The organism is Methanoregula sp. (genome assembly GCF_050010295.1).
In the GTDB taxonomy this organism is placed as follows: domain Archaea; phylum Halobacteriota; class Methanomicrobia; order Methanomicrobiales; family Methanospirillaceae; genus Methanoregula.
The window spans coordinates 221,552-277,507 of record NZ_JBEKLH010000001.1; the positions used below are offsets into that span (position 1 = coordinate 221,552).

Here is a 55,956-nt window from a genome sequence, read left to right on the forward strand (position 1 = left end):
CACCCGCCGCCGATCGCACAGAGCCGGTGGTTCCGCACCGGGTTTGCCGGGATGACAATCCTCCCGCCCGCAATACCCCGTGTAAGCTCCGCCGGGTCGGTTCCTTCCGCCAGTGCCACGGCTGCGAGTTCTTCCGGTGCCCCGCGGCAGCACCTGCGGATGAGCGTATCCATAAGAAACATCTGTCCCGGCTCCTTATTATTGTGCATGAAGGTCAGGTGGATCCCGGGGGATTCGGTCTTTGCCAATTCGTATATTTTCGGGAATATCCTTGTGGACGCGGGTGTGATGCCCATGGCGGTGGCTCCGTACAAAGAGGCCATCGAGACTATCGTGCTGTCGCACTGCCATTTCGACCATACGGCCCGGGTCAGGGAGATCGCGCATATGTGCAGGGCAAAGGTCGCCATCCATAAGGCCGATGCCCGGGGACTGATAGAGGACGCACACAGCCTCTCCATGCATTTTGGCGCCCGCTCGCCGGGAATTGCGCCCGATATCGTTCTTTCGGAAGGGGATTCCATCGGCGACCTTCTCGTGTTTCATACGCCGGGCCATACCCAAGGCAGCATCTGCCTCTATTCCGAACGGGACAAGGCGCTCATCAGCGGGGACACGGTCTTTGCGGACGGGTATTTCGGCAGGTACGACTTCCCGGGCGGGAGCAGGACCGAGCTCTCCCGGTCGCTTGACCGGCTCTCGCTCCTCGATGTCGAGGGCTTATACGCCGGCCACGGTGAACCGACCGATGAGGGGGGCAGCCGCCGGATAGCCGCTGCACAGGGCCTCATGAAGAGCGGATATGGATAAAGGGATCTATTGTCTCGTTTTTGAAAACCCGGGCTGTACTCTATGCGTCGGCGCCCTTGGGCCGGTCGCATTCGCTCCCGGCTGGCATATCTACGTCGGGTCGGCGCTCGGCAGCGGGGGGCTGAAACGGCTTGCACGCCATATCGCATTCTCGGAGGCGCGCGACCGGATACCGACATGGCATGTCGATTACCTGCTCACCAGTGACTTTTTTTCCCTCCGCTACGCTGTGTATGCCATAACACGGAAAAACCTTGAGTGTCCGCTTGCACGGGCTGTCGGCGATCCCGGGGTTCCTGGATTCGGGTGCAGCGACTGCCACTGCCTTTCGCACCTGTTCCACCGGCATACCGATCCGGCGCTCGAAGTTCTCACGGCGTTCCAGGGTCTTGGTCTTGCCCCGGTCACCAAAACCATCATGAGCCTGCAGTGCAGTAAGGGTAACATATGAAGGTGCTCGGTATATCGGGAAGCATGCGCAGGCACGGGAATACCGCACAGCTGGTAGGCGTCATCCTCAAGCGCTGCGATGATGCCGGGATAAAAACCGAATTGGTCTCCCTTGCGGGAAAGAAGATCCTTCCCTGCATCGGCTGCGAGAAGTGCAAGGAGACGAAATGGTGTTCGATCGGGAAGGACGACTGGAGCTCGATTGCGCAGAAGGTGATTGACTGCGATGTGCTCGTGATCGGTTCGCCGACCTATTATTACGATGTCTGCGGGCAGCTGAAGAATTTCATAGACCGCACGTACTCGCTCTATCACGACCGGAAGCTGGCAGGACGGAAGGGGGTTGCCGTTGCAATCGAGGCCTCGAATGGCGCACACCGCACCATCCAGACCCTGGAAGGCTTCCTGAACGCCCACGAGTTTTCATCCCTCGGATCGGTAAAAGGGAGCGGTTATCTCGAAGGGGATATTCTGAACGATGCCAAAGCCCTGAAACGGGCAGAGAAGATTGGCGATAAGATCGTGCGGCTGCTCGTGCCCAATCACGACTGATCGGTATCATACCCGTACTTTTTTCCGGTCATTCCCAGGATGTCGACTCGGACGACGCAGACCCGCTCCATTTCTTTCTCCGAAAACGAGTATTCGGTTCCGCCATACTGTCTCAGGATGCAGTTGAGCCCCGTTCTTTTCTCTTCGTAGGTGTCCATGATACGGGCGGTACCGGTGCAGATCACACTCTTATACCGCACTTCCCATTTGCAGGGGCTGGCATCCCGAAGAGGGCCCTCGTACCGGTCCACCTCGACACAACACCGCGGGTTTTTCCTGAGCATGGCGATCTTTTTACCTTCGCCGGCCGAGTGGAAATAGAGCACACGGTCGCGGTAGCCAAAACAGAGCGGAACGACATAGGGTTCACCGCCGTCCGCCAGCGCAAGCCTGCAGACGGACGATTCGGCAAGGATCGATTCCATCTCCGCTGGATCCGTGATCTCCCGGTCCTTCCTTCGCATGACTGTCTTACATCCTGAATTTCCGTACTGAAAGAGAGGGGCGTGGGTTCCCGTATCCACCTGTTCAGACCATTTCGTATAACGTAGTTCGGCGCCGGAGCGTCCTGCCAAGGTCTTCTGCAACCCGCTGCATCTCTTTCGGGTCGAGGTAATCCGTGTTGGTCGCACCTGCACCCTTGGATATGCTCTCCTCGAACATCGTCCCGCCAAGGTCGTTTCCTCCGGCCACGAGTCCCAGCTGCGCCATCTTTATTCCCTCTTTCACCCACGAGACCTGGATGTTGCGGAAGTTGTCAAGGAAGAGGCGCGCAACGGCGACCATCAGGAGGTCTTCCCTCCCCGTTGCCCCGGCACGGGCCAGGCCCTGCCAGAATATCGGGGTGTTCATGTGGATGAACGAGAGCGGGACGAACTCGGTAAACCCGTGCGTCTCGTCCTGGATCTTCCGCAAGATCGAGAGATGTTCGACCCGTTCGGCATCGTTCTCGCAATGCCCGTACATGATCGTGGCTGTTGTCGGGATGCCCATCGCGTGCGCCTCGCGGATGATACGGACCCACTCACCCGTGGAGATCTTACCCCTGCAGATAGTCTCACGGACAGAATCCACCAGGATCTCGGCGGCAGTCCCGCACATGGATCCGAGGCCGGCACCTTTCATGGCGGCGAGGACGTCCTTCGTGCTCATCCCGCTCTTTTTTGCGGCGTACGCGACTTCCATCGGATTGCCAGCGTGGAGGTGGACTTCCGGTGCCGCCTCACGGATCCAGCGGTAGACCTCGATGTAGGACGCTGCCGTAAACTCCGGGTGGAGACCGCTTACCGTGCAGATCTCCGTGACCCTGCGCTTCTTTGCGAGCGCCACTTTCTCCTGGATCCCGGTTTTGTCATGGAAATAGACCCCCTCATCACCGGGCTTTTTCGAGAAACCGCAGAACCCGCAGGCATTCACGCAGAGGTTCGTGACATTTATGTTCTGGTTCCTGACATAGGTCACTGCGTTCCCGGCCCGCTGCTCGCGCACCTCGTCTGCTGTTGACGCGATCTCCCAGACCTGCCGGTCGCGTATCCCGAACAACAACCGTGCCTCGTCTTCGCTCAGGCGGTGGCCGTCTCTCACATCGTCAAGAAGTGTCTTCAGCTGCCGGTTCATTGCATACCCCGCTTCTGTTCAGGCAGTTTATTTCCCGCGGAGAAGTAAAGGTATCGCATCAACCGTGCGCATGATTATTATTCCCCCGCGCCAACCATCTCTCAAGGAGCGCTATGGAGTTTATCGAAGTGCATCTGTCACGGAAAACAGCAGACGGATTTGTCATCCCTCTTGGCCCGGCGAACCTCGTCGCGGTCAAGACCGACGTGGGCATGGTGGGGTGCGGGGCGTTTGATGTTGCAGCGCTTGATTCGTTCAGCTATCCCGCGGCAAAAGTCAGGCCGGCCTTCGGGCCGTCCATCGCGGACACCGACGATATCCTCAAGGGAATTATCAAGGAGGCAAACCGCTCGGCAATGGGGCGCGGTATCAAAACCGGCATGACCGGCAAAGAAGCGCTGGAACTGCTCTGATCCCGTTTCCGGAACCCTGCATTTCACTCTGTTTTTGTATTTGGTACGCTATTTAGCGTTCAGACGATCTCGTACAGAGTTGTCCGTTGTTTCAGCGTCCGGCCGATATCCTGCACGATGCGGTTCATATCTTTGGGGTCGAGATAATCGGAGCCGGATGCCCCGGCATCACCGCTCACGTCATCGGTAAACATCGTTCCTGCAAGGTCGTTGGCACCGGAGAGCAGGGCGAGCTGGGTCATCTTGAACCCGACCTTCCCCCATGCCACCTGGATATTGTCGAAGTTATCGAGGAAGAGCCGGGATACCGCGATCATCAGGAGATCCTCCCGCCCGGTGGGCCCGGCCCGGGCGATTCCCTGCTGGTAGAGCGGGGTACTGGTATGGACATACGGTAGGGTCACCAGCTCAGTGAACCCATGGGTCTCATCCTGGATCGTCCTCAGGAGCCCGAGATGCTCGGCCTGGTTCCCGGCAGTTTCGTACGACCCGTACATGATGGTCGCGGTAGACCGCAGGCCCATCGTGTGCGCTTCCCTGATGATCCGGATCCAGTCGGCAGTGGAGACCTTGCGGGGGCATATCACCTGTCGCACCGAGTCCACGAGGATCTCTGCCGCGGTACCCTGGATGGTCCCCAGTCCTTCCGCCATGAGCCGTGCAAGCACCTCCGGCGTTGAACAGCGGGCTTTTTTTGCGGCATGGGCAACTTCGTCCGGGCTGAAGGCGTGGACATGGACACCCGGGGCTGCCTCGTGCACCCAGTGGATCAGGTCGGTGAACGTATCGAGAGTGAACGCAGGGTGGACTCCGGAGAGCAGGCAGACCTCGGTCACCCCGCGTTTGTGTGCCAGTCGTGCCTGTGCCTGGATCCCTGCCTTGTCATGGCAGTACGCCCCTTCATCGGTCGCTTTCCTGCCAAAACCGCAGAAACCGCAGAGGTTCTTGCAGATATTGGTCACGTGCAGGTTCTGGTTCCTGACGTAGGTGACCACGTTCCCAGCCTTCCGTTCCCGCATCTCGTCGGCAGCTTCGGTGATCCTGGCAATCTCCCGGCCCCGGGTTTTCAGGAGCGTGACCGCTTCTTCATCCGTGAGACGGTGGCCGTTCAGGGTATCGGCGAGGAGCGTCGAAACCGTTGTCATCCTTGCCTTCCTCTGTCTACTTCTTTCTCTTCCCGGGTTTCTTCGGCTGTTTTCCCGTCCGGGCACTCTCCTCGCGCGAGCGGAGGTACAGCTCGTGGAGGATCATGATGACGACGACAAGGATAACCACTTCAACGATGTGGAGAGGAAGGTAGCCCACGAGCGGGATGGTGAAGAGGGCTTTGCCTACTATCCACTCATCTTTGACCGGTTCGGGCGTACCGATACCCTCGTAACTGACGAACTGGTCGGGGGCCGGGTTGTTGTCTCCCCACGTGATATACCCGTCGTGAGGTACCGTATAGTTCATGCGGAGCTGGATGCCGCGGATCTCCGTGATCGGGGTGTCGGTCGTCGCATAGACCATCGCCCGGTGAATGATCGGATGTACGGAGGTCATACCATTGGGTTTGTAAATGACGACGTCCCCGTAACCGTTGAACTTCGTTACATTGGCCTTCTTCGCATCTTCCCAAGTCATGAACTCGCCGTACCGGTCCTTCTGGACAACGACAACGAGGTCGCCGATGTTCATGTTGGGGGTCATGCTTCCCGATTCAATGGTGACGACCGCGGGCCACGTGCCGCAGAGAAGGTAAAGGATGAGCGCAATTGCACCGACGACCCCGGCAACCCAGAGGAGGTCGCGGGCCAGCGATACCGCCCAGTGATCGCTTGTACGGAATTGTGCCACCAGCGCGCGAATGTCCCAGGATTTTTCTTTTTCTACCATCGTGTACGCCTGTCAGGGATTTTTGTATGGTTTCGTATAGTGTTGAACCTCTTCCGCATTAACCATGCGGGACGGGGGATTCCCCGGGGTCAACGAAGCAAGAGTACCCCCGAAAAAAAATAGAGGCCAAAGAGGATGAGAAATACACCGCAAACCGCCATGACCCGGTGGTATGTTGTAGCCGACAGGACCGTCCTGCCCCGTGATACACTGGCGGACACGAACGTGTACCACCCAGTATCGGCGCACCAGTGGCCGATCATGAAGACTGCGGCCAGCACCAGCCCCCCGGAGAGGCCGGCGATAACCATGGCGCTCCCGACGGAAAGCCACCAGATCCAGAAATACGGGTTGGCCGCGCTGGTCAGGAGGCCGGCCAGATACGGGTTCGTGACTGCACCATCCGCCGTTGTTTCCAGCGATGCGCTCCTGCTGCCGGCAATCGTCAGGACGCCAAAGACCACGAGTGCGATTCCCCCGACAACGGCGATGAGCGCCGCATAGGGGCGTGCTACTATCGTCAGGCCGAGAACGATCAGCAGGAAGATGACGGCCTCGACAGCCATGTGCCCGAGAGAGATTTTCATGCCGGTGGCCCAGTTCCCGGTAAGGGAAGCATGAATGGTAGCGACAAGCGTCGGGCCGGGTGCAAGTGCTCCGGTAAGGCCGATAACAAATCCGAGCACCAGCATTGATGGGAAATCGTACATGGGTCCTGAGCGTTCCAAAACCGGTAGTAGGTTGATCCGGGAAGGATATCAACACTGCACTCCGGCATCCCACTCCCGGCAATGCCCGTACACATGTCCGATAACAGCCTATATTTTATCGGCGGCCAATACTCTTGTATGCTTGATGCGCAGGAGATCACGCTCAGGTTCCTTGATACCAAACTGCAGGTGCACCCCGACGTGGTGCGTTATATCCAGGAACAGGACGAGCCTGACCTGATCGACCGCATCATCGCGCAGGTTCCGGACAACACCATCGTCGTTTCCTCACACCATATCCCCGGGATGCATGCCACGCGTGACGGGACGAGGTTCCTCGTTGATCCCATGGTTGAGATCGTGAGCGGGAGCGCAGGCACGTCGGGAGCAGTCAACGGTACCGGTGACTACCTGCACTATTTCCGGGACCGCTACAACCGGCTCGGCAGCATGATCCGTGGGCGTGTCGGGGCTATGCCCATCGAGGGCCTCTCCCGGTCGAACCGGTACCGGCAGGAGGAGTGCACTATCATCGGCATGGTCGTCGAGGTCAAGACCACGACCAACGGCCACCGCATCGCCGAGATCGAGGACTCTTCCGCAAGCATATCAGTGCTCTTCCGGAAAGACCGCCCGGTGTTTGGCGATGCCGAACGGATCATCCATGACGAAGTGATCGGAGTAAGGGGAAAACTCTCAAACGACGGGCGGCTCTTTTTTGCTGAGCAGCTCTACCGCCCGGATATCCGTATCGATAATACACCGTTCACGAGCGAACAGCCGGGCAGTGCGGTCTTCATATCCGACGTCCATGTTGGCAGCAATACCTTCCTCGGGGAGTGCTGGAGCCGGTTTGCGGACTGGCTGTCCGATTCCGATTACGGGTATCTCCTCATTGCCGGGGACCTCGTGGACGGGATAGGCATCTATCCCGGGCAGGAGAGCGAACTCACGATCAAGAACATCTACGAGCAGTATGACGCGTTCGGTGCCATGCTCAGCGACCTCCCGTCACGGATCAGGATCATCGTTTCGCCTGGCAACCACGATGTCGTGCGGGGTGCGGAGCCCCAGCCGGTTATCCCGGCAGCCTTCACAAAAAAATTCCCGTCCAACTGCCTGCTGGTCGAGAACCCTGCCGTCGTTAACCTCCAGGGAGTCCGCGTGCTGATGTATCACGGCAGGTCCATCGATGACATGATCGGCCTGATTCCCGGTGCTTCCTACGAGCAGAGCGGGCTGATGATGGAAGAGATGCTCCAGCGCCGCCACCTTGCACCGGCGTACGGAAGGAAGACCCCGATTGCTGCCGGGAAGACCGACCGTCTCATCATCGACCCGCTGCCCGAGATCCTTCATACGGGCCATGTCCATATCAAGGGCATTACAAACTACCGGGGCGTGCTCGGGATCAACGCAGGTACCTGGCAGTCCCAGACTGCGTTCCAGAAGCAGATGAACGTCAACCCTACCCCCGCGCTGGCAGTGGTCGTGGACCTGCAGACGCTGGTGCCTGAGACGGTCAGTTTTGCATGATGTCCGGATACGCGGTCCTGATATCTGCTGTTCCTGGAAACGTTAGAGAATACTATTCCCGTAATCCTGGGGACTCCGGCAACTGCCCTCATCAGCCGGATCTACCTGTCCCGGAGTACTGCTGACAGGATCTCCAGGTTCCGGTGAAAAAGTGCCTCACCACTCCCGGACAGCCCTTTTTCAGGCTCCGAAAGGTCCGGCTGGATGCCCAGCAGGGTAACCCCTGCCCCGGATTCCTGTGCCAGGAATTCCATGACAACCGAAAGAGGCAGGGCGTGAGTCGAGAAGAGACCTGCCTGGATGTTATAAGAGTCAATGACCGCGATCATGCCGGGCTCTGCTCCCATATCGGCTGCATCGAGAAAAAGGGTGTGGTCCGGCCTGAACCTGCGGACGGGCCCCGTGACGCTTTCCGGTACTGTGCCTGTAAGGAAGACACCGATATGCGACAGGTGCAGCTGATCGATCTTTTTCGCCGCAACCAAGCCAAGCCGGTCAGATGGCAGGAGCTCGTCGCCGACACCAACGATCGCGATGCGGCGGGCCTCCTTCAGCCTGCGCCTCAGGGTCGGCCCGAAACCGGGATCCACCTGCTGCATCAGGTAACCACCGCTTCCCGGTCAGTTCCCGAAAGCGAGAGTTCATTTTTCAGGTATATCGCATCGGCCGGGCAATGGCGCTCGCAGAGCGCACACCGTATGCATTTGAAAACCTCTATCTGCGGCCTTTTTTTACGCACCAGCTTCTTGCCCTTGAACTCGACTTCGCGCTGGTCCGGCACCATGGTGACGGCATGTGACGGACATACGAGAGAGCACATGGAACATCCTATGCACTTTTCGTCGATGACGGCGACCCTCCCCCGAAATCCCTGCGGGACAGGGACCTTCTCTTTCGGGTACAGGATCGTGACAGGCCTGGATACGAGATTGTGCAACATCTCGGAAAGGACGCTCATGCACCCACCCGGATGGAGTTCATCACAAGCACGACCGCGACCTGCACGAGCGCGGCGCTGGCGATATATTTCCAGCCGATGGTGTTCAGCTGATCGATGCGTATACGGCCTGTAGCAACTTTTATCGAAGAAAGGATCAGGAGCACGACAAGAGTTTTTGCAAGGAAGAGGAAAAAGCCGCAAATCCAGCCGAGCCATACCGGCGCGATGGTCCATGAGGTCATCGGGCCGCCAAGGAAGAGTGCCGCGATGAGTGCGCACCCGGTAACACAGGAGACATCGGAGGCAAGGTGCATGAGGGCGAGCCTGCGCCCGGTCAGCTCCGTCCACGGGCCTGCGACAAGTTCGGTCTCCGCTTCCGGGATATCGAAGGGGGTTCTTTCCAGCTTTGCCTGGAGCCCTATCAGTGCAACGACAAATCCTATCGGCTGGAGAACCATAAACCACAGGTGATCCTGCTGCCAGCTCACGATCTCCGAGATCGACCAGGTCCCTGCCATCAGGGCGGGGGTCAGGAGCGCAAGGAAGAACGGCACCTCGTAGATGAACATCTGGGTTACCGTACGGATCCCTCCTATTGCGGAGTAAATGTTCCGGCTCAGCCAGCCCATGACAAAGAGGATGATGGTCGGGAGTGCCATGAGATAGAGAACGAGGACCAGATCGCCCTGGAATGCAAGCGGGCTCACGCTCACGACCGGGATGTAGAGAAATGCGGTCATGACCGCGGCCAGAGCGATCACCGGCGCTGCGTCAAATACCGGCCTGTCAACGCCCTGAGGATCGATGACCTCCTTGCCCAGCATCTTGACAAAATCCGCGAATGGCTGGAACAGGGGCGGTCCGACCCGGTGCTGCATCCGGGCCGCGATCCTGCGGTCCAGAAATTCAAAGAGCAGGGCATATGCCAGCAGGAACAAAAACCCAGGAAAGAGGAAAATATACACTATGATGAGAGGGGTGTCGGTCATGCCCCCTCCTGTCGCCGGTCGCGGAGCCGGCTCCGTCTCCTGAGCTCATCCAAGGTCACGATATCGACATTTCCGTCTCCTTTGTCCACAACGGTAATTCTCGACGTGCACGACAGGCAGGGGTCGATCGCCGCAACAATGACGGGTATGTCCGCCAGGTTCTGGTTGACCAGGCACGCCGCGACCGAGGTCCAGTTCGCCAGCGTCGGCGTCCGGATGTCGACCCTTTCGACCCGGTCCGTCCCGTTCGTGCGGATGAAATGCACGAGTTCTCCACGGGGGGCTTCGTACCGGGAAAGAATTTCCCCTTTGGGCGCTGTCTTTGGCGGGTTGACGCGGATCGGGCCTTCGGGGAGATCTTCGAGACAGGCCCGGACGATCTTCAGGCTCTCCGCAAGTTCGCCGATGCGGACGCAGGTGCGCCCATAGACGTCCCCGGACGTATCCGTCACCACGTTCCAGGGCACGTCTGCATACACCAGGTAGGGGTCGTCCCTGCGGATGTCATAATCGACACCGCTTGCACGTGCTGTGGGGCCGACCGCGCCATATTTCAGGACTTCCTCTCTGGTAAGTTTCCCGATACCCCGGAAACGGAGCAGCATCGTCTCCTGGTTCTGTACCATGTCCACGTACTTGGTTATCCGCTCCTCGAGGTTGGGCAGGCGCTGTAGGGCCGCATTCACCTGTGAGGGCGTCAGGTCACGGCGTACGCCCCCCACTTCGTTCATGCCATAATGGACGCGGTTCCCCGACATCTCCTCGAGTGTGTCCTGAACCGCCTCGCGGTCGCGCCAGGTCCACATGAAGAGCGTATTGAACCCGATCTCGTGTGCTGCGACACCCAGCCAGAGGAGGTGGCTGTGTATCCGTTCCAGCTCCCCGATGATCGTGCGGATATACCGGGCCCGGGGAGGGATCGTGAGCTGCATCAGCTCCTCGACTCCCTTGGCAAAAGCCGTTGAGTGCGAGTGGGAGCAGATGCCGCAAACCCGTTCCAGAAGGGGGAGCGCCCGGATGAAGGTGCGCTGTTCGGCTGCCTTCTCGATACCGCGGTGGGTGTAGGATATGTCGAGTTCGAGACGGACGATCTTCTCGCCGTCGGCTATCACCCGGAAATTCACCGGTTCTTTCAGGGCAGGATGCTGGGGGCCGATGGGCACGATCACTTCCGGCATCTATATCCTCTCCTCCCTGATGCCGCCATAGAACGTATCGGGCCCCGGCTTCCAATCCTTCCGCAGGGGATACTCATGCTCCGGCCAGTCTTCTCCAAGGATGATCCTCTTCAGGTCAGGATGCCCAGCAAAGACGATACCGAACAGGTCATGGATCTGCCGCTCGTAGATACCCGCCGGGGGCAGAATATCGGACACCGTAGAAATCTCCGGTGCATCACGGGGGAGTTCTGCGGCGATGGAGATGACCGTGCGGTGAGGGCCGGTCAGGTGGTAGATCAGTTCCAGCGTCTTGCCATTGTCAGCCGCACTCATCGTTATCAGGCGCTCGCACGCAAGGAATTCCCGGGAGGTTGTTATCGCGTCACGGACCCTTTCCGGGGTCGTCGTAATCCTGATCCGGTTTGAGCGGACCTGCTCTGCGGTTCCGGATCCCTTCATCGTTTCCATCACGAAATCCAGCGTCAACGGACTGGTCATAGCGTCGCCTCCACGGAGGGCATCATACCGCCGGGAAACTCGGATCTCTTCTTCTGCCGCCATTCCTTCCCGCCGTGAGCCGCGTCTTCGCTCATGAGGTTCAGGCATGTCACTACGGCATTGATGATCTCGTCCGGCCGTGGTGGGCATCCGGCCACGTAGACGTCGACGGAGATGACGTCCTCCACGCGCTGCATGACATGGTACAGGCCGTGGAACACGCCCCCGTCTGCACCGCACGCACCCATGGCGATCACATATTTCGGTTCCGGCATCTGCTCCAAGACCCGGCGGAGCCGTGGTGCCTGCTTCAGGGTGACCGGACCGGTGACGATGAGGATATCGGCATGGCGGGGCGAGCCTTTTGAAAGAATCCCGAACCGTTCCACATCAAAGCGGGGCATAAGACAGGCGATGATCTCGATATCGCATGCATTGCACCCTCCGCTGTTAAAAATGGTAATCCATGGCGATTTCTGCCGCGCCCAGTTCACGAGGCGCTGGCTCAGCGAGGCTGCCGGGGCTGCCATTGTGTACCATCACCTCCGCCGGCACATATTAACCCGACGATGGGGGCAATACGCCGGTTGGCCGGCGTGATGCCGCTACGGGCTGAAAGTTGCCCACGCGGCAGACACTGGAACATCTGTCTCTTCCTGCTCATTGCTCCCACCTCAGTGCGGTCACGGCAACGGCTATTACAAGGAGATACCCCAGCGTCCCCCAGAGCGGCGCATCGGGCGGAGCGATCGCGATGACCAGCGCTGCCACGTGCACGACCGCAAAGAACAGGGCCACGTAGAAGAACTGGTAGCCGGGCCGGAACGTCTGGGCTTCCGCGATTTCGCCACCGACATAGGGCATCGTCTTGTTGGCAGACGGCCTGAAGGCCGGCGCGATGGTAGCGGACCACGCATAGATCAGGAAACCCACCGCGAGGGCGAAGGCCAGGACAAGGATCGGCGAGGTCAGGAGATCCAGGGGGGTCATCACGGCACCCCCCACGTGAAGATCTGCCCGGATGCATGTGAGATCCAGCCATAGAACGGTTCGGGAAAGATCCCGAGATAGAGCGTGGCTATCGCCAGTACTACCACTGCTGCAAGGACACTCAGGGGAATCCCGGGTCTGGTTGCTGCCGGCTGGTCAGTAGGATCTGGTTCACTCCGGGGGAACAGGAGTATTGACAGGATCGGGACGTAGTACCCGAGTGATATGCCGGTGTTGAGTTCGAGGATCAGGCCAAGCGCGATCCCTCCCCACATGAATGTGGCGATGCCCGACTGGATAACCAGCAGCTTGCCCAGAAAGCCGCAGGTGAATGGCTGCCCGATCAGCCCAAGTATGATCACGGCAAATGCAATGCCCAGAACGGGGTTCCTGGCACCCAGTCCCTTCATCCGTGCCGTTTCGGAAGACCCGGCACGTTCCGTGAATGCATCGGCTGCGATGAAGGCACCGCTCTTCATCACCCCGTACGCGACGGCATAGAAAAGACCAGCGGCAAATCCCAGCGGCAGGCTGTATAAGAGACCGATCCCAAACCCCAGCAGGATGTATCCCATCTGGGCTACGCTTGAATAGGCAAGGACGCGGCGGAGATCCCGCTGGTTGAGCGCGAGGAGGTTTCCTGCGGTCATCGTGATGACCGCAAAGAATGTCACGACAATACCGACGGTTTTGGGGACCGTGGCACTGCCTGGCAGAGCAGATAGCGAGAGGAATAACGCGATCAGTACCCCGATCTTCGTTGCCCCAGTCATGATGGCGGTGACACCCACAGGAGCCCGGCTGTAGGCATCCGGAAGCCACGTGTGCAGCGGAAAGATCGCAAGTTTCACGCCATACCCGATCAGGATGAGGACAGCCGCAAAAATGATGAGCACCTGGTCCCCGCCGGCAAGGGCGACAGGCAGCGCTGACAGGCTTAAGGTATGCCCCTGAGTATACAGGATAGCCACCCCGAGGAGGGCGGTGATGGTCCCTGCCACCCCCTGGATGAGGTACTTGATAGCAGAGGGAAGTGCGGCCGGGTCTTCCTTGTGCCGGTAGGCGCACAGAGCATACACCGGAATTGCCGAAAGCTCGACCGTGACGAAAATGGTAAAGAGATCCCCGGAGAACCCGATCGCCACCGCACCGGCAAGCGCAAGGAGGAAGAGCGGGTAATACAGGTGCACCGGTCCTTCCGGATCGAGACTCCCCTGGGATGCCAGCGCTGCAACGGTGCCGACACCGGTGATGAGGAGCCCCCCCGTAAGGCCGATAAACGGAAGGGTGCCGGGAGAAGACCACCCCATAATGGAGAGGAGAAGGCAGAATACCGCAAGAAGCCACAGTGCCGTGAGCGCCCCGGTCCAGCGGCGAAGGTGAACGGGAAGAACTTTCGCGACAGCGTAGATGACGACACTACCTGTTGCGACCGTCAGGGGGATGGAAACCGCAATTCCGACTGGTGTCACCGCCCCACCTCCACGATGACGAGAGCAAGGGCGGCCACCAGCACGCTCCCGAAGACCGCCAGGTTCCAGTTTATATCGCGGTTTTCCGCTCTCATGGCAGATCTTCCGATGAGGGTAAGGGTATCGGCAGCATCTCCTGCATAACCGTAACTCGCCCTGAATGCGGCCTGAATCCCCCCGGCACACGCGGTAATGCCGCGCCCGGCGGCCATGTACACGGTGTCAAAATCGTTTACATGGATATCGTGTGGCTCAAGCCACCTCTTCCCCACGGTGAAGAAGAAGAGGGCTGCACTCCCCAGGATCAGGAGGGTTCCGCCCAGGAGTACCGGATCATATGCCACGTAGGTGGTCGGGTAGGGAAGGATGCCGTAAAGGACGGCAGGGTATATCCCGATCAAGATACACAACGCGGCAATTCCGAGCATACCGGCCTGCATGAGAAGCGGAGGATCCGAAGCCTCCATCTTCCCGGGCCGGAGGAAAGCGAAATAGCCCAGCTTGAGGAATGATACGAACGTCCCGAACGATGCGATCTCAAGGAGCACCCAGATCCAGATGCTCACATGCTCCGCTGCCATGAGCACCATTCCTTTGGAGACGAACCCGTTGAAGAGCGGGACCCCGGAGATCGAAAGCGCGGCGATCCAGAATGCAAGGGCGGTCACCGGCATCTTTTTCTGGAGCCCGCCGATGCGGCTGAGCAGGTTCTCCCCGGTCTTCCATATTATCACGCCGACTGTCATGAAGAGGAGTGTCTTGTAGAGGATATTGTTGACGAGGTGGGCCATGCCGCCGTCAAGGCCGAGCTGCCCGATCCCGTTTGCTGCACCCAGCCATCCCAGGATCCCGATGCCGGCGACCATGTAGCCCACCTGGGAGATGATATGGTACGAGAGGAGACGGCGCATATCGTTCTGGAAGACCGCAAAGGTTACGCCATACACCGCCATGAGCGCCCCCATGAAGGCGATGTATTCTGTCCCGGGCTGGGCCCGTGCGAGGAGATAGACCGCTGCTTTTGTGGTGTAGACGCAGAGGAAGACACTTGCTATGAAGTTGGCACGCGGGTAGGCATCCGGAAGCCAGGTATGCAGCGGGATGAACGCGATATTCACTCCTATGCCCAGCACGATCAGGACCGATGCCCACAACTGGTAGCTGGCGACCGGGATCCCGGCAAGCGGCCCCACGATGGGAGATCCTCCTCCGACAAAGAGCAGCGCAACCCCGGCTCCGAGAAGGGCCCCCCCGAGCCCGTGGAACAGGAGGTACCGGAACCCCGCCCCGATCGCTTCCCCGCCTTCCTGCCAGATGAGGAACGTCGAAGTGACTGCCATCAGCTCCCAGAAGATGAGAAGGGTGATCCAGTCCCCTGCAAAGACAACGCCAAGCGAGGCACCGGCGTAGAGGAGGGCGAAGAGGTGGAGGCGGGGTGAAGCGACAACCGCGGCATACAGGATGGCAAAAAACGTGATGGTGGCAAAGATGACTCCCATCAGGTACGAGAGGCTGTCGACTCTCAGGAGGGCCAGGGTATACCCCATGAAGGGAAGGTTCCACTGCATCACGCCGGTCGAAAGCGATCCTGTGAAGTACCCTCCGGGAAGGAGGAGAACGTCAACAAGGGCAATGCCTCCCAGCACGACAAGACCGGCCTGCCGGGCGCGTCCGGACAGGGCGAGGACAAGCGGCGCACCGATCAGGAAGATCAGGAATGGCGGCACCGCCAGGCAGGGAGCGAAGGTCCCGGTAACGAGAAGGGCGGTATGGGTCACGCTTGCAGCGACCTGTGCGCAGAGTGCAAAGGGGCTGTACGGGACAACGGTCCAGAGACCGAGAACGACTACTCCCGCTGCGGTTATCACCACCGGCACGCGGAGCGTCCAGCGAACGTGAGGTATCTCACCTTCAGAAGGCCGGAAAAATGCCCGGATAATGACGGGCAGGAAATAGGCGAGGTTCAGGACGCTCGATGCCACAAGAATAAGGAGTATCCACCAGTCCCCGGTACTCCCCGCACCGATCCCCAGTGAAAGGTACCACTTGGCAATAAAGCCCGCCATCAGCGGCAGCCCCACCAGGCTCAGAGTCGCGAGGGTGAACGCAGCAAACTCCCAGGGCATCTTCCTGCCGATACCGTCGAGCTGCGAGATCTCGGTCTTCCCGGTCTCCACCGATACCGCACCGGCAACAAAGAACATGGTCAGCTTACCGAACGCGTGGGCAGCAAAGGCATAAGTTGCACCGATCACGGCAGCAGCCCTGCCTGCATCGGAAACACCGGAAATTCCCGGAGGCAGCAGTACCGCCGCGCCCAGCACCATGTAGCTGAGCTGGCTGATAGTGGAGTACGCGAGCCGCAGCTTGAAGTTATCCTGCAGCAGGGCAAGCAGGGAACCAACGATAATCGTGATGACGGCAGCCGCAATAACGAGATCCTGGAGCCCCAGCCCGGCCATCAGGCCGGGTCCGTACAGGTACAGCATCAGTCTCAGGAGGCCGAAAACCCCGGCATTCACCACGGCAACGGCATGGAGCAGCCCGCTGACCGGGGTCGGGGCGACCATGGCGCTCGGCAGCCATCCGTGCAGCGGCACGAGTGCCGCCTTCACGCCAAAACCCGACAGGAGTAGAATGAAGGCGAGGCGGGCGAATCCCGGGTCGATGGACGCAATACCTGGGGCGCCTCCTGCAACAAAATCGAGCGAGTGCGATGTTACAAAGAGGATCATGGCGCCGCCCACGAACGCGATCCCGCCATTCAGGGTATAAAAGAGATATTTCCGTCCTGCTGCAAACGCCTCCGGTGTCTCGGTATGCACGACCAGAGGATACGTGGCAATCGTGATGAGCTCGTAAAACACCAGAAGGGAGAAGAGATTGGAACTGAGCGCGACACCCATGACCGCGCCGATGACGAGAGCAAAGCTCGCATAATAGCGGGTCTGGGCATGTTCGTGCAACCCCCGCATATATCCGATGTTATAGACCGTGGTTATGATCCAGAGCAGTGAGGCGATGCTCGCAAACAGGAGACCCAGTGCATCCGCCGTGAACTGGAGACCTAGCCCGGGAAGTACCTGGAGCGCAGGTGTGGACACGGGCTGTGTCGCAAACGCCGAAGGGAGGGAGAGGATACAGAAGACGAACGTCAGGATTGCCGAAACGAGAGATGCGGCTTCACGTGCATCCGGATGGTTCCGTAACAGGATTACCGCGCCGGAACCGGCAAGAGGGACCGTCACGATGAGCGCGAGCATCCACGGCTGGACGTCCATCAGAGGTCCCCCCCCCGCACGAGCCTTGCAATTGAGGCGCTATCGAACGTTTTCCAGGTCCGTTTGAGCAGGATAACCAGCGCGAGAGCTAGGCCGGCAACCACTGCCTCGATGACGATCAGGGTGAAAACGACCGCTTGGGAGACCCCCGTATCACCGGCGAGGTATCCCCCGAGAATAAAGACGAGACTGACCCCTTTTCCAAGGAATTCGACCCCCATCACCAGCTTAATCAGGTGCGTGCGCGAGATCAGGGCCGCAAGCCCGGCCGCGAAAAGCGCGCCTGCGCAGACGACAAGGATCAGGGGGCCGCCCGGGATCACGGCGGCATCCCCCGGGATCGATCAGGGCCGAGGAGCAGGAGGATCGAGAAGACACCTGCCAGGATAAGAAAGCCCTGTACAACAACCTCGAACGTACGACCGCTCCACATCGCTCCTCCGGGTCCTGCTGCTGGAGGGGGGGCGACAGGCCAGGCAGCGGTAGCCGGCAGTACTGCGCTCAGAAAAAGGAGGAGAAAGGCCGCACCGAGGATGATCGCACCGGCCGTCTTTGCCTTCATGCAGGCACCTCTTCCTCTTCCCCGCCGGTAAGTATGAGCACCACCAGGAAGAGGACCGCGACAAGCCCTGCACCGACCGTCAGTTCCAAGGCTCCGGCGTACGGCGAGGACAGGACGAAGAAGAGCGCCGCAAGACTGGCACTGCTCACCGCATATGCGACAATGGCACGGATGAGGTTTGTCTGCAGTATGGCAACAGCTGCCATGACGACTGCTACGATCCCGAGGGCTGATATAACGAGGAGATCGATGTCAGGCATCGGTAATCACACGCCTTTGACGTGATCCCCGGATTGAAAAGATGGCAGAACTGCTGACATTCCGGCGGTTCATTCCCGGATACCGTGAAAAGCAAAGAACGGAATCTACAACTGACACTGCATGGATAGAACAGCAAGGATCTGTCATCTCGGCCTTCCTGATAAGACAGCGAACCCAGACATTCCGGATGCCGAATGCATGGTTACCGTATCGATCTTCTGGTCAGTTCCCGTTACATGGCTGCGTATTTCCTGATATTGTGCTAAATACGTTCATCTTCCACAAAGGAGAACATAAACCTTTTTAAATTATGCTGGCAGGCTGTTCCCGGAAACCCCCACCCCCGGGGAGATAACAGCCTCGACGTACCAGGCTCGCGATGGACAAAGAAGAGCAATTCAGATTTGGAGAGGTCCGGGATAACCTCAAAAGAGATTTGGTTTTGACCCGGTATTGACCCGAATCCCGGCAGCAATTCTGCCGTATTATACCGCTGCCTCGTCCTTCTTCTCAGGCTTTGGGGGTTTTACGTACGTGATAGTGACTATCTCCACACTCCGGGAGGTTACCGGAGCAGAGTACTGGGTGTCCATGAACAGGCATTTCACCGGGCAGGTGTCGACGCACGAGTTGCACACCACGCACCGGAGCCGGTCGATCTGCCAGGTCTTTTCTTCCTTGTCAACCACCAGCGCCTGCGCCGGGCATTTCCGCTGACAGGTCCCGCAGGAAATACATTTACTCTCGTCGATGGTGACGTGCCCCCTGCTGATGGGGGTCTTCTTGGCAGGCTCTGCCGGGTAGAGGATCGTTGCCGGGCGGTTGAGGACGGTCCTCAATGCCGTTTTTACCATTTCGAAAAATGCCATGGCACTCACCGCTCCGTACAACTTATGCAGGGATCGATGGACAACACGATGACCGGGACATCGGCAAGCTCGCAGCCCTGGAGCATCCTGATCAGGGAGGGGATATTGGTCAGCGTCGGGGTCCTGATCCGGGACCTCACGAGGAATTTCGTACCGTTTCCCTTGATGTAGTGAACAAGCTCTCCCCGCGGCTGTTCGGCTCGGGTGAAATATTCTCCGTTCGGCATCCCTGTCACTTTCACATCGATCGGCCCTTCGGGGATCTTTCCAATCACCTGCCTGATGATATCCATAGACGTGAACAGTTCCCTTGACCTGACTACACACCGTGCATAGCAGTCCCCCCCACTCTCGGTGACGGTCTCAAGCTTGAGCTTCCCGTAGGCAGCATACCCTGTCTTCCGGAGGTCGATATCGACACCGCTCGCACGAGCCGTGGGCCCCACGGCTCCGAGATGGTATGCATCCTCTTTTGAGAGCACCCCCACGTCTTTTGTTCGGTGCCTGACCGAATCATCCCGGAGGAACACGGTCGTCAGCCCTTCGATCTCCTTCTGGATGCTATCAAGATCCTTTTTCATCTCGTCGAGTTTCTCACCGCTGATATCGCGTCTCACGCCGCCGATCTTGCAGGACCCCTGGATGACCCGCCCGCCGGTCGTCTGTTCCATGACATCGAGGATGCGCTCGCGGATCCTCCATGCGTTCATGAAGAGGTTTTCGAACCCGAAAGAATCGGCAAAACACCCCAACCAGAGAAGGTGAGAGTGCAGCCTCGAATATTCCGACCAGATTGTGCGGAGGAAAACCGCTCGTTCGGGCACCTCGATATTCATGATCTTTTCGACGCCCTGGCAATACGTCATCCCGTGGATGAAACTGCAGATCCCGCACGTCCTCTCGGCAATATAGACATACTCGGTATACTCCCGCTTCTCCACGAGTTTTTCAAAACCCCGGTGGATATACCCGATAGAGGGGATCACATCCACCACTTTTTCGTCCTCCAGGACGAGGTCAAGGTGGATCGGTTCGGGAAGGACCGGGTGCTGCGGCCCGAAGGGGATGACGATCTGCTTGGTCATGGTTTCTCTCCTTTCGTTATCGTGACACTAGGTATGCCGAACGGGTTTTTTATCTTGGTCCGGATGAATGTCCCCTTGAAATCGATATTCATGCCCCTGACCTGGATACCAAAGAGATCGTGCATCTCGTTCTCGTACACGAATGCCCCCCAGTACATCCCCGAGATGCTGGGAACTTCCGTTTCAGCGGTGACGGTGATCCGCAGGTTTTTGAAGACGAAGTCCTTGTCGAAGGAGTAGTTGATCTCAAATACATCGCCGACTTTCGTGCAGCCGATCTGGACAAGGCGGTATCCCTCATTCCTGAACTGCTCGACACCGCCAAAAAGATTTCCGACTTCGATGGGTATGATTGTCTGTTCCTGTGTTGTCAAACCGCATCACCCGCTTTCGCCCGGCTGCCCGCTCTCTTTTCTGCCATTGCCAGTCGTTTGGATTCAAGAATTCCCAAGCCTTGTACCACGCCATCGATGATCGATTCCGGGCGGGCTGCGCAGCCGGTGACGTAGACATCGACCGGGATGACCTTGTCAATGCCGCCCATCACATTGTAGCATTCCCGGAAGATCCCGCCGGAGGTAGCACAGATGCCGATTGCGACTACGACTTTCGGGTCCGGGATCAGTTCATACGTGTTGATGAGTACCTGCCGGTTCTGTTCATTGACGCTCCCGGTGACAAGGAAGATATCGGCATGCTTCGGGTTACCGGTATTGACGATCCCGAACCGTTCCACATCGTAGAGGGGGGTCAGGGCTGCCAGGACTTCGATGTCGCAACCGTTGCAGGACGAGGCATCATAGTGGATGATCCAGGGAGATTTCTTCAGGTAGGTCATGGTGCGACCACCATCCTCAGGTAATAGAGGACTCCGAGGTTTACAATACCGAGCGTCCCTGCAACAAGCCACGCACTCCGCAACGTCAGCTGCCATTTGACACGCGACGTCGTATTGTCGATGAGAATCTCAAGGAAATAGGCGACGATGATCGCAGCAATAGCGATAACGGGGTTGAACCCGAAGAAGAGGTAGACCACCCCGAGCAGGAATACGTACTCGTACCAGTGGGCGATCTCGATCTTCCCGAGGTTGGGGCCTGCGAAATCGGTGGTGACACCCTTGACGATCTCCTGGTGCGCATGGTGGGAGGTGGAGAGGTCGAAGGGTGACTTCCTCAGCTTGATCGTGAGGACGATCAGGTAGCCGATGAAGACGCCGGGCAGGAACATGATGATGGGTATACCGGACGATACGATGGCGCTCACGTTGAAACTGTGGGTGACCATGTACATCCCTACCGCCGTGAAAATGATCATCGGTTCGTAGGCGATGATCTGGATGAGCTCGCGTTCCGCCCCGATATGGCTGTAGGGAGAGTACGACGCGTAGGCCCCGAGCACGAGGAATATGTGCGAGAGCGTAAACGCGAATATGACGAGCAGCATGTCCCCTCCCGAGAAGAACAATGCTCCCGCGACCACCATGAAGACAAGGTAACTCAGTACATAGAAGTTCTGGGTCGTCGTCACCACCGGGTTCTCTTTCTCGAAGAGCTTGCCCACATCGTAGAATGGCTGGATTACCGGCGGTCCGACCCGCCCCTGCATCCGGGCGGTCACCTTCCGGTCGATCCCGGCAACGAGCCCGCCTATCACCGGGGCAAGGAGGATGTACACTGCCGCACTGAGGAGGGAGGACCAGGGTTCGTCAATCACAGGATCACCCCCGCAAGCATGACACCGGCAATGAGCACGAGGCCCCAGCAGAGCAGGACTCCGATCATGAAGAGTTTTTCCTCACCAAAATAATTCCGCATGTAGTAATTCGAGAGGACGAGGTCCCGGGTCGTACCCATCGATCCTGCAAACTTCATCTCTCCAACCGTCGGCCTCCCTCCCATGTACGGGTGCGTAAGGATCTGGTCGCGCCGCTGGAAGAGCATGGAAAATGGCATGATCATCAGGAGTGCCAGCATCAGGATCATGATGGTGAGGTTTGCCTGCGCAAGACGGGTTGTTTCCCCATAAATATGCATCACGAACGGCTCAATCAGCATCGACGATATCAGGGGGAAGATGAGGGCGACGACAACGACAAGTGCGGTAAGGATGGATAAGACCGCCCACATCTCCGTTTTTATGCTGCCCTCGACATTTACCTGGTTCCGCATAACGGAGATGATCTTCCCCATCCACTTGCTCCAGAAGAAGAGGCTTGCCGACCCTCCGAAGGCGAGGATGGTAATGAAGACGAGGCCGAACGGTGCCGCGGTGAAGGCTTCGATGGCTGCCCATTTGGAGATGATCATACCGAAGGGTGCGAGGAACATCCCGGCCATGCCGATGAACATCATGAGAGCGACCTTCGGCATGCGTTCGATGAGCCCCCCCATATCCTCGATATCCCTGCTGCCGATACTGTGCTCGACCGTACCGACACACAGGAAGAGGAGCGATTTTGCGATGGCATGGAATATGATCAGAAGGATCGCGACCCACATGAGGTTGTAGGTCCCTACTCCTGCGCATGCAACGATCAAACCGAGGTTGGCGATCGTTGAATAGGCAAGCACCCGTTTTGCATTACTCTGGGATATGGCAATACAGGAGGCGAGGAGGAACGTGATGCCCCCCACGAGCGCTATCATGAGACCTTCAGGAGTCCCGGACAGGACCGGTGCGAACCGGACAATGATATACACACCGGCCTTCACCATGGTGCTCGAGTGCAGCAGGGCCGAGACCGGTGTCGGTGCCACCATTGCCCCGACAAGCCAGGAGGAGAACGGCATCAGGGCAGCTTTGGTGATGCCGGCAAAGCTGATGAGGACTGCGGGGACTAGAGCTATGACGTATCCCGAGGTTATGAGGGTATTGAGTTCAAACAGCCTGCCGGAAGGGTCCATCAGGGCGATATAGACCAGTGCAGCCATGAACGCAACTCCCCCAAGAAGGTTCATGGAAAGGGCAAGAAACGCATTGTTGGTGGCTTCCGGTGTCTGCGAATACCCGATCAGGACAAATGAACAGATGGTGGTGATCTCCCAGAAGAAGAACATCCAGATGAGATTATTGGAAAAGATGAGGCCGAACATCGCTGCAAGGAAGACGAACATGATGAAAAAGAACAGGTTCCTCCGGTCTTTGATTGCAGGGTGAAGCTGGTGGTACGTGTCCATGTAACCCAGAGAGTACACGCAGATGAGGCTTCCGATGATCCCGATGATCAACGCCATGATGATCGAGAACTGGTCGATGAAGAGGTTATTGACCGGATGAATTCCAGGGATAAGGCCGGTCTCGAAGAATATGAGCAGGCCCGCCTGGACCAGTATCAGGGCGACGGTGAAGGATTTACGGTATTTTACACCCAGGTACAGGATGAACACTGCAAGCAGTAGCTCGATAACGAACATGAGCTGCCCGACCTGTTCGGAACCGAACGCGAAATAGAGCGATCCCTGATCAAATGCGACGAAAAGCAGGTACAGCGTTATCAGGGCAATAACCATTGCGGAAATCCTGACGATCCAGTTGCGATCCGCATCGCGCCGCACAAGTACCATGAACAGCGCCGTAATTAACGGGAACAGAATGAGGAACACTAAAAACTGCGAAATCTGCACGAACTATCCACCCTCTCTGAATATGGGAATTTTTCATTATTAATCATATTGAATTGTGCACGCCCCCGTAGTTCCCTTTCAAAGAACAGGATTGTGCCGGAAAATGGCCGGGACCGGAAAAAGAGAATCCACCGGAATTCCGAAAAATGCCGGAGATTCAGGAACATATTTCCGTGACCTGGTGCGCGGTCTGGTGCAGATTCTGCTGATAGTTCAGGTGGGGATAAAAGTTTAATGTTTCAAAAATGTACTAATAATCTCTTAGGATGGGATATGGACGAGTGCGGGGTGAGCCCCGGAGCCATTGCACCTTCCTTTGGATCATTTGAGCAGGTTACTGCTGATGCCAATACATGATACCTGATGTGTCTGTCCCGCGTCCCGGTTCCGGCTGTTCATTCAGTCGGGGTTCGGTCGTCTAGTCGCAACCGGGAGCAGGGGCAGCATGGCAGGAGGGTTTGGGAATGTTTGAATTCGCGTTACCATTTGTGGTTATTGTAAGCGTTATTGCATTGATCGTCGCGGCATTCCTCGCACGCAGTGTCCTCTCTCAGGATGAGGGCACGCCGAAGATGCGCGAGGTCGCGGATGCAATCAGGGTGGGTGCAGAAGCATTCATCAAACGACAGTACTCGACTATTGCCATCCTGGCAATCATACTCGCTGTGGTCATCTTTGCGGTGTACTTCATCTCGGGTCAGCAGCAGCTGGCAATCGACACTGCCCTTGCGTACCTGTTCGGTGCGTTCTGTAGTGCGATGGCAGGCATCATCGGCATGTCCATTGCAGTACGTGCAAACGTCCGCACGGCATCGGCCGCACAGACCAGCTCCGGAAAAGCGCTCGACATCTCCTTTAGGGGCGGTGCGGTCTCCGGGCTGATCATAACCGCGATGTCGCTCCTCGGTGTCTCGCTCACCTTCTATGCCCTTGGTGCAAACCCGACCGAGACCCCGTTCATCATTGTCGGGTTCGGTTTTGGTGCGTCGTTTGTCGCCCTGTTTGCCCAGCTCGGCGGCGGTATCTACACCAAGGCCGCTGACGTCGGAGCAGACCTTGTGGGCAAAGTCGAGGCAGGTATCCCTGAGGACGACGTCCGGAACCCCGCGACCATCGCAGACCTTGTCGGTGACAACGTAGGCGACTGTGCCGGGCGTGGCGCTGACCTGTTCGAATCAACCGCAGCCGAAAACATCGGTGCGATGATCCTCGGTGTGGCGCTCTTCCCGGTCTTCGGCATCAACGGCATCCTCTTCCCGCTCGTGATGTGCGCCTTCGGCCTCATCGCAAGCATGATCGGCATCCTCTCCGTCCGCGGAAAGGACGACGCCGATCCGATGGTCGCCCTCAACCGCGGGTACTATATCACTGCCATCATCGCCGCTATCTTCTTCTACATCGGCACCATGTGGCTCCTCGGGAACATCTGGTTCTTCTACGCCGGTCTCGTGGGTATCGTGATGTCGGTTGTCTTCCTCCGGGTGACGCTCTACTACACCGATCACAACTACCGCCCCGTGCAGGAGATAGCCGACGCGTCAGAGACCGGAGCAGCGACCAACATCATCTCCGGACTCTCAGTCGGGCTTGAGACCACCGCCATCCCGGCGATCGTCATCGGCCTCGCCCTCCTCACCTCCTACGCACTCGGTACCATGAGCGGTATTGCCAGCGGCGGGCTGTATGGTACTGCCGTAGCGACGATTGGCATGCTCTCGGTCTGTGCCTACGTCCTTGCCATGGACACGTTCGGCCCCATCGCCGACAACGCTGGCGGTATCGTCGAGATGAGCCAGGCCCCCGAATCAGTCCGCAAGCGCATGGACCGGCTCGACTCCGCGGGCAATACCACGAAAGCGCTCACCAAGGGGTATGCAATCGGCAGCGCAGCGCTCGCCGTCTTCCTGCTCTTCAACGCGTACATGAACGACGTGGCCCACCTCATCTCCAAGCCATTTACCACCGTCAATCTTGCAGCGGTCCCGGTATTTGTCGGTGCCCTGCTTGGTGCAATGCTCATCTTCCTCTTCGCAAGCCTCGCCATCCGGGCCGTTTCCAAGACCGCACAGTATGTCATCACCGAGGTCCGCGAGCAGTTCAAGGACCCCGCCATCATGGCAGGGACCAAGAAGCCTGACTACGCCCGCGTGATCGACATCACCACGGTGGGTGCGCTCAAGAATATGGTCCTGCCCGGCATCATCGCCGTCGCGTTCCCCATCATCATCGGCGTCACCCTGAAATACGAGGCGCTCGCAGGGTTCCTGATGGTCGGCACCATCGCCGGCATCCTCCTCGCCCTCATCCTCAACAACGCTGGTGGCGCATGGGACAATGCCAAGAAATACATCGAGTCCGGTGCCCACGGTGGCAAGGGCAGCGATGCCCACAAGGCAGCAGTCATCGGAGACACCGTCGGCGACCCGTGCAAGGACACCGCAGGCCCGTCACTCCACGTGCTCATCAAGCTCCTCGCCACCCTGACGCTCGTGCTCGTGCCGCTCTTCATCTAATTTTTTTGCGTTGCCCCTCGGGGGTTATCGTTCAGACCGGAACTGCACCTGAATTCCGGCTGTTATTTCTCTACCAAGAGCCTTTTGTTTCCGGTTTTCCCTGCCCGAAGTATCGTGAAGTCGCCACGGGCTGTACGATGACTGCGAAGCCCTCCACTGGACACGAGGGGGACTGCCGTTTTCAGGCGGCCGAAGATCCCTGTGGAATCGGGTGCGAACGCTGTGCGATTATCCTGAAAACTGGTTCATACGACCGCATCCTGTCAGGTCTGCGCCGGGTAGCAATCGCAGATCCTCCATTCCACGCTGACCCGCAGGCTCCGGAACGTGTCTCTACCGTGCTTCCCGTTCCCTGGTCTTCCTGAACATTCCATCCGGGATATGGATCCTGAACTGGGCGCCCCTGCCATACTCACCGCTCTCCCGGATTACCAGAGAGGTGATCGCAAGAACCTCCTTCACGAGGAACAGTCCGAGGCCGGTATGGGAGCCGAACCCTTTTCCGAAAATCTTCTGCTTGTCTTCAGGCAGGATCCCTCTCCCGTCATCCTCGATTATCAGGTTGAAACCGTCGGGAGCCGCTTCTCCGGTAACCCATATTCTTGTAACGGTGCCGCCGTGCATCACGGCATTTTCAAAAAGGTTGTAAAATACCATTTCCAGAAGCGGGTCGGCGAAGATCTCGATACATGATAAGGATTCGTCTATGGAAACATGGGAGAAAACGCCGTCCTGGCATACGTTCATCGCAGAGCTGTAGACATTCTGCCAGATAGGGTTCCTTACGCCAATGTCCTGATATTGCCGGGTAAACAGGATCTGGCTTTTGATCACCTCGCTCGCCTGCATCGCTTTTTCAATCAGGTTTCTGGCATCAGGATCCGTGATTATTTCTTCGGTCAGCCCCAGATATCCATGGAGCCCGGTCAGCTGGTTGAGGATGTCGTGCCGGGTTATGACCGAGAGCAGGTTGAGTTTTTTGTTTGCCTCGAAGAGTGCCTGGTCAGTGCGCTTGCGGTCGGTAATATCCCTCCCCACGGACTGGAACTCCACCGCCTTGCCGTTTTCATCGAATACGGCGCGATCCGACCATTGCTGCCAGCGGATCCCGCCGTCCGGCATCCGGATCCGGTGTTCGATAGTCGCTACCGGCTGAGCCGATGTTATGGAAGAGAAATGCGCTTTGACAATCCCCATATCTTCTTTCGGAATCTCGGGCGGGCACAGAGCGCCGACAAGTTCTTTCCGGCTCTTCCCGAAATACCGGCAATACGCTTCGTTTACGAACGTGAGTTTCCCATCCGGCGTGAACCGGCAGATGAACTCCGTCTGGTCCTCGACAACGTTCCGGTACCGCTCTTCACTAAGACGGAGTTCCTGCTGGCTTTTGCTGAGCTCATCGAAGTTCTGGCGAAGCTCCTCTTCGTTCATGGTCAGCTGCTCGTAGGCAGTATTGAGGTCGGCATGCGAGAGCCGCAGTTTCTCTTCCGCGACCATGCGGTCGGTCGTATCCCTGCCCACTGACTGGAATTCGATGATCCGGCCGTTCGTATCAAAAACTGCACGGTCGCTCCAGCGCTGGTAGCGCACCTCTCCTGAAGGCATGATGATCCGGTGCTCGATAATACCAACGGTGTTTTCAGGAGTGAACGCTGAAAGATGCCGTTTCATCAGCTGCAGGTCTTCGGGGGGAATGACAACCGTGTGTTTCGTCCCAATACATGCGGTTTTGTCCAGGCCGAAATACCGGCAATACGCTTCGTTGACGAACGTGAGTTTCCCATCCGGCGTGAACCGGCAGATGAACTCCGTCTGGTCCTCGACAACGTTCCGGTACCGTTCCTCACTCCGGCGGAGAGCCTGTTCGCTTTTGCTGAGCTCGTCGTAGTTCTGGCGCAGCTCTTCCTCGGTCGCGGTCAGCTGCTCGTATGCTGCATTCAGGTCTTCATAGACGAGCCGCAGCTTCTCTTCCGCGACCATGCGATCGGTCGTATCCCTGCCGACCGACTGGAATTCAACGATCCGGCCATTCGCATCGAAGACTGCACGGTCGCTCCAGCGCTGGTAGCGCACCTCACCGGAAGGCATGATGATCCGGTGCTCGATGCTTGAGACAGGACTCTCAGGAGTGAACGCCGAAAGGTGTTGTTTCATCAGCTGCAGGTCTTCGGGGGGAATGACTACTGAGTGTTTCGCCCCGATACATACGGTTTTGTCGAGACCGAAATACCGGCAATACGCTTCGTTGACGAACGTGAGTTTGCCGTCGGGCGTGAACCGGCAGATGAACTCTGTCTGGTCCTCGACAACGTTCCGGTACCGCTCCTCGCTCCGGCGGAGAGCCTGTTCGCTTTTGCTGAGCTCGTCGTAGTTCTGGCGCAGCTCTTCCTCGGTTGCAGTCAGCTGTTCATATGCTGCATGCAGGTCCTCGTTCATGCGGTTCAGTTTTTCTTCCGCTTCCTTTCGTTCGGTGACATCCCGGAGAGCAACGATTGCACCGATTACGCGGCCCTGCGTGTCATAGAGCGGGGAAGCAACGAGCCAGAGGTGCGCCCCCCTCCCATTATAAACGGCAGGACTGTGGAACTCTGACGTGATTTTATCCCCTTTCCTTTCCGTGTTAGGAGCCTGTGATTCATTCGTCCTGTCATTGTTCATGACGAGATCCACGATGCGGGGGATCTTCCCCCCATAACAAGTGATGGCTTGGGAATAGTCCCCGGTTCCAAGGATCGATTCCTTCGGGATCCCGGTAATCTCCTCCATCGTCCTGTTCCAGGCTATCACTTTGTTGCTATGGTCGATAACGAACATCGCGTCCGGAAGGAAATTGATGATATCTGCCATCCGCTGCTGTGATTCCTTCAGCTCGTCCTGCATCCGTTTCCGTTCAATGGCGTTCTTGAGCTTATATTCAAGTTCGACGAACTGGGAAGTCGGTTCACCACCTTTCTGGAGATAGAAGTCTGCACCGCTGTTCAGTGCCTCGATTGCAACTTCTTCCCTGCCCCTTCCGGTGAAAAGGATGAAAGGGAGGTTCTTGTGACGCGCCCGGATAAGGCGCAGGAACTCGATGCCGTCCATGCCGGGCATCTGGTAATCGGAAATGATTCCGGCATAGTCCTGATGCTGCATCTTCTCCAGCGCTTCTCTGGCAGACGTAGCGGTATAAACCTGGAGATGGCCTGAACGTTCAAGATAGGTTTTACCGAGATCCAGAAGGGCTGGTTCATCGTCAACGTAGAGCACATCAGGCATGGTAATTTCCGGGAATGCGAAATAGACATATTAGTGTACCCATATAAAAAAAGATCGATTTTCTCTGATGTCGAAAATATGGGTTTTCCGGGCTTTTTCACGATTAAAAAATTCCAGATGCCGAATCCTTAATTTTCTGACCACGGACAGGAAATCAGAACACTGGAATCAGGATACAGGCGTCCCGACTCTCTTTACAAACAACACCGCATTTCATGACAAAATCCACACTTTCCGTGACCACGATATCCTCAAATGGATCCCCGGCACGGCGACGATATCAGCAGATCTTCCCGGGGTAAGTACGCCAATGGCGTCCCTCTGCAGGAGATCTGCAGCCATGCCCGTCGCCGCCCGGAGCGTCCTGACAGGGGGGTATCCCATTGGTCGCCATCTCACCAAACTCCCGTGCCTCGTTTGTCCGGTACGAGAAGATCCCCAGGTCCGTCCCGAAGACTGTCTTCACTGAGCCCCACGTTCAAGAAAGTCATCCAGTGCCGTATGGTTTTCATCTCTCATCAGTCCACTCCGGAATTATCGGTACTTTGTTCCCCGGGTTAACACAGGACAGGATAACCTATCCGTAACGGGATGGATGAAGGATACAACAAAGAGCGCGCCTTCATACGAACAGGAGATGGAGGATAGCAGGACGCGAAAAGATCCGTTCCTTGGAATTCGTTGGTATATGATGCCGGATCAGGGAAAAAAGGAATTTCAATCACGCCCTTTTCCTGATAAGGAGCATTGTACCGCAGATCCTGATCGCGGAGAGGCTATGATAAGTGTATTAATCTGGGGCATATGTGCTCGCGATATTATCACACCGGTAGTCTCGATACAAAACCATGTGCCGGATGGGCTCGAACTCAACGGAAAATATGTATTCGACGCCCTTACCGGGATCATAAGGGTAGCGAGGCCAATCAATAGAATCCCAGCCATCAACGGAATACCGTTGTTACTCTGTGACGGTATGAGCCATTATCGATTCTAGTATTGGCGAGAAAAAGCCGCATAATCAGGGCCGGTGATTTGGCTATTTTGGTTCTTTGGCGTACTGCCGGGAATCCCATTTACCGGCGACCAATCACCGATAATATTCTCCTTCGGCCCGTGAGTCATTGCAAAAATATTATAATAACCTGCTTCATAGATAACATATATAAAATAAGAAAAATTGGGTGGTGGATATGGCAGAAAATCTCACTGAAAAAACTCCGCAGAAGCGGGAATACCCTGATGATGAGCGGGCGAGGATCCGACAGATCGGGTATTACACGATCTGCTTCATCATAGTCCTCGCAGGGATCGCGATTATGACACGGCTCTACCCTGCAGGGCTAGATGACATGACCAAACTGATCATTTACGTGGCCTGTTCCGGCGGTCTAGGAGGGCTTGCTTTTAGCATATACGGGTATACCAAGCACCTCCTGAAGAACGACTTCAACCTCAACGCAGTCTGGTGGTATATCATGCGCCCCTTCATCGGCATTGTCTACGGTTCTTTTGCATTCTTTTTTATTGCCGGTGGGCTCATGACATTATCCGGGACCAGCCAGCCTGTGGCCGAAACCCTGTTCACGACAAAAACCGTCATGTTCTACTGTGCACTGGCGTTCCTGACCGGGTATTCCGAGTCATCATTTACTGCCCAGCTCAAGGAACTGGCGGAAGCAGTTTTCAAAACTCCAGAGAATAACCAGACCGGTACGCCGCCGGAGAGTGCAGGTACTGGCAGTACAAATTCGACGGATCAGTCATCAGCTGGTAAGTAAGAATTTCCCTGCCTCCTCTTTTTCGCCATGAACGGGCAGGGTGCGATCCTGCCGGTTGCATGCATCGAATACTGCCGGTCTTCCTGAATTCCCTGAAAATATAATGGGTATTATACGACAGGATTTTATTTTCCGCACTCCGACCCTGATCATGGCCCGGCAGGAGCATGTCCACATCATCAGCGCAGGAGAGAACATCTACCCGTCATATGCCGCAACCGTCCGCGACTATCCGGACATCACGCAGATGTTCGTCTTTGTCGATACGGAGCTCTATACCAACAGCCTCCGGGACGAAGGCGCTGTCCGCGAACAGAAAGAGGCGGCCCGGGAAGAGGTGACAAAAGTCAAATCCCTCTCGGCGACGCTTTCGATCCCCGCCTCGCTCGTGTACGTCGTACCACCGGCTGACGTGTCCGCACGCGATGCTGTCATGAAGATCCGGAAGGGGCATCCTGACGCAAAGTTCTCGTTCGATCTCACGGCCGGATCGAAAGATCTTTCCATGGCCCTCTTCGCCATCTCGCTCTGGGTAGGCGGGAACGCGTTCTATGCGTTTGGCGGGCGGAAGAACGGGGCAGAGAACGCAAAACTTGCGGTGCCGAAGATACCTGCGGTGAACGTGGCTGCAAACCCGAACTACATCCGGATCCTCCAGACCCTTGCACGCAAACCGGGAAAACAGGAGGCTTCGGGCAGGGTGCTGCCCCGTCATTATATTTTCACCCAGCTGGAATCCTTCTATGTGCCGGTGCGGAAGAAGGGGGTGAACGTCATCCCGAATGTCCCCGGCAAGACCGATGTGAACACAGGAAAAAAGGCCATTATACCCAGGCTCAGCCAGGGGACGCTGTCAAGCCTGCTCAATACTCTTGCGAGCTTGGATATGATCCGGGATGTACCCGGCGCGGATTGCGGCAGGAGAGAGAAATACTACCGGATCACTCCCAATGGTGAGCTCGCGTTGCAGCTCACCGAGATCAAACCGCGAAACGGGTGAGTGAGATGTACATTTGACAGTCAAATGTACAATTGATTATCAAATGTACATCTGACAAAGATCCATGAGCTCACGACGGACGAATTCTCTGAGGGGGGAGGAGTACCCCCACGAGGACATGGTGAGGGGGCGGGCATTTTTTCACGCGGATGGACGGGACCCCCGGGGGGTTAGGGGTCCTGATGGGAATATATAAGGGGCCTTGACGCAAGCGGCGTGAACGCATACAAAACGCATTCGTTGCACAAAAACACCTCGTATATCCGGAATGGGCGTGTACCCGGCTCACCGGGCTTTTCCCAGCCTCACTCCCAGTTCAAACGTCCGCCTGCAGTCCTGAGGGAAGACGGTCCTGCGTCGTACCTTCCGCTCCTCCGGGTCGAAATAACTGAAGACTACCTTTTCATAGTCTTCGAACTGGAGGGTCTCGAAGGAGAAGAGGGATTCGGCATGCCCGAACGTGCGGTTCAGAACGTTTTCATTCAGACCGGTATGCACGGTATAATGGTACTCCTTCATCAGCTGTTCCGATACGTTCATCGTGTAAATGAACGCGGTCCGGATCTTTCCCTTGAAAAGGGACGAGGGAGGGCTGGTGTACGCGAGGTACGGGAAGAGGAGCCGCTCCATGAAGCACCGCATCATGCCGGTCACTGTCCCGAAATAGATGGGGGAGCCGAGTATGAGGGCGTCAACATCCGGTATCTCTTCAAGAACGGGGGTCAGCCCGTCCTGCACGGCACATTTCCCGTAGCTCTTCCCGCCTTTCAGTTTGCACGCAAAGCAGCTGGTGCAGCCGGTGTAGTCAAGGTCATAGAGGTGGACCAGTTCCGTTTCTGCTTCCTGAGAAGCTGCACCGTCAAGGGTGTTCCGGAGCAGGGTCGCGGTATTCCACGTCTTTCTCGGGCTTCCGTTAATTGCAAGAACTTTCATGGTCGTGTTCCTTCCTGTTTTTTCAGGTCCGGCAGGTTTACTGCCATGTTACCTCAAGGGGTTTCCGGCGGGGGATCCCGTAGATTTTGTACTGCGGGTGGCCAAACATCATCGCATAGGCGCATTTCCGTCCGGCTGGGATTCCGATCTCCTTCCGGAGGGGCTCAGAGGATGCTGCAGCCATTGCGACAAAACCGGCCCAGCAGGTCCCGATGCCAAATGCCGGGGCAGCGATATCGACGTGGGTAAGGGCGATGATGGCATCCACGGATGCAACCGGGTTGCCCTCCGGTATGTGGGCGAAGAGGAGGTGCGGGGCGCCGCGGCAGATGACGTCGCGTCCGCTATCCCATGCCCGGAGCAGGGTGGGTATATAGCCGCTCATCGGGTGGCCCGTGTCCTGCAGGGTCTTCATCCACGCGACGGTCAATCCGGCGATATTCTTCACCTTCTCCGGATCGTGAACGACAATCCACTGCACCGGCTGCCCGTTGCCTCCCGAGGGGGCATACCGGGCAATATCGAGGATCTCAAGGATCGTCTCCTTTGACACTGAATCTTTGGTGAAGTGGCGCACGGACCGGCGTTTCCGGAGGTAGGAGGCCATATCCCAGGAAGAGATCGTTCCGGCACCGCCCGGGAGGAGCACCTTCTCATCCGGGCGGTCGTTCAGGAGGAGGGCCTGCGTGGGGCAAGAGACCTCGCAGTGGCCGCACCGGATACATATGCCGGCGACAGCATCGTTCACTGCCGGCAGGGTGTTCTCATCGGCGGGGGTAACAACCGCCACCGGGCAGACGACAGAGCAGATCCCACAGCGGTTGCAGAGATCCTGGTCAACAAGTATCGTGGTCATGGGGGTCACTCCATAGATTTGTAGTCGGGCATACGGTCAGCATTTTTTCCCCTTTTTAGGAACAGGTCCGGCCTTTTTCATCAGTGAAAGAAGCCATGCCATATTCGTCCCGGTATCCCGTGCCCAGGCCAGTCCTTCCTCATCGTTCGTGACATCCCCGATGTTCTTCCCCACCCCGATGGGAGGCAGGCCCGGGACGACCATGCCGCCGATCAGCAGGAAATGGAGAAGTGAGTCGAGGGTATGCACGGCCCCGGCACGCCGGACAGAAACCACTGCGGAACCCGCCTTGCGCCGGAACAGGCCGCCGTTAGCCATCGACACGAAGCCGGCCCGGTCTATCAGGGCCTTCATCTCGGCAGTGACATCCATGAAATAGACCGGGGACCCAAGAATAATTCCGTCCGAGGCGGCCATCTTCGCGATACACTCGTTCACGATGTCGTCAGGGATGACGCACCGCTTGTCCCGGTTCTCGAAGCATTTCATGCAGGCAGTGCACCCGCGGATCTTCTTGCCGCCGACCTGTACGAGTTCCGTCGTGATCCCTTCCTTTTCGAGTTCCTGCAGCACCTGGCGTATCAGGAGACTGGTGTTCCCTTCCGGCCGCGGGCTCCCGTTGAATGCAACAACCTTTGTCATCTCATCACTCCCTAACCAGATTCTTCCCGGCACTCCATGCATCACCGGCATACTTCCCGAGGGTCCAGTAGCGGTTGTCGGGCATCGTCAGGATGAGCGGGTCGATCTTCGGGAAATCCGGCTTCCCGTCCTTCATCACCCTGCCATCCGCATATGCTCCTGCAATTTCACCGATGAAAAGCGTATTGGTCGGCAGGAGGACGGTCTGGACAAGCCGGCATTCGAGCGAGACCGGGCATTCCATGATCATCGGGGCTGTCTTCAGCGGACCATAAAACACGTCAAACACCCGGGACTTGTCGGTCACCGCACCGGATACGAGACCACAGTAGTCGGTCTTCTCGAGAAGGTCCGATGAGGGAATATTCACCGAGAACGTCTTTGTCTCCGTTATCCCTTTCGGAGTGTAATGGTGGTTTCCGATCCCGCAGACTATCATCGGCGGGTTCGCGTTCGCCCGGGCACACCAGCCCACGGTCATGAAGTTGTCTTTTCCGTTCACCTGTGTTCCCACGAGAACGACAGGCATCGGGATGAAAAAGTTCTGTCCGATCGGTTTCTTATCCATTGCTTTTTCCTCACTTCCCCTCCTCTGCGGAGGCTCCCTGACCGGAGGTCACAAACAGCAGAATACTTGTTATTTTTCTGCAAGGGCACTTTAAGCCATTAGATTAAAATCTGCCTTAACTGGATATATAGGATATACAAGTAAAATAGTAACATACTTTCATTGGGGTAACCATGATCTACACGAAAGAATGGAAAGACCTTTCACTGCCCGGTTGAGGCTGCCTTGGATGTGATCGGGGGCAAGTGGAAACCCCTTATCCTCTGGGCCCTCGGGGACAACGTGCTGAGGTTCAACGAGCTGCAGAAGGGCCTGCCGGGCGTCAATACCAAGATGCTGACGAAGCAGCTCCGCGAGCTTGAGGGGGATGGCGTGATCCGGAGGACGGTCTATCCTGAGGTACCGCCGCGGGTGGAGTACGCCATCACGGATTTCGGCCGGACCCTTATCCCGATCCTGCAGGCACTCTGCACCTGGGGGGCCCATTATCTTGGGATCGAGTATGCGTCCCCGTACCAGTGCCCAGCAAAAACGGGCAGGACTAAGCGATAATATGGATTCGATCATCTCGCGTATCCGTAAAGACCTTGCCGAAAGTGCAGACCCGAATACCCAGCAGAACTTCCAGCGTTTCTTCAAAGAAGAGATACGGTATTACGGCGTCAAAGTGCCGGCCGTCAATAAAATCGCGAACAGGTACTGGAAGGAGATCAGATCCCTGGACAAGCAGGAGATCTTCGCGCTCTGCGAGGAATTGTATCTGTCCGGCTATTGCGAGGAGGCGTTTGTTGTCTCCACATGGGCCCCGAAACTTGCTGCCAGGTACGAACCTTCCGATATCGCGGTATTCCGGTACTGGATCGACACGTACATCACCAACTGGGCGACATGCGACGCATTCTGCAACCACACGATGGGCGACTTCATTGAACAGTTCCCGGAATATATTGACGAACTGAAACGCTGGACGAAGTCGGGGAACCGCTGGATGCGGCGGGCGGCTGCGGTATCGCTGATCGTCCCGGCAAAGCACGGGAAATTCCTGAACGAGGCCATCGGGATTGCCGACCTGCTGCTGACCGATAGCGAGGATATGGTGCAGAAGGGCTACGGGTGGCTCCTCAAGGAGGCGAGCCGGAACCATACGGACGAGATCTTTACCTATGTCATGCGGAAAAGAGGGGTGATGCCCCGGACGGCGCTGCGGTACGCGATCGAGCTGATGCCAAAAGAGATGAAATCCGAGGCAATGAAGAGGGACTGGTAATATAGGGACGGTATATCACCGGATTATCCGGAACTGTCACAAAGAAAAACCTGGGCCGTGTTCACAGCATCGCGGGTTCGGTTAACCGGGTTTTCACCATGACCATCCGTTACAATTCACGATGAAAAGCAGATCCCGGGCCGGAAATAACGGATGCCGGGGAGGATGATCCCCCTCAGGCACGACATTGAAAACAGTCCTCTACTCCAATATGGTCGACCCAGAAACCGTGGATCTTGCAGGAGATCCTTACGTTCTCTACGTGGCTGATGTCCACACAGAACTCTTTTCCGGAGTGAGCTCAATCGCTTCATGCCTGTTTCTACAGAACCCGTTTCTCCTTCCTTGAAGAAACCGGGTATTTTACCGGATTTGTGCCACCCTCTGTTGTACAAGATCGATGAGATCTCCGAGACCTGCACACCGGTTGATCTCTTCAGTGCTGATAAAGAGCCGCAGCTCGCTGCCGGCCTGGAGAAGCACGACAGGAAACTTCAGGGCCCGGGGGCCGAACTCGGAGGAGAATTCGTTTCGGTTCAGGAACCGGGCCGGGATGCCCAGATCGCGGATGAAACGCTTCCATTCCTTCTTCATGCCAATGGGACTGTAGGTAAGGGAGTACAGGGAGCAACCATCCCCTCCCGGGGCCGCCGCACGGCTGGCATAATCCTTGATCTTCGGTAGCACTCCGCTGTCGCTGTTAAAGATAAAAATGAGAGTCCTCTCAAGCGGCATATAACAAGCCACTCTCTCTGTCAGGAATTAAACTTTGGGATCGTTCAGAGAGAAACCGGAGAAGCCGTCCGGTCACCAGTCTCACTGCTGGGTACTCGGGCACCTTGCGCACGCTGGGAGATTAACTTCCCAGGTTCAGGACCAAATACCCGTCGTTCGCCATAGAGGAGAAGAGCGGACCGGTCACTGTTTCGCAGGTTCCTGCCGCGGGAGGGAAAGGGTAAACGTGCTGCCCGTACCTGATGAACTGGTGACCGTCAGGGTCCCCCCAAGCATGGACGCCCGTTTCCGGGCCATCGTCAGTCCGAGGCCCAGTCTGCCATATTTTCGGGAGAGTTTGTCTGCATCGCTGATGAAGAAGGGTTCAAAAACAGCCTCAAGTTTCTCGGCGGGGATACCCACACCGTTATCGGTGACAGAAAGCCGGAACAGGGTATCAGTCTCTTCAGAGGTGATGGTGATCTTCCGTGGCGGGTGGGAATAGGTCATTGCATTGGAGAGGAGCGTATTCATGATCTCAAAAATAAATGCTCCATTGCTGGTTATGACGGTATTTTGTGGAACGTTTAAGACAACGCGGGCTTCAGAACAATACTTTCCCTGCAGGAGAACCAGTTCAATAAGATCCCGGATGGAGACCCGCTCCATCGGGGGCCTGAACTGGTCATGAACCGATTCGAGAATGCTGATCGCAAGGATCTTATTAACGATATTCCGTTCCATCTCTACATAAGTCCTGACTTTTTTTATGATTTTGAGAACTTCTGGGGGGATCCGGTACTGATCCGCGTCAAGCACAAGGAGATCAAGAAAACCGACGATGGGCTGGAGCGGAGTCCGGAGTTCATGTGCAGCCACATCAATAAAGTCCTTTTTGCGATCCAGTTCCTTATGAAGGTTGATCACCGCACACTCCCGTTCATTAATATCACGTAAGGCAATGATATTGGCAGGTTTTCCCCAGTAGGTTATCTGCGTTCCAACTGATTCAATAAAGAACTCTTTGCCGTCAGACTTTACCGCCTTGTATTTCTGGAGATGGCCCTGGTTTCCATCGATAACCTTCTGCATGTCATGGATAACCCGTTCCCGGTATTCCGGAGCAATGAATGAGAGGATATTCTTCCCGAGAACCTCCGCACTGCGGGAATAACCCAGCATCTGCACAATGCTCTGGTTGACGTACAGGATTATTCCGGAAAGGTCCAAGACCGCTATACCGTCAAATGCATATTCAGCAAGTATCCGGTACCGTTCTTCACTGTCCTGCAGGGCCTCTTCTGCCTGTTTGCGATCCGTGATGTCCGTTGCAACGGTCTGGTATTCAATAATTCCGCCATCTTCATCGAAAAGTGCACGTTCTGTCCTCCGGATCCAGTGAAGACTGCCGTCCGGAAGAACGATCCTGTGCTCAAGAGTGACCTTCGAATTTTCAGGAGTAAGCGCTGCCCGATAGCCTTCCAGAAGACTGCGCTCTTCTGTCGGCAGGAGAAGATCGAACTGTTTTCCGATCAGTTCACCACGGGTCTTTTTAAAATACTGACAGAACACATCATTGACATAGAGGATCACTCCGTCAGATCGGTAGCGTGCGATCAGTTCTGACTGATCGATAATAAAGCGCCGTACATTGATCTCTTTTACATCGTCCGGGATACCGGATTCCGGAGCTTGTCCTTCAGAAGCGGACTCTGTGTCACATGGGTGATCAGGATCCCGGACCCGGCGTGTTCTCAATGTCCGTCCGATGATCAGGGGGAGCACTTTGAGATAGTTGTAATTCTGATCCTTTACCAGAAAGTCATCGACACCACTTTTTATTGCGTGTGTGGCAGCATCGTGGTCTTCGACACTGGTCACAACAATGACCGGGATCCCCCTGCCAAGGATCTCGGGAAGGATATCGAGGGGGGTTCCGTCACCCAGATAGAAATCGCTGATAATAATATCGATGGATTTTTTCTCTAAAACGGTCCGGGCATCTGCAATGGATCCTGCAATCTCAACCTGATAGGACTCCGGCTGCTCCCGCATCAACCGGCTGAATGCCATCTGGTCGACAAGATCATCCTCTATCAGGAGGACCGCAAGTTCCTTTTCTTGCCCGGGAGACGTATTCGCGTTCTTCATTCAGCTACTTCGCTCAGTGTCCAGTACATGCACATTGCCCGGATCACTTCCATAAACTGCTGGTAATCAACGGGTTTGATCATATACCCGGCAACACCCAGATCGTATGATCGGACCTTGTCGTATTCTGCCCGTGATGTGGTGAGGATGATGACAGGGATCCTCCGTATTGACTCATCTTTTTTCATAATCGAAAGAAATTCGATCCCTCCCATCTTGGGCATGTTGAGGTCAAGGAGAATGATTGTCGGTCTCGGATTCTCCTTATTTCTGAGATATTCAAGTGCCTCGACACCGTTTTCGACATGATACAGAGGGTTCGTTACATTGATATCCTTGAGTGCCCGTTTGACGGACATCATATCAACCATATCATCTTCAACAAGAAGAATCGATTTTATTGAAGTCATTTACTAGTACCCCCGAAGGGTTTATCACCTTTCATTGGGATCGTGAAGTAAAAAGTACTCCCTTTTCCCAGTTCAGACTCAATCCATACCTTTCCACCATACGTCTCAACGATCTTCTTGACGATCGAGAGTCCGATGCCGGTGCTCTCAATATCATCCCGTGAATTCAGCGTCTGGAATATCTGAAAGACCAGATCATAGTATTTTTCATCGACGCCCGGTCCGTTATCCTTCACAAAAAATTTCCAGTAATCCCCATCCCGGATGCAACCGATATGGATCACTCCATGCGGCTTGTCCATGTATTTGACAGCGTTTCCTATCAGGTTCGAGAGGACCTGGCGAAAACTGGTCTTTTCATAGTGGACCATCGGGAGAGGGTTGTCAATGATGATGCTGATATGGCGGGGTGGGGAGAGGCTGTCAATAACCTCTTTGACAAGACTGTTGGGGTCAAAATCCTCTTTCTCCTTCTGGATCCTCCCTACACGGGAGTACTCCAGAATCCCATCGATGAGGTTCTGCATCCGGTTGACGCGGTTCATGAGGAGATCCAGCTGGGCCTTTCCCTTCTCATCGAATTTGTCCTTATAATCGGTGTAGAGCCACTGGGACAGAGAACCGATCGCCCGCAACGGCGCCTTGAGATCGTGGGAGACGATGTAGGCAAAATCCTTGAGCTCAGTGTTGGCAGCTTCCAGATCGCGGATGAGCTGCGCGTTGACATTTTCCATCCTCTTTCTTTCGGTGATGTCAACAAGCACACCCCTGAGCCCCACCACCGTATGCTCATGAATAATTGGCACCGGATAGACGATAACCGGAAATGTGCTCCCATCTTTTCTTTGTGCAAGGTACTCGGTTGCACCGGATGGTTCTTCATTTAAAATTCTCTGGATATTTTCCGCAAGGCGCTGATGATCGTTAGGAGCAAATACCTGGAAGGCACTCACCCCGTTCTCCAGATCCTCTTTTGAATACCCAAAGGATTTTAATCCGTCTAGGTTGACGGATGTTATCATTCCTTGGGGGTCAATTTCAAACACGGTCTGCGGTAATGATTCAATTAATTCCCGATATCGTGTCTCAATTTTAAAGATCGCCTCTTCCGCCTTCATGGATCAACACCGTTATCAGTGTAATTGCTTTAGAGAAGATCGGGTATCTCAATCTATAAGAATTTGCTTCTCTTTTTATCGGGATGAAAAAATATTCACAATCATCATGTTCTGGGATCAGATCAGAAAAGGTTATTCATGGGTGATCAGTCAAGCATAAGGTCTTCGTTTACAAAAAGTCAATTGGAAAGTGTTCTCATCCTTAACGCTTCGGTCTTACGCGGTACCCTGAACTGGGATCGTGAAGTAAAAAGTACTCCCTTTCCCCGGTTCAGACTCAATCCATACCTTTCCGCCGTACGTCTCAACGATCTTCTTGACGATCGTGAGGCCAACGCCAGTACTCTCGACCTCGTCCCGTGCATGGAGCGTCTGGAATATCTGGAACACCCGGTCATAATATTTTTCATCGATGCCCGGTCCGTTGTCCTTCACAAAAAATTTCCAGTAATCCCCATCCCGGATGCAACCGATATGGATCTCTCCCTGCGGCTTGTCCATGTATCTGATCGCGTTTCCTATCAGGTTCGAGAACACCTGGCGAATCCGGGTCTTTTCGTAATGGACCGCCGGGAGGGGTGTGTCAATGATGACGCTGATATGCGATGGTGGGGAGAGGCTGTCAATAATCTCCCGGATAAGCACTGTGGGGTCAAGGGTCTCTTTCTCATCTCGGATCCTCCCCACACGGGAATACTCCAGAATCCCGTCGATCAGGCTCTGCAGCCGGTTGACACGATTCACGAGAAGATCCAGCTGGATCTTTCCCTCTTTGTCAAACTTGTCCTGATAATCAGAATACAGCCATTGGGAAAGCGATCCTATCGCACGGAGTGGTGCTTTCAGGTCATGGGAGATAATATAGACAAAATCCTTGAGCTCGTTGTTGGCAAGCTCCCGATCATGTATGAGCTGGGCGGTGAGCTCTTCCATCTTCTTGCGCTCCCTGATATCGATAAAGGTCTCGAGGAGGAGCAGCTTTCCGCCAAACTTGATGGAGTTCACGCTTTCGAGAACCGGGATCCCTTCTCCTTTTGATGTTATCAGTGTCCGTTCTGCATTCTCAAAGATCTGATTTCCGTCAGTTACCGGGCAGGTACCCGGTTCTGCAGGGCAGATATAATTCTGACAGTTTTTGCCGACAACGGTCTCTTTCGGGGCACCAATCAGGGAAAGTGCAAGGGCATTCGCATCTACAATTGTATGAGTCTGTGCATCGATAACGAGCACGCCTGTCTGGAGCGACTGCAGCACAGTATTAAGAAACTCTTCACTCTCCTTTACCGCCTTGAGCGCTCCGTTCCGGATGGATGTAATATACACACCCAGGGAGATAACAAGAGCGGACATGACGAGAAGGACAAAAAGGTATTGGAGTCGCAGGTTCTGCAGCCGTGCAGCTACGATATCCCCGCTGATACCAATAATGGTAATAACTGAGAGTGCGAGAACGACCAAAAAAATGACCGGGCCGAGTTTATTTACGGAGAGACCCTTCAATACTGGTTCAAATGAACTCCCCATGAGTGCACGTTCCTTCCCATGGCTATATGCCTAATATTGTGCATACCTGAAAGTTCATAAGTTCATGGATCTTTTGTCGGGTCTTTGATCAGGCAGACCGGGAGTTATATGAGAACTGGGGGGTTTAACCAGTGGCATGCCGTTAAATGCCGATATTTTTCAGGAACCACTCGTGCAGCCGGGTATCGTTGCCAAGTTCCGGGTGGAACGAGAACGCCATGTGCTTTCCTTTTTCCACTGCCACGATACCTTTCTCGACCCGGGCAAGGACTCTCATGCCGGTACCGATAGAAGTAACGACCGGTGCCCGGATGAAAACTGCATGGAATGCGTCCCCATTAAGCCCGTCAACCGCAAGGTCTGCTTCGAACGATTCCCGCTGCCGCCCAAACGCGTTCCGGTCGACCGCCATCTCCATCAGGCCAAGCGGCCTGACCCTGGGGTCTCCCACTTCGGTCGCCATCAGTACCATGCCTGCGCAGGTCGCAAAAATACCCCCGGGAAAGGAGCGGATGGGCTCATAGAGCTGGTTTTTTCCGATGAGACGGGAGATGGTGGTGGACTCCCCGCCCGGGATTGCAAGGGCATGGCACTCTGCAAGATCGGCAGGGCGCCTCACTTCAAAAACCTCGGAGGAGGGGCCGTGGCCCATCCGTTCGAGCGCAAGGAGAAACGCGTCGATATGCTCGCTCACATTCCCCTGGAGCGCCAGCACGCCGATCTTAGCGTCCACGGTACTGGAGCACCTCATCATCCTTCAGCGTGTGCACGTCGAGGCCTGGCATCGCATCGCCGAGACCCGTGCTGACCTTTGCAATCACGGGGGCATCGTCGAAATGATCGACCGCTTCGACAATGGCTCTCGCCATCCGTTCGGGGCTCGAGGACTTGAAGATCCCCGATCCGACAAAGACCCCGTCCGCTCCCAGCTGCATCATCAGTGCTGCATCCGAAGGTGTGGCGATACCGCCGGCCGAGAAGTTCACGACCGGAAGCCTCCCGCGTTCTGAACACTCGATCACCAGTTCGGCGGGGGCCTCGATCTCCCGTGCGAAATCGGTCATCTCCTGTCTGTCCATTCCCCGGAGCATGCGGATCTCTCCCATGATCGTGCGCATGTGGCGGACTGCCTCGACAACATTGCCGGTGCCGGCTTCTCCCTTTGTGCGGATCATGGCCGCCCCCTCGTTGATCCTGCGGAGCGCCTCGCCAAGGTCACGTGCACCGCAGACGAAGGGGATCTTGAACCGCTTCTTATCGATATGATATTGTTCGTCTGCCGGTGTCAGGACCTCGCTCTCATCGATCATATCAACCCCGAGGACCTCCAGCACCTGCGCCTCGACAAAATGGCCGATCCGGACCTTCCCCATGACCGGAATGGAGACCGCCGCTATGATCTCAAGGACCTTCTCTGGGTCTGCCATGCGGGCAACGCCTCCGGCTTTCCTAATATCGGATGGCACCCGCTCCAGCGACATGACTGCGACGGCACCTGCCTCCTCGGCGATCTTCGCCTGTCCGGCATCCACGACATCCATGATGACGCCCCCTTTCTGCATGGACGCAAAGCCGCGCTTGAGAAGCTCAGTGCCAAATCTCAGTTCTTCCAGTTTCATATGCCAGTACTATTGATCAGCGCCCCCCATAAAAACAATGTACTACCGGCAACTATTGCCAGCACCAAGGTGACGGCACGGGTTGCCGATATGATCGCCGGGCCGGCTTCATCGAGGCTTTTTTCCCCATCTCCGATCGTATACACACCAGGCTTTTCAAACCGGGTTCCGGTACCCCCGGCCATTGCTGCCATGACAATCCCTCCGTTGAATCCCGGGCGGTTATGCCGGTCGCGGCGCATGACCTCCCATGCGGGGGCAAACCTTCCCCTGCAGGCAAAGTACAAAAGGAGCAACACAGCGGTGATCCGTGCCGGAATATAATTGAGCACGTCGTCCATCCTGGCTGCACACCACCCTATCCGCTCCCGCTCGTCCCGGTAACCGAGCATTGCATCCATCGTGTTTGCCGCACGGTAGACTGCTGCGCCCGCAAGCCCGAAAACAGAGAAATAGACAAGCGGTGAGATGATGCTGTCCGTGAGGTTCTCGGTCATAGACTCGTAGCCCGCAGAGAGGATATGTTCACGGTCGAGATCTGCCGTCTGACGTGATACGAGCATGCTGACACGCCCGCGCCCGCTTTCAACCCCCTCTTTCAGCGCTGCAACCACAGCGAAGGTATGCTCCTCGAGAGACCGCCACGAGAAACAACATTTGAGCAGGAACGGGGCAAGGATCAGGTAGAGATACCAAGGGGCAACAGCAGAAAAGACAACAAAGGGAAAGGTAAAGAGAGTGACTGTAACAATCCAGAAAACAACACCAACGGCACGCTGGAATTTGGGGGAGTGATATTCCGGTCTTCCCCACCACCCGATGAACCTGCCGAGCAGGGCAACCGGGTGCAGGGGCGTATGGGGGTCTCCGATCAGCCGGTCAACGGCGAGCCCTGCAAAGAGCACGACAGCGCCAAGCGTTACTGCTGCAGGTACCATGTATAGAGTGCCCCGACAATGAGGATGATAAAGGAAGCGATATTGAGGAATTCGCTTTTGGTATAGAGCCAAATAGAATACAGGATGAGAGCGACGCCCATCATGACCATCAAGAGGTGGGGGCGCCCGTGGGCAACCGGCTGGAGGGGGAACTCTTCCTGAATGGCCGGCGGCCGTGGAGCCGGTACATGGGCGACATTCACCCGCATCATAGTCTTCATGACGCCATATCCCGAAATGATCTCGAGGTCAAAAAATCCCACCTCACTGTCTTTCCGTACCGGTATGAGCAGTACCGACTCATCGACTACGTACATGTTTTCATGAAAAAAATCGGTGTACATACCGGCGTTCGAGGTAGTGACCGTGATGTGGATAGGCGCTCCGCGGTTTGAGAAAACAAGCCGCAGTCCGCTGCCGGGTTCAACAGAGACCTTCTCGCGGGGAAGATCGATAGAATTGATCCCGCTCCGGTTGAGGTGGACTTCGAATCCTGCCCCGCTTCCACCCGTTCCGGCGGAGACCAGCGCAAAAATCGGAAACGGGAGATTCATGGCAGGACCTTAGTGCTCGTACATGGCCGGAGGCAGCAGGTTGGGAATTCCGTCGTGAATGGGATAATCCGCATTGCATGCTGCACAGTGCAGCCCACCCTCAAGGATCTCCTTTTCGTCTTCCTTTTCGACAGCAAGAGTGAGGTCTCCCTTGCAGACCGGACAGCAGAGAATATCCATGAGCGAGCGTCTCATGCCAGTTCGTCCCTTAGGTCAATGATCTGGGTGATTTCAGGTCCTGTCGAGATGAGAGTTACCGGGCTCCCGATATCGTCTTCTGCCTGTTTGAGAAAGTCTTTTGCTTTTCTGGTAAGCCGGGAATATTCGGTGATGCCAAAACAGGCTTTGTCGATATTGTCGATCCCGGTGATGGCTGCCTGGGTGCACCCATTGATCATGGCGGAATACAGTGCCATGTCCCCATCCCACCCGCCGACGCGCCTCTGGCGATGGGTGACAGTACCGAACTCCTGAATGCCCATTGCATCCGACTTCTCCACCGACATCTCAGTGCTGAACGGGCCTTCCCCGACACGTGTCGGGTAGGCCTTGAAGACCACGACAACGTCATCGATCTTCGTCGGGCCCACACCATTGTCGGCGGCAATCTGGGACGCTGAGGTATCTTTGCTCGTCACGAAGGGATAGGTCCCGTAGTACAGCGAGATGCCAAAGCCCTGGGTGCCTTCAAGCAGCACGGTATTATTCTTTTTCAGTTCGTCGTCAATGGCCTTAGGCACATCGAGCAGGTATTCCGCAAGCTCCGGCACGTCCTTTGCCTGAGGGGAGACCCTCATGACCCGGTCGGAATTGGCCGGCCCGCACCCGGAACCGGTGCTCCCGATCGTCTTGGCAAGGTGGGCGCTCCCCTTGTCACGGGCAATATGGTCTTCGGTAATGATACCGCAGCGTTTGTCCACGAAGACACGCCCTTTGACTCCGAGAGTTTCGACTTCCTGCTTCAGGATCCTGGGGTCGACCAGTACGCCACTCCCAATGCAGAGTTTTGCATCCTTGTAAACAAAACCGGACGGGACCATACGGACACCATATTTGTGGTCTCCGACCTGGACAGTGTGTCCGGCATTCGGACCCACACCGCCGCGTGAGATGATTGCGGGTTTGTCCTTATAGGCAATATGGGCAACAACTTTGCCCTTCCCTTCATCACCAAAAAATCCACCAACGATGATTGTACAGCTCATTGTGTTTCATGTAATATTGATCCAGTTGGACAATAAAGTATCCCACAGGTCTGTCCTCCCTGATATATTGTTAAAAGTCAGACTGAAATGTCAGGAAAGTGAACGGGATGAAAAACGCGGATTGATTGAATCAGAGGCCGCTGATAAAGGCCTCCATTCTGCCGAGCGCTTCATTGAGCTCTTTCCTTGAGACGGCGTAGGCACACCGGAGGTGGCCTTCTCCGCCACTGCCAAAGACGCTGCCCGGCACTACGGCGACCTTCTGCTCCTTCAGCAGGCGCTCGGCAAATTCCACATCCGAGAGCCCGGTCTTTTCTACCGAGGGGAATGCATAGAACGCACCGTCAGGCACATGGCACGACAGCCCGATGCGGTTGAGGCCGGCCACGAACATGTTGCGCCTGAGCCGGTACTCGCTGACCATGCTGTTCTTCTCATCCTCTGCCGAGCGGAGCGCTTCAAGCGCCCCGACCTGTCCCATCACCGGGGCGCAGAGCATCACGTACTGGTGTATCTTCAGCGCAGCGTCGCAGAGCTCTTTGGGTGCGCAGAGGTACCCTACACGCCAGCCGGTCATCGCATAGGCTTTCGAGAAACCGTTGAGGGTGATTGTCCGCTCCCGGAGATCACTGACGGTCGCTGCAGCGCAATGGCGTGTTTCATACGTGAGCTCCGCATAGACTTCATCGCTGATGAGAAGGAGATCGTGATCGATCACAATATCAGCAACCGCTTTGAGCTCCTCTCTTCCCATGACCGCTCCGGTCGGGTTGTTCGGGAAATTGATGATCAGCGCCTTTGATCTGGAGGTGACCTGTTCTGCCAGCGTATCCGGGTCCAGTTTGAAATGGTCCTTTTCCATGCACCGGACCGGGACAGGCTTTCCCCCGGAAAGTGTCACGCAGGGGGCATACGAGACATAACTTGGCTGTGCGATGAGTACCTCTTCCCCCGGGTCCACGATGGCGCGGATCGCGATGTCAAGGGCCTCGGATACACCGCTCGTTATGATTATCTCGTCATCACCGGAATAGGTGAGGTTGTAGTGCTGGGCGAGGTACCGCGAGAGGGCGACGCGAAGGGAATGGAGGCCTTTATTGGACGTGTAGGATGTCGTTCCCTGTTCGATAGAATAAATACTGGATTCGCAGATATTCCACGGGGTGCGGAAATCCGGCTCCCCGACGCCAAGCGATATGACCCCATCCATCGTGAGGACGAGGTCGAAAAATTTCCTGATTCCCGATGGCGGGATCTCCCGTGCACGCCCTGAGACAAAATTGCGCATGGTTTCACCTTAGAAAGAATACGGGAGGCGCTCTGCTTCCTGCTGTTCAAAGAACGTGTTTCCATTTTCCTTGTACGACTTCATGACAATATGCGTCGCCGTTTCCCTGATCCGGTCCATGGGGGCGACGTGCTCGGACACAAACCGCGACACTTCCTGCATGTTCTTGCCGGTCACGATGAGCTGGAGATCATAGGTCCCGGTGATGAGACGCAGGGTCTTGACCTGCCTGAACCGCGAAAGCCGCTCCGCAATCCGATCGTATCCGTAGTCGCGCTCGGGGCTTACCTTGAGTTCGATGATGGCCGAGACCTCGCCGTTGCCTGCCTTCTCCCAGTTGATGACGGTGGAGTAGCGCTTGATGACTTGCGCAGCTTCCAGTGTGTGTATCCGCTCCTGCACATCCGCGGTGCTGAGGCTGGTCATGGTCGCAATTTCATCTGCTGAGAGCCGGCTGTTCTCCTCAAGAATACGGAGGAGTTCGAGATCTTTTTCATCCATCCTGTATCACCTGAACCAAGTTTTCAACCACTTTGCTTCCATCTGGGACACATCAAGGTCCTTGAGCCCGTTCAGACGCGGGTCCTTGAGTACGACCTCGCGGATCTTTCCAGTATTGGCGTCAAACCACATCTCTTTTGTCCTGCCATAACGCCCGCGGCTTACCACCCGGGTATTGATGACACCCAGCATGTTCAGCTCGGATATGAGATCCGTTATCCTGCGGTGGGTGAGGACATCGAGCTCGATGGACGGGGCGATATCCTGATATATACGTGAAACTTCGCCGCTCGTAAAGATATTCTGTCCCAGCTGTTCGAGAATCAGCATCGAGAACAGAATCAGCTTGCTCTGGGTGGGCAGCGTGGCGATGCACTCGATCATGCTGTCGGTCTCAATCTTTGCCTGAGCCTGTTTGACGTGCTCCTCGGTCACCCGTGCTGACTCGTCACGATCGGCAAGTTCCCCGGAGATCCGGAACAGGTCAAGTGCACGCCGTGCGTCCCCATGTTCCTGGGCTGCAAGGGCCGCACAGAGTGGGATGACTTCCTCGGCAACAGCCCCGACAATAAACGCACCCTCAGCGCGCTGGGTCAGGATATCCACGAGCTGAGGCGCGTTGTACGGCGGGAAGACAATCTCTTCCTCAGAGAGCGAGGACAATACCCGCGGGTCCAAGAAATCCTTGAAACTCAGGTCATTGGAGATACCGATGATACTGACTTTTGAATTTTTGAGATCAGAATTTATCCGGGTCAGGTTATACAGGGTATCGTCACCGCTCTTTTTCACCAGCTTATCGATCTCGTCCAGAACGATGACCAGTACTCCCCCACCCGCTTCGAGCTGGTTCTTGAGCTCTGCATACACCTGATCGGTGGGCCACCCGGTCATCGGGATGTGGGTGCGGGTTTTATCGCTTCCCAATTCATCGACGACGTCCAAGCACTTGGCGATCTGCGCCAGCACCCGGTACTGGGTATCGATAACTTCGCAGTTGAGGTGGACAAGTCTGCACACCGTCCCCATCTTGCTGCTCGCTTTCTCAAGCTCAAAACCGACATATCTCACGCAGGCTGTCTTCCCGGTGCCGGTTTTTCCGTAAATAAGGATATTGGAGGGGGTTTCATTCCTGAGGGATGGTGCCAATATTGATGCTACTTCGTCGATCTGCGGTTTCCTGTGGGGAAGTATCTGGGGGCGATACGAATGGCGGAGCACCTCGCGATCCCGGAATATCCTGTTATTGGTGAGATACTTTTTAAATAATCCTGTTGAAGGGTCTTCAGTTTCGGGCATAATTACACTGTGGTGCTCAGGATTAGTGAGACTAGACTAAAAAACGATCGGTTTGGCCGGACTATAAACCCCTTTATTTCGTGTGGAGCGCATGCAATTTATGGTTTATTTTGGAAATAGACAAAAAATGAAATTAATTCGTTAAAGATATTGTAAAAGTTATATTTTATTATCCAATATTTTGGATACTTTGTAATTATTCAAATTGATCTATAATGATAAAGGAGGGACCCCTTTATTTCGTGTGGAACTGTAAAAAGACGATATCATGTCTTTTAAGTTCACAGCAAAAGAGCTATTAGATAATATATTCTTTATAATATATAAACAAATCGAAATGAATCCGGTAAAAACATTTAAAAGTGCCTAATATTCAGTTTGAGGAATTTCAGGAAAAATTTTAATTTTATTTAACTTTAATTTGATCAGACGCAATTATTGTAAAATTAATTATTTTAAAATGCTGAAAGGTTATCTCACTCCAAATTTCGAGATCAAATATAATTCACAACTGGGGACATATAATAATGATCTCCACAGGAAATAATGGGGTCTCCACTCCCTTCAATTCTCAAGAAGAATATCCCGGAATTCTCTTAACACATAACTGCATAACATCTCTTGTACTATGGATAAAAGTCACATTAGGTCTTTTCCAATTAATGCAGCAGTCATCACAATCTCGACAACCCGGACCATCGAGAATGATACCAGTGGAAATACCATCTGCACCCTTCTGAACAACAGTAATATCCCCGTCAATCATTATACAATAGTCCCGGATAGGATTGAAGCAATACGTAATGAACTGTTTATGGCCCTGAAAAAGACCAACTGCATCATTCTGAACGGCGGGACCGGTCTCACCGATGATGACTGTACAATTGAAGCAATCTCACCCCTCCTGGACAAGAAGATAGATGGATTCGGGGAGATGTTTCGCGCAAAAAGTATCGAGCAGATCGGGACGGCGTCCATGCTCTCCCGTGCCCTCGCTGGTGTGATCGCTGGAAAGGCGGTATTCTGCATTCCCGGGTCAACACCCGCAGTAACCCTTGCGACAACCGAGCTCATCATTCCGGAAATTGCTCACATCATCAGTCATGCCAATAAATGAAAATGTGGGTTCTGCAAAATACGTTTTACTATGGAATGATACAGACCGTCATCGAGTTCCGCCGTGCCCTCGCTCTTGAGAAATCTCCATATGGCTCTTATATTTACCCGGAAGATTAGATCAGAAATTTTCCGATGTTTGAATTACCAAAAAATCATAAGCTTTCTTAGATCCCATTATAGAAAACGCAGAATTTGTTGAATTCATTTTATAATTTTCCATCGCACAGCAAAAAGCTCTCCAATAACACTCTTCTTGTCCACAATCGGAGAAAAACGGAGGACCCAGCGGGATCTCCGATCTCTCCCTGATTACACAGTAAAAAGTCCGTTGATTTTTTGCTCTCTTTTGTCAGATATACAAGAATTGGCTTTGTAGAAATCATCGGTAGCCGTTGTAGATGCTCCTGGGAAAACCGCTATTCCCGAAGGGAAGAGCATACTTGAGAAGACCAGCAGGTTCTTCGATTTTCGAGAAGGTTCGTCAGGACCACGAGGATAAGAAGAACTCGTCAGTGTTCTTCGACTTGGGGGGTCATCCTCATAACCATCTGAAATTATAAGCTAATTTATTGGAAAACTACCGGACTCAAGCACTCTTTCTGGAAGATTGCGGTATCTCATAAACCGGATGCAGGATTCAAATTGTCAATTCCGGTCCAGTATTATCGAAGGACATTCAGGAGAGCTACACGTTCCAGCACGAGATCCACAATGCTGTCTTTGTTGCCGGCGGCCTCCACCTCTTCTGTCGTGATATCAAAAAGCTGCATCAGGCGCCCCTTCTTTTCACTATCGATGATATCTTCCCACTCCCCGGTGAATCGGAAGAGGTGAGCGAGGTGTTCCCATACATCCATTTTAGGGACGGGATACCAGCAGACATAGAGATGGTTCACACCCTTATGAACCCCAAATGAGGAAGCGATATTGCACTGGCGTGAACCCGCAGCGTACAGAAGGGATTCCATCTCGATGGTGTTCGAAATGGCAGTCCCCTCCTGATGAGAGCGCACCGCATGTTCCACTGCGGACTGTGCGTGGGCCCTGCCGGCGAGCATATCGGCATTGAAACAGATGATATGGGTAGTGTACTTCCGGGAAATCTCCCGGAGTTCCTTGAGAAAGGCATTCCTGTCCTGAATCGCACATTGCGTTTTGCGGATTTCACAGGGGCGGCCCGGGCTATCCATGAGATCACCGGAACCGGGAAAGAGTTGACTGCCCGCCCATAGTATCTTCTCCAGTATTCTGCGCAGAGATAGTTTTCGTATTCCGAAGCTGGGAAAAGATCTGCTCTGCAATACCCCGCCCGATGATCCGGGTCACGGTATCCATGCCTGCATTGAGCACCTCCTCGGGTGTCGTGATGCTGTTGTTGAAGAGGCGGCGGGCCCGCACCCTACCTATGCCCCGCAGTTTCACGAGCGGGAGCAACTCGCGCCGGATACCGTTCTTCATGCAGATCTCGTATTCGCGGACCTTGGCATTGAACCTTGCAGCAAACATCCGGGAGAGCTCTGCACTTGCGTGCAACAGCCAGTTGATGCTCTCAACCATGCCGTAGATATCCCCCGGCCCGACGCCGTAGCGTTCGCATATCTTGGCATCGGGAAGCTCGTCGGTCCAGTCAGTGAGGAGCATCGCAGTCTTGAGTGCCCGGTAGTATTCTTCGACCTCGTCCTCGTCGTGCGGCAATGGCAGCCAGAGTTCGCTCTCGTGGGCTTCGATCATGCGGTCGAGCGCCGGCCGGTCCGTATTCCTGACATAGAGGCGTGGCATATCAGGAGTGCTGCAGATCAGCTGGAGCAGGCCGATATCGGCATACCCCTCCCGTTCTCTCAGGGTCGTTATGATGAGGGCTGCACTCCGGGGGTCAATGTATAACCGTGAGACGAGGGTACCGAATTCGGTTGATCCCAAATGCTCACCAATCTCCATTACCATCTCCGAGCTGACGAGAAACCTGAGCGCCGCATCCACGGCTTTCTGCATCAGGCGCCCGTGCCGGTGTTCATGGACATAGAAGCTCCGGTCCATGAATGACATCAGTTCGCCCCTTGTCCCGGCAAAGCCCGAAGCGATGAGCGACAGGACATGAGTGTAAAGGGCCGTCGGTTCAGCAATCCTCGAATGGACCTCCCCTGCAGGAGCCTCAATGTAGCACTCGAAGAGCTCTTCGACCTGACCTTCGTCTTTGGCAATGAGTACGGCCTCGCCGTACGGGTCGAGGCGCGGGCGCCCGGCCCTACCGGCCATCTGGTGGTATTCGCTTGCAGGGATAGGCAGCATGCCCTCTCCGGCGGAGAACCGCAGGTAATCTCGGATGATGACCCGTCGTGCGGGCAGGTTGAGCCCGGCAGCAAGGGTAGGTGTAGATGATATGCACTTGATGTGACCTTTCCGGAACGCTTCTTCGACCACTGCCCGTTCCTGCCGGCTCAGGCCGGCGTGATGAAAGGCCGCCCCTTGCGAGACGCAGAGTGCAAGTGTCCTGACCATCGCGGTCTCCGCGGAACTGTCGAGCTTCTCCGCACAGGCTTTGAGTTCGGGGGTATCGCTTTTTATGGCGCCCGCTGCCCTCCTCGCGAATGCCTCGGCATTCCGCCGCGACGAGACAAAGACGAGGCACTGCCCACCTTCAGCGATGGTGTCGAGGCAGAGGTTGAGGTCATCGTAATTTTTTGATACCTGCCGGATCTCCCGTTCCCCCTCACGGAAATGGATCCGGTCTTTGCAGAACACACCCTGCCTGAGATCAACAGGGCGCCAGGTGCTGGTCACGAGTTCTGCATCAAGCCACCCGGCAAGGACGTGCGGATTGCCAATGGTTGCTGAAAGCCCTATTACCTGCATGGCAGGGTTCCGGTACCGCATCTTGGCGATCACCATTTCAAGGGTCGGCCCCCGACTCTCCGAATCGATCAGATGGACCTCATCGATGACAAGGAGGGTGATCTCGCCGATCCAGCGGGCATTGTTGCGTAGCAGGGAATCCACCTTCTCGCTTGTCGCAACGATAATATCGTTCCGGCCGAGCATGTCGTCACGGCGGTCAAAATCCCCGGTTGCGATGCCGACCCGGACGCCCTTGTTATTGAATTCGTCGAATTTTTCGGAAGCAAGTGCCTTGAGTGGAACAATATACAGGCATTTTCCTTTCTGCGCGATATGGATGTGCATCGCCATCTCGGCGACCAGGGTTTTCCCGCTTGCGGTGGGGATTGCCACGAGCAGGTTTTTCCTGTCAAGCATGCCCTTCCTGACACATTCTTCCTGAGGGGGGTAGAGCTCAGTGATGCCACCTATCCGGTACTGCTGTTTCAGACTGTTGGGAATAGGGAGCTTTTCGATCAGCATGTCAGAACCTTCTGTTTAACCCCATTAATTCCACTGAAATTCGCTGCAGATTTTGTCTGTTTGGTGAAATCTATCTTATATAACCGATTCTTTTCCATGGGAAATGGAGCAAAACATATATATTGTGGTGCACGATTTTGAGGATCCGGAAACACTAGTAATAATAACTTATCATATCCTGTTTTGCCTCTTTCTTTTTCCGGTCAAGGAAGGCGAACACGTTTTCGTGAGGAACCCCTTCGATGAGCATATCGATTGCCGCCCGGGCTGTCTTTAGCGGTTCCGGGTACCCGATAAGCGCAACGGTTTTGCCAAAGACCGAGATCTCTACATCGGTCATATCTTCGATCTGTTCACGCGCCCTCCCGTCTTTGCCAATGATTCTTCCCCTGAGCCGGTCAAGCTGCCGGGGACCTTCTGCCATCCCGGAGAGATCGATTACTTCGAGTAGGAGGTCCTCGTCTTCGATCATTTCGAATGCCCGCTCAGGAGAGAAACCGCGGTTAATGGCATTGATGATCTCGACTGCCCGGAGGAGGAGGATAGTGTTCTCCTCAGTACCTTCGACATTGATAAGCCCCTCCTTACTATCAATGGTTATCGTTGTGCACGTTCTGGTCTCGAGCTCTTTTTTTGTTGCACCGCCTTTTCCGATAAGCACTCCGACCCGGCTTCCTGCGATCTTTACTTCCTGCATCATATTCGTTCACCTTGTATTCTGGGTAGATCTGTCAACCTGCCCCAACAACCGTTTTTTCCAGTACACGATACGAGGGCATCATGGCTCAGCTGCATCCAGTCCGGTCACCTCATTGAAAACATCGATATCACTACGAGCATTGCACCGGCTCCTGAAGAACCGGTTGATGTTGCGGATATCCCTCATGAGGAAGGAGAGGGCACGGGGGTGATCACGGGTGACCGACTGGCCCATATCGATGAGATATGGTTGGTCGCCGTACAATATATTGAACTCGCTCAGGTCCGCGTGCACAAGCTCGGCCTTGTTGTAGAGTGTATCGATGTCCCGGATTATGCTGGCATATACCTCCCCGGGATCTTCTATCTCCACGTTCCTGAGCTGCGGGTAGGGGACCTCACCCTCTCCCAGAAACGACATGATGAGAATATTCCGGTCCCAGACTAGGGGTTCGGGAACGGCAAGACCTGCTTCCCGAGCCCGGGCAAGGTTGGAAAACTCTTTTTTTGTCCAAGCAAAGATGAGCTCTTTTTTTGCCTTCTTGACATGGGAGAAGCGCCGGTCACCGGTGATGTACGAGCTCATCGTGGTGAAATTTGCGGTCCTGATCCGGTAGATCTTAATGGCAATGCCTCCACCATCCCGTTCGCCATAGAAGACATTGGCCTCTTTTCCCGTACTTATTGATCCGCCGATAGCAGAGAGCCACTTCTTGTGCACGAGCTTATAGAGCGCAAGGAGGGTGACCTCATCAAAGACGTCCTCCCTCACCTTGAGCTGGTCAGCATCCTTGATGCGGACCCCCATCTCCTCGAGGCGTTGGTCGAACTGGTCGAGTTTGTTATCGATGCTTTTCCCGTTTTTCACGCAGGTGCCACCAGTGATCATCCAGTTATAGTACCAGTTACCGTATATACTCCCGTACCGGGGCAAGGATCCCGG

61 protein-coding genes (2 of these 61 only partly in view) are annotated in these 55,956 nt (G+C 55.5%); 12 read left to right on the plus strand and 49 right to left on the minus strand.

The annotated features are described in order from the left end of the window. On the minus strand, positions 1-182 hold the 5' portion of the coding sequence (gene thiC / locus ABSB80_RS01240) for a phosphomethylpyrimidine synthase ThiC (protein WP_428367337.1). 1,120 nt of this gene lie to the left of the window's left edge; only the first 182 of its 1,302 coding nucleotides appear in the window; the start codon lies at positions 180-182; its stop codon lies beyond the left edge, outside the window. A 25-nt stretch (positions 183-207) separates the two neighbouring features. Here thiC and ABSB80_RS01245 point away from each other — a divergent pair, with 25 nt between their 5' ends. Genes ABSB80_RS01245 through ABSB80_RS01255 form a run of 3 tightly spaced genes read left to right on the plus strand, consistent with a single transcriptional unit; the run spans position 208 to position 1,812 of the window. Continuing rightward, positions 208-810 carry an MBL fold metallo-hydrolase gene (locus tag ABSB80_RS01245; protein ID WP_428367339.1) on the plus strand — a complete coding sequence of 201 codons (603 nt, stop codon included), beginning with the start codon at positions 208-210 and terminating at the stop codon, positions 808-810. Then, entirely contained in the window at positions 803-1,261 is a 459-nt protein-coding gene (locus ABSB80_RS01250) for a GIY-YIG nuclease family protein (RefSeq protein WP_428367341.1), read from the plus strand. Before ABSB80_RS01245 ends, ABSB80_RS01250 begins: the two co-directional genes overlap by 8 nt. After that, positions 1,258-1,812, plus strand: a complete 555-nt coding sequence (locus ABSB80_RS01255) for a flavodoxin family protein (RefSeq protein ID WP_428367343.1) — start codon at positions 1,258-1,260, stop codon at positions 1,810-1,812. The genes ABSB80_RS01250 and ABSB80_RS01255 overlap by 4 nt, the downstream gene beginning before the upstream one ends. On the opposite strand, the gene ABSB80_RS01260 is transcribed toward ABSB80_RS01255, so the two are convergent. Both ABSB80_RS01260 and cofH (ABSB80_RS01265) read right to left on the minus strand, forming a co-directional pair. After that, positions 1,803-2,276, minus strand: a complete 474-nt coding sequence (locus tag ABSB80_RS01260; RefSeq protein WP_428367345.1) for a pyridoxamine 5'-phosphate oxidase family protein — start codon at positions 2,274-2,276, stop codon at positions 1,803-1,805. The genes ABSB80_RS01255 and ABSB80_RS01260 overlap by 10 nt on opposite strands. 64 nt (positions 2,277-2,340) lie before the next feature. Then, a complete protein-coding gene (cofH, locus tag ABSB80_RS01265) occupies positions 2,341-3,429 on the minus strand; it encodes a 5-amino-6-(D-ribitylamino)uracil--L-tyrosine 4-hydroxyphenyl transferase CofH (RefSeq protein ID WP_428367347.1) in 1,089 nt (362 codons plus the stop codon). Positions 3,430-3,542: 113 nt separating this feature from the next. On the opposite strand from cofH (ABSB80_RS01265), the gene ABSB80_RS01270 reads away from it, so the two are divergent. Further along, on the plus strand, positions 3,543-3,842 hold the full coding sequence (locus ABSB80_RS01270; protein WP_428367349.1) for a YunC family protein: 300 nt from the start codon (positions 3,543-3,545) through the stop codon (positions 3,840-3,842). 59 nt (positions 3,843-3,901) lie between these two features. Here the strand turns inward: ABSB80_RS01270 and cofH (ABSB80_RS01275) are convergent, their stop codons facing one another. The 3 genes from cofH (ABSB80_RS01275) to ABSB80_RS01285 form a co-directional block, all read right to left on the minus strand. Continuing rightward, positions 3,902-4,987: a 5-amino-6-(D-ribitylamino)uracil--L-tyrosine 4-hydroxyphenyl transferase CofH gene (gene cofH / locus ABSB80_RS01275; protein WP_428367351.1), complete on the minus strand. Its 1,086-nt coding sequence runs from the start codon at positions 4,985-4,987 to the stop codon at positions 3,902-3,904. A 16-nt stretch (positions 4,988-5,003) separates the two neighbouring features. Then, entirely contained in the window at positions 5,004-5,720 is a 717-nt protein-coding gene (locus tag ABSB80_RS01280) for a signal peptidase I (protein WP_428367353.1), read from the minus strand. Between the two features lie 89 nt (positions 5,721-5,809). Continuing rightward, complete coding sequence (locus ABSB80_RS01285; protein WP_428367355.1) at positions 5,810-6,430, minus strand: LysE family transporter; 621 nt, start codon at positions 6,428-6,430, stop codon at positions 5,810-5,812. Between the two features lie 138 nt (positions 6,431-6,568). Here ABSB80_RS01285 and ABSB80_RS01290 point away from each other — a divergent pair, with 138 nt between their 5' ends. Continuing rightward, positions 6,569-7,966, plus strand: a complete 1,398-nt coding sequence (locus ABSB80_RS01290; protein WP_428367357.1) for a DNA-directed DNA polymerase II small subunit — start codon at positions 6,569-6,571, stop codon at positions 7,964-7,966. Positions 7,967-8,067: 101 nt separating this feature from the next. Here the strand turns inward: ABSB80_RS01290 and ABSB80_RS01295 are convergent, their stop codons facing one another. The 18 genes from ABSB80_RS01295 to ABSB80_RS01380 all read right to left on the minus strand — a co-directional run bounded on the left by ABSB80_RS01295 (position 8,068) and on the right by ABSB80_RS01380 (position 23,699). Continuing rightward, entirely contained in the window at positions 8,068-8,565 is a 498-nt protein-coding gene (locus ABSB80_RS01295) for a hydrogenase maturation protease (RefSeq protein ID WP_428367359.1), read from the minus strand. After that, complete coding sequence (locus ABSB80_RS01300; protein ID WP_428367361.1) at positions 8,565-8,924, minus strand: 4Fe-4S dicluster domain-containing protein; 360 nt, start codon at positions 8,922-8,924, stop codon at positions 8,565-8,567. The genes ABSB80_RS01295 and ABSB80_RS01300 overlap by 1 nt, the downstream gene beginning before the upstream one ends. After that, positions 8,921-9,895 (minus strand): complex I subunit 1/NuoH family protein, encoded by a 975-nt coding sequence (locus ABSB80_RS01305; protein WP_428367363.1) that lies wholly within the window; start codon positions 9,893-9,895, stop codon positions 8,921-8,923. The genes ABSB80_RS01300 and ABSB80_RS01305 overlap by 4 nt, the downstream gene beginning before the upstream one ends. After that, positions 9,892-11,073, minus strand: coding sequence for a hydrogenase large subunit (locus tag ABSB80_RS01310; protein WP_428367365.1), 1,182 nt, complete (start codon positions 11,071-11,073; stop codon positions 9,892-9,894). Before ABSB80_RS01310 ends, ABSB80_RS01305 begins: the two co-directional genes overlap by 4 nt. Continuing rightward, positions 11,074-11,553 (minus strand): NADH-quinone oxidoreductase subunit C, encoded by a 480-nt coding sequence (locus ABSB80_RS01315; protein ID WP_428367367.1) that lies wholly within the window; start codon positions 11,551-11,553, stop codon positions 11,074-11,076. Continuing rightward, positions 11,550-12,083, minus strand: a complete 534-nt coding sequence (locus tag ABSB80_RS01320) for an NADH-quinone oxidoreductase subunit B family protein (RefSeq protein WP_428367369.1) — start codon at positions 12,081-12,083, stop codon at positions 11,550-11,552. Before ABSB80_RS01320 ends, ABSB80_RS01315 begins: the two co-directional genes overlap by 4 nt. 130 nt (positions 12,084-12,213) lie before the next feature. Continuing rightward, on the minus strand, positions 12,214-12,543 hold the full coding sequence (locus ABSB80_RS01325) for a hypothetical protein (protein ID WP_428367371.1): 330 nt from the start codon (positions 12,541-12,543) through the stop codon (positions 12,214-12,216). Beyond that, entirely contained in the window at positions 12,543-14,015 is a 1,473-nt protein-coding gene (locus tag ABSB80_RS01330) for an NADH-quinone oxidoreductase subunit N (RefSeq protein WP_428367373.1), read from the minus strand. The genes ABSB80_RS01325 and ABSB80_RS01330 overlap by 1 nt, the downstream gene beginning before the upstream one ends. Then, on the minus strand, positions 14,012-17,296 hold the full coding sequence (locus ABSB80_RS01335) for a Na(+)/H(+) antiporter subunit D (RefSeq protein WP_428367375.1): 3,285 nt from the start codon (positions 17,294-17,296) through the stop codon (positions 14,012-14,014). Before ABSB80_RS01335 ends, ABSB80_RS01330 begins: the two co-directional genes overlap by 4 nt. Beyond that, positions 17,296-17,619, minus strand: coding sequence for an NADH-quinone oxidoreductase subunit K (locus ABSB80_RS01340; RefSeq protein ID WP_428367376.1), 324 nt, complete (start codon positions 17,617-17,619; stop codon positions 17,296-17,298). Before ABSB80_RS01340 ends, ABSB80_RS01335 begins: the two co-directional genes overlap by 1 nt. After that, positions 17,616-17,858: a hypothetical protein gene (locus ABSB80_RS01345; protein WP_428367378.1), complete on the minus strand. Its 243-nt coding sequence runs from the start codon at positions 17,856-17,858 to the stop codon at positions 17,616-17,618. The genes ABSB80_RS01340 and ABSB80_RS01345 overlap by 4 nt, the downstream gene beginning before the upstream one ends. Continuing rightward, positions 17,855-18,118: a hypothetical protein gene (locus tag ABSB80_RS01350; protein WP_428367380.1), complete on the minus strand. Its 264-nt coding sequence runs from the start codon at positions 18,116-18,118 to the stop codon at positions 17,855-17,857. Before ABSB80_RS01350 ends, ABSB80_RS01345 begins: the two co-directional genes overlap by 4 nt. A 486-nt stretch (positions 18,119-18,604) precedes the next feature. Further along, positions 18,605-18,988, minus strand: coding sequence for a 4Fe-4S dicluster domain-containing protein (locus ABSB80_RS01355; protein ID WP_428367382.1), 384 nt, complete (start codon positions 18,986-18,988; stop codon positions 18,605-18,607). A 5-nt stretch (positions 18,989-18,993) separates the two neighbouring features. Continuing rightward, positions 18,994-20,073 carry a hydrogenase large subunit gene (locus tag ABSB80_RS01360; protein ID WP_428367384.1) on the minus strand — a complete coding sequence of 360 codons (1,080 nt, stop codon included), beginning with the start codon at positions 20,071-20,073 and terminating at the stop codon, positions 18,994-18,996. Beyond that, the gene (locus ABSB80_RS01365) at positions 20,070-20,447 is read right to left on the minus strand and encodes an NADH-quinone oxidoreductase subunit C (protein WP_428367386.1); all 378 of its coding nucleotides are present in this window, start codon (positions 20,445-20,447) and stop codon (positions 20,070-20,072) included. Before ABSB80_RS01365 ends, ABSB80_RS01360 begins: the two co-directional genes overlap by 4 nt. Next, positions 20,444-20,911, minus strand: a complete 468-nt coding sequence (locus ABSB80_RS01370) for an NADH-quinone oxidoreductase subunit B family protein (protein ID WP_428367388.1) — start codon at positions 20,909-20,911, stop codon at positions 20,444-20,446. Before ABSB80_RS01370 ends, ABSB80_RS01365 begins: the two co-directional genes overlap by 4 nt. Continuing rightward, positions 20,908-21,789 carry a respiratory chain complex I subunit 1 family protein gene (locus tag ABSB80_RS01375; RefSeq protein ID WP_428367390.1) on the minus strand — a complete coding sequence of 294 codons (882 nt, stop codon included), beginning with the start codon at positions 21,787-21,789 and terminating at the stop codon, positions 20,908-20,910. Before ABSB80_RS01375 ends, ABSB80_RS01370 begins: the two co-directional genes overlap by 4 nt. After that, a complete protein-coding gene (locus ABSB80_RS01380; protein ID WP_428367392.1) occupies positions 21,786-23,699 on the minus strand; it encodes an NADH-quinone oxidoreductase subunit 5 family protein in 1,914 nt (637 codons plus the stop codon). The genes ABSB80_RS01375 and ABSB80_RS01380 overlap by 4 nt, the downstream gene beginning before the upstream one ends. Positions 23,700-24,163: 464 nt before the next feature. Here ABSB80_RS01380 and ABSB80_RS01385 point away from each other — a divergent pair, with 464 nt between their 5' ends. Beyond that, positions 24,164-26,212, plus strand: coding sequence for a sodium-translocating pyrophosphatase (locus tag ABSB80_RS01385; protein WP_428367394.1), 2,049 nt, complete (start codon positions 24,164-24,166; stop codon positions 26,210-26,212). Positions 26,213-26,545: 333 nt separating this feature from the next. Here ABSB80_RS01385 and ABSB80_RS01390 read toward each other — a convergent pair whose 3' ends face one another. Both ABSB80_RS01390 and ABSB80_RS01395 read right to left on the minus strand, forming a co-directional pair. Then, positions 26,546-29,470, minus strand: a complete 2,925-nt coding sequence (locus ABSB80_RS01390) for a response regulator (protein WP_428367396.1) — start codon at positions 29,468-29,470, stop codon at positions 26,546-26,548. 280 nt (positions 29,471-29,750) lie between these two features. After that, complete coding sequence (locus tag ABSB80_RS01395) at positions 29,751-29,936, minus strand: hypothetical protein (RefSeq protein WP_428367398.1); 186 nt, start codon at positions 29,934-29,936, stop codon at positions 29,751-29,753. Positions 29,937-30,065: 129 nt separating this feature from the next. Here ABSB80_RS01395 and ABSB80_RS01400 point away from each other — a divergent pair, with 129 nt between their 5' ends. The 3 genes from ABSB80_RS01400 (at position 30,066) to ABSB80_RS01410 (ending at position 32,251) form a co-directional block, all read left to right on the plus strand. Then, positions 30,066-30,467, plus strand: coding sequence for a hypothetical protein (locus ABSB80_RS01400; RefSeq protein ID WP_428367400.1), 402 nt, complete (start codon positions 30,066-30,068; stop codon positions 30,465-30,467). A 196-nt stretch (positions 30,468-30,663) separates the two neighbouring features. Next, positions 30,664-31,251, plus strand: a complete 588-nt coding sequence (locus tag ABSB80_RS01405; RefSeq protein ID WP_428367402.1) for a hypothetical protein — start codon at positions 30,664-30,666, stop codon at positions 31,249-31,251. A gap of 103 nt (positions 31,252-31,354) precedes the next feature. Continuing rightward, a complete protein-coding gene (locus ABSB80_RS01410; RefSeq protein ID WP_428367404.1) occupies positions 31,355-32,251 on the plus strand; it encodes a hypothetical protein in 897 nt (298 codons plus the stop codon). 285 nt (positions 32,252-32,536) lie between these two features. Here the strand turns inward: ABSB80_RS01410 and ABSB80_RS01415 are convergent, their stop codons facing one another. Genes ABSB80_RS01415 through ABSB80_RS01430 form a run of 4 tightly spaced genes read right to left on the minus strand, consistent with a single transcriptional unit; the run spans position 32,537 to position 35,250 of the window. Next, positions 32,537-33,184 carry a flavodoxin family protein gene (locus tag ABSB80_RS01415; protein WP_428367406.1) on the minus strand — a complete coding sequence of 216 codons (648 nt, stop codon included), beginning with the start codon at positions 33,182-33,184 and terminating at the stop codon, positions 32,537-32,539. Positions 33,185-33,221: 37 nt separating this feature from the next. Continuing rightward, positions 33,222-34,040: a nitroreductase family protein gene (locus ABSB80_RS01420; protein WP_428367408.1), complete on the minus strand. Its 819-nt coding sequence runs from the start codon at positions 34,038-34,040 to the stop codon at positions 33,222-33,224. Positions 34,041-34,076: 36 nt separating this feature from the next. Beyond that, complete coding sequence (locus ABSB80_RS01425) at positions 34,077-34,682, minus strand: flavodoxin family protein (RefSeq protein WP_428367410.1); 606 nt, start codon at positions 34,680-34,682, stop codon at positions 34,077-34,079. A 4-nt stretch (positions 34,683-34,686) separates the two neighbouring features. Beyond that, positions 34,687-35,250, minus strand: coding sequence for a flavin reductase family protein (locus ABSB80_RS01430; RefSeq protein ID WP_428367412.1), 564 nt, complete (start codon positions 35,248-35,250; stop codon positions 34,687-34,689). 225 nt (positions 35,251-35,475) lie between these two features. Here ABSB80_RS01430 and ABSB80_RS01435 point away from each other — a divergent pair, with 225 nt between their 5' ends. Both ABSB80_RS01435 and ABSB80_RS01440 read left to right on the plus strand, forming a co-directional pair. Beyond that, the gene (locus ABSB80_RS01435) at positions 35,476-35,802 is read left to right on the plus strand and encodes a winged helix-turn-helix transcriptional regulator (protein ID WP_428367414.1); all 327 of its coding nucleotides are present in this window, start codon (positions 35,476-35,478) and stop codon (positions 35,800-35,802) included. 1 nt (position 35,803) lies between these two features. Then, positions 35,804-36,517: a DNA alkylation repair protein gene (locus ABSB80_RS01440; protein WP_428367416.1), complete on the plus strand. Its 714-nt coding sequence runs from the start codon at positions 35,804-35,806 to the stop codon at positions 36,515-36,517. Positions 36,518-36,880: 363 nt separating this feature from the next. Here the strand turns inward: ABSB80_RS01440 and ABSB80_RS01445 are convergent, their stop codons facing one another. The 14 genes from ABSB80_RS01445 to ABSB80_RS01510 form a co-directional block, all read right to left on the minus strand. Then, a complete protein-coding gene (locus tag ABSB80_RS01445) occupies positions 36,881-37,252 on the minus strand; it encodes a hypothetical protein (RefSeq protein WP_428367418.1) in 372 nt (123 codons plus the stop codon). A 183-nt stretch (positions 37,253-37,435) separates the two neighbouring features. Beyond that, positions 37,436-39,382: a PAS domain S-box protein gene (locus tag ABSB80_RS01450; protein WP_428367420.1), complete on the minus strand. Its 1,947-nt coding sequence runs from the start codon at positions 39,380-39,382 to the stop codon at positions 37,436-37,438. Then, positions 39,379-39,792, minus strand: a complete 414-nt coding sequence (locus tag ABSB80_RS01455) for a response regulator (protein ID WP_428367422.1) — start codon at positions 39,790-39,792, stop codon at positions 39,379-39,381. The genes ABSB80_RS01450 and ABSB80_RS01455 overlap by 4 nt, the downstream gene beginning before the upstream one ends. Further along, on the minus strand, positions 39,789-40,910 hold the full coding sequence (locus ABSB80_RS01460) for an ATP-binding protein (RefSeq protein WP_428367424.1): 1,122 nt from the start codon (positions 40,908-40,910) through the stop codon (positions 39,789-39,791). The genes ABSB80_RS01455 and ABSB80_RS01460 overlap by 4 nt, the downstream gene beginning before the upstream one ends. Before the next feature lie 216 nt (positions 40,911-41,126). Beyond that, positions 41,127-42,368: a sensor histidine kinase gene (locus tag ABSB80_RS01465; protein ID WP_428367426.1), complete on the minus strand. Its 1,242-nt coding sequence runs from the start codon at positions 42,366-42,368 to the stop codon at positions 41,127-41,129. A gap of 208 nt (positions 42,369-42,576) precedes the next feature. Next, on the minus strand, positions 42,577-43,167 hold the full coding sequence (pdxT, locus tag ABSB80_RS01470; protein WP_428367428.1) for a pyridoxal 5'-phosphate synthase glutaminase subunit PdxT: 591 nt from the start codon (positions 43,165-43,167) through the stop codon (positions 42,577-42,579). Next, on the minus strand, positions 43,157-44,053 hold the full coding sequence (gene pdxS, locus ABSB80_RS01475) for a pyridoxal 5'-phosphate synthase lyase subunit PdxS (RefSeq protein WP_428367430.1): 897 nt from the start codon (positions 44,051-44,053) through the stop codon (positions 43,157-43,159). The genes pdxT and pdxS overlap by 11 nt, the downstream gene beginning before the upstream one ends. Further along, on the minus strand, positions 44,050-44,991 hold the full coding sequence (cbiB, locus tag ABSB80_RS01480; RefSeq protein ID WP_428367432.1) for an adenosylcobinamide-phosphate synthase CbiB: 942 nt from the start codon (positions 44,989-44,991) through the stop codon (positions 44,050-44,052). The genes pdxS and cbiB overlap by 4 nt, the downstream gene beginning before the upstream one ends. Next, positions 44,973-45,545, minus strand: coding sequence for a DUF7524 family protein (locus ABSB80_RS01485; RefSeq protein ID WP_428367434.1), 573 nt, complete (start codon positions 45,543-45,545; stop codon positions 44,973-44,975). The genes cbiB and ABSB80_RS01485 overlap by 19 nt, the downstream gene beginning before the upstream one ends. 9 nt (positions 45,546-45,554) lie before the next feature. Next, positions 45,555-45,740: a methytransferase partner Trm112 gene (locus tag ABSB80_RS01490; RefSeq protein WP_428367436.1), complete on the minus strand. Its 186-nt coding sequence runs from the start codon at positions 45,738-45,740 to the stop codon at positions 45,555-45,557. Next, positions 45,737-46,750 (minus strand): adenylosuccinate synthetase, encoded by a 1,014-nt coding sequence (locus tag ABSB80_RS01495; protein WP_428367438.1) that lies wholly within the window; start codon positions 46,748-46,750, stop codon positions 45,737-45,739. The genes ABSB80_RS01490 and ABSB80_RS01495 overlap by 4 nt, the downstream gene beginning before the upstream one ends. A gap of 130 nt (positions 46,751-46,880) precedes the next feature. Then, positions 46,881-48,038, minus strand: a complete 1,158-nt coding sequence (locus ABSB80_RS01500; RefSeq protein WP_428367440.1) for an aminotransferase class I/II-fold pyridoxal phosphate-dependent enzyme — start codon at positions 48,036-48,038, stop codon at positions 46,881-46,883. A 9-nt stretch (positions 48,039-48,047) separates the two neighbouring features. Further along, a complete protein-coding gene (locus ABSB80_RS01505; RefSeq protein ID WP_428367442.1) occupies positions 48,048-48,539 on the minus strand; it encodes an Lrp/AsnC family transcriptional regulator in 492 nt (163 codons plus the stop codon). A 6-nt stretch (positions 48,540-48,545) separates the two neighbouring features. Next, the gene (locus ABSB80_RS01510) at positions 48,546-49,838 is read right to left on the minus strand and encodes an ORC1-type DNA replication protein (protein ID WP_428367444.1); all 1,293 of its coding nucleotides are present in this window, start codon (positions 49,836-49,838) and stop codon (positions 48,546-48,548) included. Positions 49,839-50,466: 628 nt separating this feature from the next. On the opposite strand from ABSB80_RS01510, the gene ABSB80_RS01515 reads away from it, so the two are divergent. Continuing rightward, entirely contained in the window at positions 50,467-50,955 is a 489-nt protein-coding gene (locus ABSB80_RS01515; protein ID WP_428367446.1) for a MogA/MoaB family molybdenum cofactor biosynthesis protein, read from the plus strand. Between the two features lie 664 nt (positions 50,956-51,619). On the opposite strand, the gene cgi121 is transcribed toward ABSB80_RS01515, so the two are convergent. From cgi121 to ABSB80_RS01540, 5 genes are all read right to left on the minus strand, one after another. Beyond that, the gene (cgi121, locus tag ABSB80_RS01520; protein ID WP_428367448.1) at positions 51,620-52,147 is read right to left on the minus strand and encodes a KEOPS complex subunit Cgi121; all 528 of its coding nucleotides are present in this window, start codon (positions 52,145-52,147) and stop codon (positions 51,620-51,622) included. Positions 52,148-52,151: 4 nt separating this feature from the next. Further along, on the minus strand, positions 52,152-54,314 hold the full coding sequence (locus ABSB80_RS01525; protein ID WP_428367450.1) for an ATP-dependent DNA helicase: 2,163 nt from the start codon (positions 54,312-54,314) through the stop codon (positions 52,152-52,154). A gap of 154 nt (positions 54,315-54,468) precedes the next feature. After that, positions 54,469-55,014: a KH domain-containing protein gene (locus tag ABSB80_RS01530; protein ID WP_428367451.1), complete on the minus strand. Its 546-nt coding sequence runs from the start codon at positions 55,012-55,014 to the stop codon at positions 54,469-54,471. A 78-nt stretch (positions 55,015-55,092) separates the two neighbouring features. After that, on the minus strand, positions 55,093-55,821 hold the full coding sequence (locus ABSB80_RS01535) for a serine protein kinase RIO (protein WP_428367983.1): 729 nt from the start codon (positions 55,819-55,821) through the stop codon (positions 55,093-55,095). Between the two features lie 97 nt (positions 55,822-55,918). After that, positions 55,919-55,956: the 3' portion of a tyrosine--tRNA ligase gene (locus tag ABSB80_RS01540; protein ID WP_428367453.1), read on the minus strand. The gene runs 904 nt beyond the window's last position; only the last 38 of its 942 coding nucleotides appear in the window; its start codon lies beyond the right edge, outside the window; it ends in the stop codon at positions 55,919-55,921.

Excerpts from the sequence above, each read along its gene's own strand:
- ABSB80_RS01415 (WP_428367406.1), bottom strand. The coding sequence starts at position 33,184 with ATGAAAGTTCTTGCAATTAACGGAAGCCCGAGAAAGACGTGGAATACC.
- ABSB80_RS01385 (WP_428367394.1), top strand. The coding sequence starts at position 24,164 with ATGTTTGAATTCGCGTTACCATTTGTGGTTATTGTAAGCGTTATTGCA.
- ABSB80_RS01420 (WP_428367408.1), bottom strand. The coding sequence starts at position 34,040 with ATGACCACGATACTTGTTGACCAGGATCTCTGCAACCGCTGTGGGATC.
- ABSB80_RS01360 (WP_428367384.1), bottom strand. The coding sequence starts at position 20,073 with ATGACCAAGCAGATCGTCATCCCCTTCGGGCCGCAGCACCCGGTCCTT.
- ABSB80_RS01310 (WP_428367365.1), bottom strand. The coding sequence starts at position 11,073 with ATGCCGGAAGTGATCGTGCCCATCGGCCCCCAGCATCCTGCCCTGAAA.
- ABSB80_RS01440 (WP_428367416.1), top strand. The coding sequence starts at position 35,804 with ATGGATTCGATCATCTCGCGTATCCGTAAAGACCTTGCCGAAAGTGCA.
- ABSB80_RS01410 (WP_428367404.1), top strand. The coding sequence starts at position 31,355 with ATGGGTATTATACGACAGGATTTTATTTTCCGCACTCCGACCCTGATC.
- ABSB80_RS01430 (WP_428367412.1), bottom strand. The coding sequence starts at position 35,250 with ATGGATAAGAAACCGATCGGACAGAACTTTTTCATCCCGATGCCTGTC.
- ABSB80_RS01325 (WP_428367371.1), bottom strand. The coding sequence starts at position 12,543 with ATGACCCCCCTGGATCTCCTGACCTCGCCGATCCTTGTCCTGGCCTTC.
- ABSB80_RS01320 (WP_428367369.1), bottom strand. The coding sequence starts at position 12,083 with ATGGCAGCCCCGGCAGCCTCGCTGAGCCAGCGCCTCGTGAACTGGGCG.
- ABSB80_RS01355 (WP_428367382.1), bottom strand. The coding sequence starts at position 18,988 with ATGGCATTTTTCGAAATGGTAAAAACGGCATTGAGGACCGTCCTCAAC.
- ABSB80_RS01530 (WP_428367451.1), bottom strand. The coding sequence starts at position 55,014 with ATGATGCAGGAAGTAAAGATCGCAGGAAGCCGGGTCGGAGTGCTTATC.
- ABSB80_RS01285 (WP_428367355.1), bottom strand. The coding sequence starts at position 6,430 with ATGTACGATTTCCCATCAATGCTGGTGCTCGGATTTGTTATCGGCCTT.
- ABSB80_RS01390 (WP_428367396.1), bottom strand. The coding sequence starts at position 29,470 with ATGCCTGATGTGCTCTACGTTGACGATGAACCAGCCCTTCTGGATCTC.
- ABSB80_RS01485 (WP_428367434.1), bottom strand. The coding sequence starts at position 45,545 with ATGAATCTCCCGTTTCCGATTTTTGCGCTGGTCTCCGCCGGAACGGGT.
- ABSB80_RS01425 (WP_428367410.1), bottom strand. The coding sequence starts at position 34,682 with ATGACAAAGGTTGTTGCATTCAACGGGAGCCCGCGGCCGGAAGGGAAC.
- ABSB80_RS01455 (WP_428367422.1), bottom strand. The coding sequence starts at position 39,792 with ATGACTTCAATAAAATCGATTCTTCTTGTTGAAGATGATATGGTTGAT.
- ABSB80_RS01510 (WP_428367444.1), bottom strand. The coding sequence starts at position 49,838 with ATGCCCGAAACTGAAGACCCTTCAACAGGATTATTTAAAAAGTATCTC.
- ABSB80_RS01335 (WP_428367375.1), bottom strand. The coding sequence starts at position 17,296 with ATGGACGTCCAGCCGTGGATGCTCGCGCTCATCGTGACGGTCCCTCTT.
- ABSB80_RS01445 (WP_428367418.1), bottom strand. The coding sequence starts at position 37,252 with ATGCCGCTTGAGAGGACTCTCATTTTTATCTTTAACAGCGACAGCGGA.
- cbiB (WP_428367432.1), bottom strand. The coding sequence starts at position 44,991 with ATGGTACCTGCAGCAGTAACGCTTGGCGCTGTCGTGCTCTTTGCAGGG.
- ABSB80_RS01315 (WP_428367367.1), bottom strand. The coding sequence starts at position 11,553 with ATGACCAGTCCGTTGACGCTGGATTTCGTGATGGAAACGATGAAGGGA.
- ABSB80_RS01525 (WP_428367450.1), bottom strand. The coding sequence starts at position 54,314 with ATGCTGATCGAAAAGCTCCCTATTCCCAACAGTCTGAAACAGCAGTAC.
- pdxS (WP_428367430.1), bottom strand. The coding sequence starts at position 44,053 with ATGAAACTGGAAGAACTGAGATTTGGCACTGAGCTTCTCAAGCGCGGC.
- cofH (WP_428367347.1), bottom strand. The coding sequence starts at position 3,429 with ATGAACCGGCAGCTGAAGACACTTCTTGACGATGTGAGAGACGGCCAC.
- ABSB80_RS01400 (WP_428367400.1), top strand. The coding sequence starts at position 30,066 with ATGAAGGATACAACAAAGAGCGCGCCTTCATACGAACAGGAGATGGAG.
- ABSB80_RS01250 (WP_428367341.1), top strand. The coding sequence starts at position 803 with ATGGATAAAGGGATCTATTGTCTCGTTTTTGAAAACCCGGGCTGTACT.
- ABSB80_RS01260 (WP_428367345.1), bottom strand. The coding sequence starts at position 2,276 with ATGCGAAGGAAGGACCGGGAGATCACGGATCCAGCGGAGATGGAATCG.
- ABSB80_RS01505 (WP_428367442.1), bottom strand. The coding sequence starts at position 48,539 with ATGGATGAAAAAGATCTCGAACTCCTCCGTATTCTTGAGGAGAACAGC.
- cgi121 (WP_428367448.1), bottom strand. The coding sequence starts at position 52,147 with ATGGATAGCCCGGGCCGCCCCTGTGAAATCCGCAAAACGCAATGTGCG.
- ABSB80_RS01295 (WP_428367359.1), bottom strand. The coding sequence starts at position 8,565 with ATGCAGCAGGTGGATCCCGGTTTCGGGCCGACCCTGAGGCGCAGGCTG.
- ABSB80_RS01345 (WP_428367378.1), bottom strand. The coding sequence starts at position 17,858 with ATGAAGGCAAAGACGGCCGGTGCGATCATCCTCGGTGCGGCCTTTCTC.
- ABSB80_RS01370 (WP_428367388.1), bottom strand. The coding sequence starts at position 20,911 with ATGACCTACCTGAAGAAATCTCCCTGGATCATCCACTATGATGCCTCG.
- ABSB80_RS01280 (WP_428367353.1), bottom strand. The coding sequence starts at position 5,720 with ATGGTAGAAAAAGAAAAATCCTGGGACATTCGCGCGCTGGTGGCACAA.
- ABSB80_RS01535 (WP_428367983.1), bottom strand. The coding sequence starts at position 55,821 with ATGGGGGTCCGCATCAAGGATGCTGACCAGCTCAAGGTGAGGGAGGAC.
- ABSB80_RS01450 (WP_428367420.1), bottom strand. The coding sequence starts at position 39,382 with ATGAAGAACGCGAATACGTCTCCCGGGCAAGAAAAGGAACTTGCGGTC.
- ABSB80_RS01270 (WP_428367349.1), top strand. The coding sequence starts at position 3,543 with ATGGAGTTTATCGAAGTGCATCTGTCACGGAAAACAGCAGACGGATTT.
- ABSB80_RS01245 (WP_428367339.1), top strand. The coding sequence starts at position 208 with ATGAAGGTCAGGTGGATCCCGGGGGATTCGGTCTTTGCCAATTCGTAT.
- ABSB80_RS01515 (WP_428367446.1), top strand. The coding sequence starts at position 50,467 with ATGGATAAAAGTCACATTAGGTCTTTTCCAATTAATGCAGCAGTCATC.
- ABSB80_RS01495 (WP_428367438.1), bottom strand. The coding sequence starts at position 46,750 with ATGAGCTGTACAATCATCGTTGGTGGATTTTTTGGTGATGAAGGGAAG.
- ABSB80_RS01290 (WP_428367357.1), top strand. The coding sequence starts at position 6,569 with ATGCTTGATGCGCAGGAGATCACGCTCAGGTTCCTTGATACCAAACTG.
- ABSB80_RS01255 (WP_428367343.1), top strand. The coding sequence starts at position 1,258 with ATGAAGGTGCTCGGTATATCGGGAAGCATGCGCAGGCACGGGAATACC.
- ABSB80_RS01350 (WP_428367380.1), bottom strand. The coding sequence starts at position 18,118 with ATGCCTGACATCGATCTCCTCGTTATATCAGCCCTCGGGATCGTAGCA.
- cofH (WP_428367351.1), bottom strand. The coding sequence starts at position 4,987 with ATGACAACGGTTTCGACGCTCCTCGCCGATACCCTGAACGGCCACCGT.
- ABSB80_RS01405 (WP_428367402.1), top strand. The coding sequence starts at position 30,664 with ATGGCAGAAAATCTCACTGAAAAAACTCCGCAGAAGCGGGAATACCCT.
- ABSB80_RS01490 (WP_428367436.1), bottom strand. The coding sequence starts at position 45,740 with ATGAGACGCTCGCTCATGGATATTCTCTGCTGTCCGGTCTGCAAGGGA.
- ABSB80_RS01460 (WP_428367424.1), bottom strand. The coding sequence starts at position 40,910 with ATGAAGGCGGAAGAGGCGATCTTTAAAATTGAGACACGATATCGGGAA.
- ABSB80_RS01300 (WP_428367361.1), bottom strand. The coding sequence starts at position 8,924 with ATGAGCGTCCTTTCCGAGATGTTGCACAATCTCGTATCCAGGCCTGTC.
- ABSB80_RS01500 (WP_428367440.1), bottom strand. The coding sequence starts at position 48,038 with ATGCGCAATTTTGTCTCAGGGCGTGCACGGGAGATCCCGCCATCGGGA.
- ABSB80_RS01305 (WP_428367363.1), bottom strand. The coding sequence starts at position 9,895 with ATGACCGACACCCCTCTCATCATAGTGTATATTTTCCTCTTTCCTGGG.